Source organism: Gemmatimonadota bacterium, from assembly GCA_016712265.1.
Lineage (GTDB): Bacteria > Gemmatimonadota > Gemmatimonadetes > Gemmatimonadales > Gemmatimonadaceae > RBC101.
This window is the reverse complement of record JADJRJ010000030.1, coordinates 1,211,101-1,268,771: the sequence shown is the minus strand read 5'-3', so window position 1 is coordinate 1,268,771 and position 57,671 is coordinate 1,211,101. Positions and strand designations below refer to the sequence as shown.

Below are 57,671 nucleotides of genomic sequence, written 5' to 3'. Positions count from 1 at the left end.
AGTCCGGCACGATTGGGACCCGCGAGGCGAGCCACGGTGTCGCCGAGCGCATTCACGACGACGACCCGCGGTGCCTGCGGCAGCGGTTGTGCCAGGCGATAGGTGATCGATGCACCAGGTGGGGTCCGGTCGCCGCGCCACATGCGATGCGCCCGTGGCTCGGAGCCCACCGGGAATTCCCCGTACTGCAGGGCGACCGCCGGCTCAAAGAGGAACGCGCCCTTCGCGAGCACCTCGGTGTTCATCTGCTGGAGCGGCGCCACGTCGAGGATCTGGATGGCGCGGCCATGGGTGCCGGCGATCAGTTCGCGATCGCGCGGGTGGACCTGCAGGTCGTAGACCGGCACCGTCGGCAGGTTGGTGTCGAGCGGGAACCACGATTGTCCGGCGTCGAGCGACGCGTAGACGCCAAGCTCTGTCCCGATGTAGAGCAGTCGCGCGTTCACCGGATCCTGCCGGACGACGTAGACCGAGTTGGGACGATCCGTGGGGATCCCGGCGGCAAGGGAGCGGAACGTCTTGCCGAAATCCGTGGAAACGTAGACGTACGGCGTGAAGTCGTTGTCCCGGTGGTTGTCAAAGCTCACAAAGACGGTGGCGCTGTCATGCGGGCTCGGGTCCACCTTGCTGACATGGGTGCCGGCCGGCATCCCAGGAAAGCGCCCCGACAGGTCATCCCACGTCGCTCCGTCGTTCCGGGTGAGCCACACCTTTCCGTCGTTGGTGCCGACGTAGAGCAGGCCGGCGCGGATGGGGCTCTCGCCGATCGTGACGATGGTCGCGTTCTCCTCGGCCCCGGTCGCGTCGCGCGTGATCCCCCCGGTCGCGTCGGCCGCCGGGTTGGCGAGGGAATCAAAGCCGGTGGTGATCCGAATGACGTGTTCGCTGCGGGTGGAGAGGTCGGGAGAGATGGCGACCGGCTCCAGTCCCTTCTTCACGCTCTTGAAGAGTTTCTCGGCGCCACTGTAGAACACGTCCGGGTTGTGGCGTGAGAGGAGGAATGGCGTGTTCCAGTTCCAGCGCGTCGCGACATTGGGGTCGGCGAGCTGGCGGCGCATCTCGGTGCGGATGGAGTCGATCGATTGTTGTTGCGCCGGCGTGAGTGGCCGGGAGCCGTCGCCACGGATGCGGGCGATCGCCTGTCCGAACTGCGTCCGCGAGACGGTACGCGGCTTGATGTTCACCGTTTCGCCAGTGGCAACATTGCGGCGGGCGATGTTCCCACCCTGCGACTCGTAGTAGACAAACTCCGGGTTGATCGGGTCTTGCGCCGTCTGCAATCCATCGGCCGCGAATATGGCGACCCAGTCGGTCATCTGCAGCGGGGCGTTGCTCCGGCGACTCAATCCACAGGACGTCCCGTTGTCCTGCAAGCCGCCACACACGCGGTAGGGAACCTGGTAGTCGTAGGAGATGCCGTAGAACTGGCCCATGGCCATGTTGTTAATCGCGTCGAAACTCCCACCGCGGTCATAGGTCTGGAAGATGCCGGCGTCCCCTCCAACGATGAAATGCGACGGGTCGGCCGGGTCAATCCACATGGCGTGATAGTCTTCGTGAATCCCCATCATCCCCAGGCGCCAGGAACGGCCGCCATCCTCGGAGACGTTGAAGTCGACCGCCATCCGGTAGAGGCGGTTGTGGTTGGAGGGATCGACGCGGATTTGCGAGAAGTAGAACGGACGGTTGTTCGTGGTGTGTTGCCACGTCCAGGTCTTCCCGGCGTCTTCCGAGCGGTAGAGGCCACTCCGCAGCATCTGCGGCTTGGCGCCGCGGACACTGTCCGCCTCCACCATGGCGTACACGACGTCCGGGCGACTCGCGGCGATGGCGAGGGCGATGCGTCCCTTGGTGGTCGCGGGAAAGCCGCCGCCCTTGATCTCGCTCCAGGTCGTGCCGCCGTCGGTCGACTTCCACAGCGCCGAACCGGGTCCACCGGACTTGAGGTAGTGCGCCTTGCGGATCCGTTCCCAGCTCGCGGCATACAGCACGTTGGGATCCCGCGGGTCCATGACGAGGTCCACGAACCCGGCGCGATCGGAGATGAACTTGCTCTGCTTCCAGGTGCGTCCGCCGTCCGTGGTTTTGTAGAGCCCACGCTCGGGGTTGGTGCCCCAGAGGGCGCCGAGTGCCGCCACCCAGACCGTGTTCGGGTCGGTCGGGTGGATGATGATCTTCCCGATGTGCTGGGTCTTCTCGAGCCCGACCGACTGCCAGGTGATCCCCCCGTCGACCGACTTGTAGACGCCCCAGCCGGGCGCCACCGAGTTGCGCGAGTCCTCCTCACCGGTGCCGACCCAGATCACCTTCGGGTCACTCGGCGCAATGGCAATGTCGCCGATGCTGGCGATCGGGCCGCGCTCCCAGAGCGGGAAGAAGGTGTTGCCGGCGTTGACGGTCTTCCACAGGCCACCGGTCGCCCCCGCGACGTAAAAGGTGCGGGAGGAGCCGGGCTCGGCTTCGACGTCGGTGATGCGTCCCGCCATGTTCACCGGTCCGATGGATCGCCAGCGGAGCCCGGCTCGGGTGGCGCTGTCGGGGAGCTGTGCCCCGGCGGCGACAGCGCCGAAGGCGAGGAGGGCAGTGGCCTGGAGGATGGAGCGCATGGGCTTGGCGTGGGGAGTCTGGCGGGGGGCGCTGGACCTGATCTTACGCGCCAACACCCGGGTCCGCTTGCCGGCCCGTTTTCACTCGCCATCACACACGAAAGTCCCTTCCCGCGCCGATGTGATTGCTCCGCGGGCCGGGAGGCCTTGGCGTCTACTCCTGGCGTTGGTCGGGGAGGAGGCCGCGCGGGCCCGGTTCCGTCCGATCGCGGATGACCTCGACCTGATTGGCGATCGCGTCGATCGCCTGCTCAATCCGATCTATACGCCGATGCAATTCTGCCTCTTCACGCTCGCGACGAAGCATGCGTCCGTCGAAGTGCGTGAAGAGGTACAGCACGCCAATAACCAGGATGAAGGAAAAGATCATGGAGAGGTGCTTCGAGCCGTGCTTCGTGGCCCTCGTCGGTTCCGGCGCCTCGGAGTGTTAAACGACCGACTTTGAGCTTCGCCGGGAGGCGACCGTAACGCAACAGCGGTATCGCCCCGATGTGACCAGCCGGTGGAGGGCGGGATCAGGCGTCGCGCGTGAGTCATCGCGCAGCTGTTTCGTCGGCAAGATCGCGAAGGCCGTCGCGCTGCCTCCCGCGCGGTCGTGCTGTGAGGGGCGTAGGCAAGGAGGGTCAACCTTGTGCCGGCCGCGGACTGGAACGAGACGTTACACCAACCTGCTCCCCCGTCTCGCCGCGACTCAGGTCGCCCCCCACATGAGAGCGTGTAAATCCTCACGGTTTTGTGAACGGAATATCTATATCCTCCCAGCGTAGGGCGGCATCAGGCCAACGGTCGGCGGTCCGCGGTGCGGAGTGGCACGGCGCCTGAACTAACGACAGCTGGGTCCGGACCGGACCCATCCCCCAATGGAGAGTGGTCATGAGAGGAGTCATTTCCGTCGTCCTGATGGCCGCGGTATGGACCGCGGCCTGTGGCGAGGCAACAGATCCCGTGGCGGCCGGGCATGAACCGGCCGCTTCTGCCGTGCAAATGCCCGGGGCGTCACTGGTGCCGTCGATGTACGTGGCGGACTTCGTGTCTACGGCGGCCAGTGGCACCGATCTCAACGATGCCGGCGACGTGATTGGTCGCTCGTACACTGATCCCGGCTGCGGCTCGTTCTGCCTGCCTCCGCGCGAGAATGTGGTGTGGAGGGGCGGGACGCGGATCGTTCTTCCCCTGGTTCCAGGGTATGCGAGCAGCAGCCAATACCCGCTCTTCATCAATAATCAGGGGCTGATCGGCGGGGTGGTTGGCCTGATTGGCAGCAGTACCCGCGTGGCCACCTGGACCCCGAATGGGCTGACCTATACAGCGCAAAACCGGGGGACCTTTCCCGGGACGTCGAGCGCGGAGGTCGCGGGTCTGGACGAGCAGGGTCGCATGGTCGGTTGGGCGACCCAGGGGGGGGCAATCCCGTCGTTGACGGTCCCGTTCATGTGGTCGCAGGGCACCGGCATGGTGGACCTCAAGACGTTGGGGTACCCGAACGACAAGCCCGCCGCGATGAGCCCGGGGGGCAAGGTGGTGACGTGGAACTCCTGGTATCAGTTGGGGAATCCGGCGAGTGTCACTCCGCTCCCCGCTCCCCCAGCAGGCTTTTCGGGCGCGGGATCCAACGGGAGCGCGATTAACGACAACGGCGATCAGGCGCATTTCATGATCAGGCCGGTCCAAGGCCTGCGTTACCCCTTCCGCCTGTCAGCCAGCGGTACCTGGCAGCAACTCTCGAGCGTGGGCACCGGGAACCTGTCAAGCTCCGGGATCGGCTGGATCAACGCTGCCCAGGATGTCGGGTTGTCGGTGCAGAGCACCGCGATGATCGCTGCGGGCCCGACAGGTCTGGCGCAACCGTTGGCCCCGCTGCTCTCGCCGGCGTACGGGGGTGCGAGCGTCACCGGTGTGGGTGCAGCCAACAGTTCGGGCCAGATGCTGGCCTCGATCTTTCTCGGGCGCAGCGCGCGATTGATGAAGCTGACCCCGGCCGTGCCATGCGGTGCCAACTGCATCGTCGCCAGTGCGTTGGCCATGACCGGGCAGTTCGTGCAGGATCCGGCGAACCCGGGGAGCTGCTTCCAGGGCGGGAGCATGTACAATCGCACGACGGCGACCGTCACCCTCACGAGCGAGACTGGGGCTCCGCTGGCGAATGCCCAGGTGGTTGGACGGTTCATGGATGACTACTGGACGAACCGGACGATGAACGGGACGACGAACGCGGCGGGCGTCGTGACCTTCACCCACGTCGGGCTGTGCGGTGTTGGCGCGATTGCCTTCCTGGTGGATGGGGCAACCCACGGCTCGCGGACGTTCGATCGGACCCGGGGCAAGGTGACGGACTTCGTGATCCCGAGTGTGGCGCCGCCGACCAACCAACCCCCGGTCGCGCGGATTACCAAGAGCTGCAACAACACCACGCGGGCCTGCACGTTCAGCGGCACGGGATCCACCGACGACGTCGGCGTGGTCTCATACAGCTGGAACTTTGGCGACGGCGGCACCGGCACCGGCGCGACGGTCGCCCATACCTACGCCAGTGGGGGAGCGTACCCGGTGACGCTCACTGTCACGGATGCCGGGGGACTGACGGGCAGCGTCACCAGGACCCTCAACCTCCCCGGCGGGGGAACCAACCAGCCACCGGTTGTCGGCTGGACGGTAAGCTGTCTTCCCGCACCGGCGCACACGTGCACCGTGGATGGCAGTAGCTCCAGCGATCCGGACGGGACGATTGCGGCCTGGAGCTGGACCAACGGGAAGGGCGTGGTCCTGTCCACCGCGCCGACGTTCACGCGGAGCTGGCCCGGCCCGCGTACGCTGACCTGGACGCTCAAGGTCACGGACAACGGGGGCCTCACCAGCCAACTCACCAAGACGTTCAACGTGCCCTGAGCCGCACACGGCATTGCGGCCTCGTTCGCAGGTGCTGACCGCACCCGCAGGCGGGGCCGCGACGCGTATCTTTCCGGCTTGTCCTCGGGCGGAGGTGCCTCGTGCGCAAGCTGTTCGGCCTTTTGTGGGCACTGGGTGGCGCGGTGGCGGGGATTGTCATCGGTGCCATGGTTGCCCTTCTCATTGCGAAGGTCACCAACGCCTCCAATCGCGAGGGCGCGCACGGCTACTTCATGGTCGCGCTCGGCCTGGTGGGTGGACTCATCGGGCTGGTGACGGGTGTCGTGTTGTATGCCCGTTCGGCGCCGGCGGGCCAGGGCGGCAGCTACCTCTCGTCGGGGGCGTTGGGCGTGCTCGGCGCCATTGCGGCCGTCGTGGTGGCGACCTGGGCCTTCATGAACCTGCGCGAAGCCCCTCTGATGTACGGCGGGGCACTCGCCAATCTCGAGCTGGAGCTGCGGGTGAAGACGGCGAGCCTGCCGGCGACGTGGGACGCGAACACCTTCGACATTGAGGTGCAGACGTCGGGCACGCGCCCGGTCGCGACGGTGTTGTGGTCGGCGCGGCGCGTGGAAGGGGCGTACACGATCATTCCGGCAGTGCAGGGACCTGCATATCGCGCAGGAAATCGGTTCATCGTCGTGCGCCTTCGCGACCTGCACGATGAGATGTTCCGTCCACCGATGAAGCGGACCCCGGATCCCAGGGCCGACTGGAGCCCGTGGTATCCGCCCCAGTCCGTGGATCCGCCATATGGCGTGACGCCGCCGGAACCGCCCACGGCGATCCTGGAGCTCCGCTATCGTGTGCGGGCGTACGGGGATAACAGCTAACGTTTCCGTGCGCGCCGGGTTCGGCTCGACCCGTCGCTCCGGGTCCTGCACACCACGAGAAGGAGAAGTTCACGGGTGTCTCCTCGCACTGGGGAATGCCTGCTCCCCAGTCCATTTGGTGCGCGCTGGTACTACCCGCGCCGCAGGGCTTCTGACGGCTGAATCCCGCTCGCCCGCGCCGCCGGCGCCCAGCTCGCCACCAGCCCGATGGCCATCATGACCGCCGCCACGCCGACCAGGGTGATGGGGTCCCACGGCTCGACCTGGAACAGGTATCCGCGGATGACGCCAGCCAGGGCGAGCGCCCCAATGGTCCCAAGCAATAGCCCGAGGGCGACCAGGGTACCTCCCTCGGTCAGCACCATCCTCCGGACACTGGCCGGCGTGGCGCCCAGGCTCATGCGGATGCCGACCTCCGTGATCCGGGTGCTCACGGCAAAGGCGAGGACGGCGGCAATGCCCACGGCGGCCAGGAGCAGCGCCAGGGTGCCAAAGGCGCCCACCAGGGTGGCGTTGAGTCGTCGCGGGCCGACGCTCTCGTCCCGGATCGCGTCGACCGTCATGACGTTTTCGATCGGTTGTTGCGGCGACAGCGATCGGACGATTGCCCGCGCCGCCGTGGCGATCGAAGGCGCCGCCACGTCCGTGCGGAGCACGAGGCCGCCCGTCGGGAAGTCGCCCTGGGCAAACGGCAGGAACACCACAGGGACCGGCGCGGCATCGAGCCCGCCAGGAGGAGCCGCCGCAGCCGCCGCAGGCGCAGGGTACCGGCGCCAAGGGCGGCGCGTACCGTCAGCTCCTGTTCACGGCGCACCGTGCGCATCAAGGTGAGGTTGGCGACATTCGCACACCCGATGACCAGGATGAACACCGCGACCCCGACTAACAGTCCCAGTAGGGTGCTCGCGTCACGTCCCAGCACCTCGCGAAACGGCGTCACAGACACCGCATAGTTGGAGGCCGCATCGTAGACCTCGGGAAAGGTCGCCTGGATGCGCTGGCGAATCGTCGTGACTTCGGCACGCGCCTGCTCCACCGAGGCGCCTGGGGCCAGCCGAGCGATCACCTCCGTCATCCGGTGTGTGCGACCCTGCACCATGAGCGCGCTCACGTGGTGCTCACTGATCGACATGTTCATCAGGGCGTCAATACGCCCCGGAAAGAACGGCGCCGGTTGCAGGACGCCGATGATCTCGACCGACCGGCCCCCGATGCGCATCGTTCGGCCCACTACCGTGCTGTCACCACGAAAGTGCGACGCCCAGTAGCCATGGGTCAGCAGCACCACTGGTGCGGCGCCGGCCCCGTCGTCGCCCGTCGTGAACGGTCGGCCGAGGACGGGACGCAGCCCCATCACACTCAGGTAGTTGCCCGTGACCAGCCCCACATCGAGTTGAAACGCGTCCGCCTCCTCGACCGCGTTGAGCGTCAGCGGCGAATACTCGGCGATTTGCGCCAGCGTGCGAGAGCCGGTGCGCAGGTCCTCGATTTCCGGTACCGAGAAGGCAATGTTGCTTGCGCCAGGTCCAGCTGCGGATTGCCGCAAGTACATCAAACGATCGCCGTCCTGATGGGGGAGCGGACGGAGCACGACGCCACGAAGCACGCTGAAGATCGCGGTGTTCGCTCCGATCCCCAGGGCCAGTGTGAGGATCACGGCGACGCTGAACCCCCGCGCGCGTGTGAGACTTCTCCAGGCGAATGTCAGGTCGAGTGGCATGGGCGTCGATGGGACCAGACACGATACGTCGTCGAATCCCTGACCGCCACGTGCTAGCTACGTGACAACTGTAGTAACGAGGTGCTTCAATCCAGACGGTCAACCGGCGCGCGCTCGCGGGCCAGACGTACACTGGGCCCCGGAAGTGTCCCGGGGCCCAGCGCGCCTCGCATTGAACCGCGGTGACAATCAGCCGCCGCGCAGGTTTGGGTTGTTATCGCGCTCTGCGAGAGGCAGCGGATAACAGGTACCGCTCCCAACCGGCGAAAACCCGGCTTTGAAATAGACCGAACCCGGCACGGGCAGCGCGGTCATGTTGTTCGGATTCCGCCGCATGTCGCCTTGGCGCTTTCCCTCGAGCCAGAAGTCGAGCGATTTCTGCCACATCAGCTCGGTGAGGACGTCACTCGCGCCCGTTCCGCTGGCATAGGCGGGCAGGCCGTTGGCCGTGCGGCGGGCGGTGATCAGCGACAGCTGATCCGCAGTTGACCCGGCCTCGGCAGCGATATACTCCGCCTCCAGTTTGGACGCCACGCGGATGGGCGTGGTGAAGGCAGGGTACTTGTCCTGGATGAAGAACGCGCCTGATGAGGGATCCTGCGGCGTCAGCGCATGTTGCGTCGGCGCCTTGAACTTCACCCGGGGGTCCGTGATCCGGAACGCCGGCGCCACGCTGACGGACCCACGATCCAGGGTGAACTGCCAGAGTCGATTCCCCAGCCGATTGCGGTTCGCCAGGTCGTCGATGTACGCCAGGTTGAACACGAACCCGGCCGGCACGGCGTTCGCGTCCGCGAGCGCCAGCGCCTTGCGTCCGCCCTGCAAGTGCGCGCGCGCTCGTCCGACCAGGGCGGCGTTCGCGAGGGCTCGGGCATCGGCGGACCCGTTGGCATTCCCGATGGTGATGGCCCTCGTGAAGCTGGCCACGGCTGAATCCGTCAGGACCGCCGTGGTGAGTTCCGGTCCGGCATCGACCGTGCCTGAACAGAAGGTCTCGGCCATCAGCACGAACGAGTACCCGCGCCAGAGTGCGGTGCGGACGAAGTTGAGGTTCGTGGTCGGTGTCGGCAGCGCAAGCGACAGCACCAGCTGGGTGGACGCCGCGGCCGTGCTGAGCGTGCCCCAGAGGTCGGTGTTGAGGTTGCCGTTGCTTTGCTGCACGTCGCGCCGCCCGAACTCGTTGCGGGTGGGGAACGTTTCGGCGACCTGTGCTTCTCCGGTAAACCACGACTGGTACATGATCGACCAGCCGAGGGCGGCCGCGAAGTTCTGCTGTGCAGAGTTGGCCAATGTGGTGGCGTCAGCCACCGGATCGACGTTGTCGGCGTCGATCACGTTGGGATTGTCCACGGCCAGGAACTCGGTGCAGGCCATCAGCCCGGCGCATGACGCGCCGAGCAGGGTCCGCTGGAGTGTGGTATATGCAGTCATGGGATCGCTCAGAACGAGAGGTTGAGGCGCAGGATGGCGCGCCGCGGGTTCGGCAGCGTAAAGAAGTCCGTGCGGTTGAAGTCGTTGTTGGCGGCCGAGACGACTTCGGGGTCGAATCCTTCGTAGTCGCTCCAGAGGCCGAGGTTCTGGAACGCGATGCCGACCGAAGCTGCGTTGACCGGTCCCCAGCGGGTGATGACGGAACGGGGCAGGGTGTACGTGGCTGAGACTTCGCGCAGGCGGATGAAATCGCCGGGCTGCAGATAGGCGTCCCGGGTCTCATTGACCGTGGTGGCCTGGCCGTTAAGCTGAACAAAGGCCGCCTGCCCCGCATTGGGGTTGCCATACCGTCGCAGGCGCTCCAGCGCCGAGAGCCGCGTGGGATCGAGGCGATTGTTGCTGCGCACGACTTGCGTCTCGCGGAAGAAGTCCGCGTTGTTGAAGACGGTGAAGTCCTGCTTGGTGTCGACCAGGGCGACCAGCCGCAGGTTGCGGAACAGGGTCACCGTGTTGGTCAGTCCCGCCTCGAGCGTGGGCCACAGGTTACCAACGACCTCGAACGTATCTGCCACCGTCACGACGCCCGTCTGTTCGTTGATCGACTTGATACGCTTGGACACGAAGGCGCCAGGCTGGAACCCGGTCGTGAAGCGGTTCAGGGTATTGAACGGGGCGACCTCTCCGAGCGAGGCAATCCGGCTGTTCAGGGTGTTCATGGCCAGCCGCGATTCCCAGTCGAAGTTCTTCGAGCGGAACAGCGCGGCGTTGACGGAGACCTCCCATCCACTGTTGCGGACTTCCCCGATGTTCACAAACGGATTGGCGAGGAAGCCCTGGGACGGGGGGAGCGGACGCTGCAGGAGGACGTCCCGGCTGCGCTTGTCGAAGAAGCCCACCTCGAGCTGGACGCGGTCACGCAGCATGGTGATGTCGACACCGGCTTCGAACTCGGTGCCCTTTTCCGGGCGCAGCTTCGCGTTGCCGGGGCTGAGCGGGACGGCACCGGGCTCGCTGATGATCGACTGGCCGTTCACGACGGCATTGGGTGCGGCCGTCAACGTCGTGAGGGCGGCGCCCGGGAGGGGCGCGCGTCCCGTGGTGCCGAACGCGGCGCGAAGACGGAACGATCCAAAGGTGGACGCCAGGGGTTCGAACCAGGACTCGTCGCTCACGACCCACGACGCACCGACCTTGGGCAGGAAGATCGGGTCCGTCTCGGTGCCGAACGCCGAGAAGTCATCGTATCTCGCGCCGAGCTGCAGGAAGAGGCGGTCCCGCCAGCCGAGTTGCAGTTGACCCAGGGCGCCCACCTGGCGGGTCTCGTTGAACTGCTGGTTGGAAGTTGTGGTGGACGCAGAGCCGATGACGTTGGAGCTGTTCGTCGTGAATCCCTGTCCCGTGGCGGCCAGGGAGTCGGTCCGCGTCACGATGGCTTGTGCGCCCACCGACAGGTTGACGGCGAGCTTGTCCTCGGAGAGAAAGCGACGATTGATGTCGGCGATGTAGTCCGCGGTAAAGCGTTGCGCGTTGAGGCGGGTCTGCGTGTTGTTGCCCGTGTTGAGCAGGCCGGCGTATTGACCCACCGCATTCCGCGGGAAGTAGCGGGTGGCTTCATCCTGCACGAGGTCAGCGCCCAGGGTCAATCGGTTCTTGAGCCAGGCGGCGGGGAGCCAGGTGCCGCTGGACGTCAGGATGTTGCGTCGCGTCGTGACGTCGTTGTCGATCGCGGAGATCGCCGGCACTTGTCGAGCGAAGCCGAACCAACCATCCTGTCCGGGCTGGCCGTCGTCACGTCGGGTGAGCGGCGAGCCGAGGAGCGCACCACCGAGGTACCCGTAGATGTTGTTGTCGTTGTCCGGGACGATGGAAGTCGACTGCAGCGTCTGGATGCCCGCCTCGATGGTCAGGGCCGGCGTCGGGATGAAGTTGAAGTTGGTGCGGACGCTGTACCGCTTGAACTCATTGTTGGGCAGCACGCCGAGATTGCGATCCGCCCCAACCGACAGGAAGTAGCCATAGTTCTGGCCGCCGCCGCGACCGCTCCAACCGAGCAGGAGGTCCGATCCGGTGCGGAAGGCCTCGCTGCGCATGAGCGGGTTGTCCGAAACGAGGGTGCCCACGGCCTGCCCGCGGCACAGGGGATTGGTGCTGCTCGCGGCGACGAGGGCCGCGGTGCATGCGCCGTAGTTGCTGGGCGGCGTGAAGTTGCGATCGACGTTGCCGTACTCCGACCGCAGCGTCTGCTGGAACGAGTTGGAGCCGACGCGCCCGCGCTTGGTGATGATCTGGATCACGCCCGTGGAGGCGTCTGCGCCAAAGAGCGTGGCCGCGGCCGGACCCTTGACCACCTCAATGGACTCGATGTCATCCGGGTTGAGGTCATTGAGGCGATCGGTGATCTGTCCACCCGTGCCCAGGTTGGACGATGTCTCGACGACGCGCACGCCGTCGATAAAGACGATCGGACGATTCGCGAGCGAGATCGACGCCGGACCACGGACGCGGATCGAGCGCGAGGCGCCGGCCTGCCCGGAGGCCGCGTTCACGGAGACGCCGGCGACGCGTGATTGCAGCAGGTCGTTGACCGTGTTGATTGGTGCGCCGGCCTTGATGTCGGTCGCACTGATGGAGGCGACCACGGCGGACTGCGCCTTGCGTTCCTGGTTGCCCACGGTACCGGTCACCACGACGTCCGACAGGGTGGTGAGGGTGGCCGCAAGAGTGAAATCCTTCGTGACAGATTGTCCGGCCGCGACCTGCAGGGTGTCGGAGGATGCCCGGTACCCGATCCGCATGGCCGAGAGCTGTACGCGCCCGGGACGCAGGTTGAGCAGGCGATACTCCCCACGTTCGTTGGTGATCGTCTCGAGCGTGGTGCCGACGACGACCACGCGTGAGTCGGCGAGCGGTGCGCCGGTGGTGCGGTCGGTGATGCGACCCGCGATGGTACCGCCCGTTTGTGCGGCAGTGGGACTGCTGATGACCAGCGCGAGCGCGAACGCTCGCCAGGACCAGTGGGACAGACGAGGCACATGCATGGGACAGCTCCCGTGTGTGGAGTGCGCGGGACATGGGGGATGCCACGCGGCCGCGGATGGCGGCACTGCAATCACACGTGACCCGGACGGAACACCTAGGCGCGCGGGACGAGCGGACGGGATGGTGACACGAGCAGTGTCGAGGTGCCTGACGAGACGAGGGGGACAAGCCGCAACGGCTCGTCCCCCTCGGTGCCTTCGACCCGTGTCGTTGGCGACTACCGCACCGTCACGCGGATCACGTTCGAGGTATCGATCGCCCCGCGCGCGTCGGTGACCACCATCGCTACGCGGTAGGTGCCGGCGCGCGTGTAGGCACGGGTCGCACTGAGAGTGCCGGGGGCCGTCCAGGTCCCGGTCGTCTTCCCAGTGTTCCATCGCCACACGTACGGCCAGGGCCCGTCGCCCGCATCCGGATCGACCAGCGTCGCCTGGACGCCGAAGGTGCCGCCGACGGGGATGGTGGTGGCCGTGGTTGCCGTGATCGTGACGACGGGCGGCGTGTTCACCGGCGGCGGCGGTGCGGCTTGCTGGTCAATGCGTGCCACCGTTCCCCCACCGGTGACGAACACCCTTCCTTGCTGGCCAAAGGCGAGATCCACGGCATACCCAAACGGGATGAGCAGTGTCCAGTCGGCCGCCCCCGTTGACCCGAGCACCTTTACCACCCCCATCTGCGACATGTTGCTCGCCGCGAGGTACGCGTTGTTCGATGCATCCAACATCAGCATGCCATGGGCGAGGAGGCTGTGCGACGGGCCATCGGCGTCAAGATTCGTCCAAAGCAGGTTGCCGTTGGAGTCAAACTTGGTAAAGGCGGCGCCAAAGCTCCCGGCGGGATAGCCGGCGACCACCGGTGCATGATCGGTCCCGACCTCCACGCGTTGGCCACCGACGGGACTGCCACGCTGCCATAGCTGCACGCCGCTGGGGCCGAACTTGCGGAGGAAGCTTCCGGAGCCAGTCGTGTAGTTCCCGTTGATGAGGTAGGAATTCCCGGCGGCATCACCCGCGATATCGCCCACCGTGAGGCTCTGCACCCCCGCAAGCGTCCACAGCGTATTGCCGTTGCGGTCGACCTTGGTGAAGCCGTTGAGGCTCCCGAAGAGCGCCCGCGCAGCGACGACGAGGTGGCCATCCGCGCCCCACTTGACGTTGTGGGGTGCGCCGATGCCCGCCGGATCGAACCAGGTCCAGTCCGTGGAACCGTTAGGCAGGAACTTGCGGATCGAGGTGCGCGGCCCGGTCGGCGAGATGCCGAGGCCAAAGACATAGGCCGCCCCGCTGGCATCCACGAGCACCTTGCGTGTCGACGACCCATCGAACGGCGCGCCAAACACCTGGCGCCAGAGCAACGCGCCGCTGGGCGAGAACTTCATGAGCACGCTGTTCGCGTTGACCGGGTTGGAGTAACCGGACCGGATCGTGCCACTCACGAAAACGTTGCCACTCGGATCCGTCTCGACCCAGGTCGCGACCTCGTGACGGGTATTGTCCGTGTTGTCATAGCGCACCTCCCACAGGAGGGCGCCGTTCGCGTCACGCTTCGTCAGGTAGATGTCGCCAGCCGGATTGTAGTCCCAGTACGCGGTGTACACGTTGTCGGCCGCATCGTTGGCGACCGCCACGCCGCCGGGCGACTGGTACCACGCCGTGGTCGCTGTCGCGAGCGTGCCGACGTCGGCCAAGGGGGCCTCGGGTGCCATCAGACGGTCCGTTACGACGCGATCGGTGTCGGTACTGCACGCGAACAGCGCGGTGGTGCACACGCTGGCGACAAGGAATGGTCGGTGCTTCATGGGGGCCTCCGTGAGATGAGCCTGGAAGCCGCAATGTGGCCGCGGGAGTCAGTCAGCGCCGTCCGGAAATCGGCGGAAACGCGTCAGTGTTTCGCGAGGTGCGCGAGCCGCAAGTGTAAGGGCCGTAACGTGTTGGATCAGCGGATCACGCCGGGCGTATCGTCTCGTGACACCGCCCGCGATTAGAGCGGGAACCAGTAGCTGAACTTGAGGAGGAAGGTGTTGTCCGTGGGCGCCCGCCACAGCTCCGCAAAGTCGCGGCGGGCGGAAAAATCCCCGCGCACCAGTTCGCTGCGCTGCCGACGTTGCCAGACGAGGAACATCGTCGAACCCGGACGATACTCCCAGCGGAACACGGCGTTCCCGATCAGCGATCGCACATTGAAGTCCTGCTCGGCCACCGTGAAGTCAGTCACCCCGTCGCCGTCGAAGTCGAATAGCCGCTGATCCGCGCCGTCCGCGCAGGTGCGGCCCCCGCGACACGTGGCTCCCCCTGCGACCAGGGGAGGGGCACCTTCGGCGAACGTCTCGAAGTCGAACGACAGGGGCGAGAGCAGCTGCTTGTAGTTGGAGTAGTCTCCCGAGGAGAGGAGGGGCTGTGCGAAGAGCTGAAACGACGCCGTGGGAGAGAAGGCCGCGTTGAGCCGGGTCTGGAAGCTCAGCTCGCGCCGCGCCACTTCACCAAAGAGGTAGCGGCGGTCAAAGGTCGGGGCGAAGGGCAGGGCTGTACTGGTCGCCACATATTGTGCACCGATGGTGGATCGTTGGTACCGGGGTTCAACGTCCAGCTCAATACGCGCGTTCGGTCGCCAGCCGATCCCCAGGCTCACGCTGGCTTCGCTGCCGACGCCCATCGCCCCGGTCTCGAGGTTGATCCCTGGACGGAGGTTGAGCGCCTTGCGACGATCGGTATTCAACGAGAGCCGTCCCTCGATCGAGCGCGGGTTCAGCATCAGTGGCCCGCCACGGGTCCCGCTGCGGTCCACCAGTTCCGGTCGATAGGAGACATTGCTTTCGACGCGCCAGAAGTTGAGGAACTCGACGTTCCCCTGCACGCTCACCGACCCGCCGACGTGGGCCCGTCCCCATGCACCGGGTGAAAAACGCCCGGCCACGGCGTCGTGGCTCCAGTTGTGGAAGGTGCTGACGTTGACGTTGTAGGAGCGGAGCACCCGGTTGGGAACGATCTCGCGATACGAAATTCGCACGCCGCCGTCCAGCACTTCCTGGCGCGTGCTGAAGCCGACATCGTTGATCTCGAATCCGGGCGAGACTTGCGCCGCCCACGCCGAGCCGGTCCAGTGCCGCCCGCGACGCTTGTCGAGCGTCATGCGCCAGTCGAATCCGGACATGCTGGTTGCCGTGGAGTCCACCCCGAGCATCCGCGCGTCCGGCCGCTGGAAGAAGTGGTTGCTGGCGCGCTGGATGCGCAGCAGGGCGACCGAGTCCCCTCGCACATGACTGCCGGAGAAATATCCGAAGAACGCCCACTCGCGGTTCATCCACTGGTGCTCCCAATCGATGCCGCCGTTCACCGCGCTCGTCGGGAGGAATCGAAAGGTGCCATCCTCCGGGAGGTCGCGTCGCAGTGCCGTCCCGATGGCACCGATCGTGGACGCGCCACCATTGAAATCCTGTCGCACCCGGAGCACGCCAAAGCCGGCCCGCGGCTCCACGAGGTAGCTCTGCGTCGGCACGGAGTCGCCGAGGAACGCACGGGCATCGGCATCCTCGGTGATGGCCGCCAGGGCACCGATCGACATCCCGCGTTGGGTGCGCCCGGTCAGCTTGGCTGCGCCGAGAATATTCGTGGCGGACGGTACGTCGGAAAACAGGGTTCCACTCGGCGCACTCCCGCGCGGCGATCGACCAAGTCGGCGCGAATAGTACAGGCGGTTGCGTCCGCCAGAGAGCGTGAAGTCAAAGATCTTGGCGTCCTCGACGAAGAACGGCCGCCGCTCCTCGAAGAATTGCTCGAAGGCGGTGAGGTTGATGATGGCCGGATCCGCCTCGACCTGCCCGAAGTCCGGATTGATGGTCGCATCGAGCGTGAACTGTCCGCCGAGGCCCAATCGCACGTCAAGTCCACCGCGCGACCCGTTATCGCGGCCAGTCTTGAAGGGGTTCCCCGCCTCCGCGGTTCCGCGAAAGACCGAGCCTAACGCGTACGGACGGAGCTCCAGGCGCCGCGCACTGCGTGCCACGACCTGGGTCAGCGTCGCAAACTGGGAGACGATGCCGCGCTGCAACCGCGACACCAGCTGGAAATGCGATTCCTCGTTGGTGCGTACGCGCCGCCGAACGAAGTTCACGCCCCACGCTTGCGGGGTCTCGCTGGCACGAAAGCGCAACTGGGACAGGGGAATGCGCAGTTCCGCCACCCAGCCCAGCGAGTCCACGGTGACGGCGGATCCCCAGACGGCATCCCAGGCACGGTCGCGCTCGTTGTCATCAAAGACGTACTCGTCGCGCTGCACATTCGCCGCACTCACGCGAAAGAGAAAGCCGGTGCGACGATCATTGTTGGAGTCGAAACCAACCTCGAAGTAGTCGGCTTGCGAGTCCTGGTCACGCCGCACGACCTGGCGAGCGATGGTGCCCGGCTCCCGGTCGTACAAACGTGCCGCGACCCAGACGGACGTCTCGTCCAGGAGGACGCGCACCTCGGTGCGCTCACTCGCGGCAACGCCTTCGACTGGTTCCCGGTTGGTGAACGCCGTGGCCATCTCGGCGTTGGCCCAGGCCGCCTCGTCGATACGACCGTCCAGCGTGAGCGCGGCCGCGGTTGAGGCCCGCAAGGACCGGCGGCTCCCCGATGCCGTGGAGTCCTGCGCTGACACGACCGTGGTGAACAGCCCTCCGCACAGTGCGAGGCGGGCGAAGCGGGAGAGGAAGCATGAGGAGGGCACAATTCGGCATTACGCGCAACGCACCTCAAGCGTTCACCCGACGCTGGCCTACCTTCGGCGCTGTCCCTTCATGACCAGCCGCTCCGCCACCCCGGGCCGCGACGCCTCCTCGACGCGCCCCTCCCTGACCGCATGATAGAGGTCGCGATCTCCCAGCTCCGCGATCAGGCGGTCATCGAGATGGCCGTACATCAGGTCAGAGCGCTCGAAACGATAGTAGCGCGCATGCGCCTCGAAGTGGCGATTGGGGATTCCGTACGCCAGGAATGCCGAATACTTGGGACCATCGACCGGGGTCCCGGTATGGAGCACGCGAGGGTCAAAGATGACCGCGTCACCTGCTCCAGCGGGGATCCAGGCCGCTCCCGGAACGTCCGGGACCTTGCCGGTGACCAGGCGCCGCACGTGGCTCCAGATCCCCGCCTTGCGCTCCACCGCCTTGCGCGCCGCGCGTGCCCGTGGATCGCCGGGTCGGTGAGTGCCGGGGACGAGGCCCAGCCGGAAGCCACCTCCAGATGACTGGAGGTACATCCCGACCCGCACGAGTCGATACGGGGCGTCAGACTCATCCCAGTCGGGTCCCACACCCAGCGCTCGGGCGACCGAATCGCGATGCCAGTTGAATGAGGAGAATCCGACGTGCAGGTCGGTGTGCTGGAGGAAGCGGATGTTGGCGCCGAGCAGCCCACGGACCGTGGCGAGCAGGGTTGGGTGAAAGATGAGGGGCCAGAACTCGGCGTGGCGGGACACGCCATCGGGAACGGTCCAACCACGCGCTGCCGGGGGATCGGTGCGACGCCTTCCCGAGCGCGCTTCCAGCAACCGGAGGTAGTGCTCCACCTCGTCGGGGGCGAGCAACCCTCGGACTACGGTGAAGCCGTCACGATCGAACGCGGCGCGGGCCTCGGCCGTGACCGCGGGGGCGCTGTCCGTGAAGGGGGACGCGGGCATCGGGAACCTCCTACGCGGTCGCGGCCAGGTCAGGGGAGACGTCTTCGAGCACGAAAGATCGACGCAGTCGGGCCATCGGGGCACGTTCGCTCTCGTAGACGCGCTTGACGCCATCGCCAAGTGCGGCTTCGACCGAGCGAATGTATTTCACCATGCGATCGAATCCGCCCGGTTCCACCGATGCCGCGTGATCGCTGCCCCACATGGATCGATCCAGCGTGAGGTGGCGTTCGACGACCGAGGCGCCGAGTGCGACGGCGGCGACCGTGGTCGGGATGCCGACCTCGTGTCCCGAGTAGCCAATCGGATCCGGGAAACGGTGCCGCAGGGCAGGAATCATGCGCAAGTTCAACTCATCGAGCGCGCACGGATACGCACTGGTGGCATGCACCAGCACCAGCGGGCGGGGACGCAACAAGGCGACGGCGGCGTCGATCTGTCCCATGGTGGACATGCCTGTTGACACGATCAGTGGTCGACCCGTGGCGCGTAGGCGACGGAGCAGGGGGCCGTCGGTGATGGCGGCGGAGTGCACCTTGTAGGCTGGGGGGTCGAACGCTTCGATGAAGTCCACCGATGGCTCATCCCAACAGGAGGCCAACCACGCGATGCCGCGCTCCCGGCAATACCGGTCGATGGCTTCATAGGCGTCGCGGTCGAACTCGACCTTGTGGCGGTACTCGAGATACGAGATGTAGCCCCACGGCGTTTGGCGCATCTGCCCGGCCTGTTCAGCCGTGACGCAGCGTTCCGGGGTGCGCTTCTGGAACTTGACGGCGTTGCACCCGGCGGCGATGGCGGCATCAATGAGTTGGAACGCCAGGTCGAGCTGTCCATTGTGATTGATGCCGATTTCCGCGATCACAAAGCACGGTTGATCATCGCCGACGAGCTGCGGGCCGATGTGTACGGTGCGAGCAGGAACGGTCCTCATTGACGGGCCTCCAGAAGTGTGTCACAGAGTTCGCGAACGGCGCCGGCGCCGCCCGGGTGCGCGAGGATCCAGTCCGCGTGCGGCAGGACCGCCGGGTGTGCGTCCGCGGGCACCACCGCCAGCCCGGCCATCGCGAGGCACGCGGCGTCGTTGCTGTCGTTGCCGACGAAGAGCACATGGTCCAGGGATACGCCGCGCGCCGTCGCGAGATCCCGCAGCGCAGCGCCCTTGTCGGCCAGTCCCTGCTGGCACGGAATGTCCAACTTGCGACAGCGGGCAGTGACCACGGGGTGCGTCTCGGTGGACAACACGACGACCGGGATGCCTGCCTGTCGCAACATGGCCAGCCCCAGCCCGTCCGCCCGCGAACACCGGACGGTCTCGACGCCATCCGGGCCCACCCACACCGTGTTGTCGGTCATCACGCCATCGAAGTCGAGCACGACCAGCTGAACGTCGACGAGCTGTGCGCGCGGCGGGCGCGGCCGGACGATCACGTCCGCGAGGCGCCTCGCCACCACTTCGGCGTGCGCCCAGTCGTCCGGCGTGTCGATGTCCACGGCAAAACGCCGCTCGACCTCCAACGGGATAATGCAATGCCCGGTCAACGATCCCTGCTCAATGGTGCGACGGCGGATGACGTCGAGGTGCCCGGTCTGCCACCAGGTGGGCGGGAGGGCCTGGCGCGGCATGTTCCACGCCTCGCGCCCTTCGTGTGGCACGAGCGGGACGAGCCGGCCGTCCGCCATGCGCCACATCTTGTATGGGTTCTCCCCCGAGGGGGTCACGACCCGCAAGGAGTCGGCATGTGGGGCGGCGTGCAGCGCCGCAATCGCTTCGTCGATGAGGCCACGAGGGCGCACGGGAGAGGTAGGCCGAACCTGGACGACCAGGTCGGGCTGGTACCCTTCTTCCGAGGCGAGCCAGGCCATGGCGTGATGCACCACGGGAAAGTCCGGGGTGTCGTCCGCGGCGAGCGCCGCGGGCCGGAGGAATGGCGCCTCGGCACCGTGCGCAAGGGCCGTCGCGCGGAGCGCCGGGTCGTCCGTGGAGACCATCACACGATCCACCGCGGACGCGTCCCGTGCCGCAGCGATGCTCCAGGCGAGGAGCGGATGCCCGAGAAAGCTCCGCTCGTTCTTGCGCGGGATCGACTTGGACCCGCCGCGTGCCGGGATGAGGGCGAGCACCCGCGTCACCACGCGGTCCAGCCTCCGTCAATGACCAAGCATGCACCAGTCATGTAGGACGCGCCGGGGGAGAGCAGGAACCGGAGGGCACGGCCGTACTCGTCACGATCCGCCATCCGGCCGAGCGGCGTGCGCCAGGCATAACGGAGGACAAACCCGTCGTCGTGTCCGGCCCAGACGCCACCCGGAGCCAGCGCGTTCACCCGAACGCCGAGTGGGCCGCAATAGGCGGCGAGATATCGCGTCAGGCCAAGGAGCCCCGCCTTCGTGACCGGGTAACTCGGTGGCTTGAACCCGCGCGTCCCCGTGGCGTCTTCGTACAGCCGTTGATCCGGGGCGACGAGTCCATAGGTCGACGCAATGTTGACGATGGTACCGCACTGTTCGATCAGGTGCGGCATCGCAGCCTGGGCCAGGAGGAACGGCGCGGTGAGGTTCACCGCAAGCGCATGCTGCCATGCGTCGAGCGGGAAGTCGGTGAAGCTGTGCGTGTGGGTCGCTGCGCTCTCGGGATCGAACTTCGGGTCGATGGCGGCCGCATTCACCACGGCATCAATCCTCCCGAACTCGTCCCGGGCGGCGGTCACCAGGCGGCGGATCTCCGTGGGGTTCGCGAGGTCGACGGGCACGGCCACCGCGCGCGCACCGGGCGCCGTCGTCGCCACCGTGGTCGCGCGTTCCCCATCCCGATCCGCGACGACCACGTGGGCGCCGGCAGCACTCAACTCGTGCGCCCACGATGACCCCAGCAGTCCGGCTCCGCCGGTGAGGATTACGACGCGGTCGGTGATCTCGAATCCCTGCGTGGAGGCGGCCTCACGCATCGACCACGCGCCCCCACGCGGAGGAGCGCATGGCGGCCACGCAGATCCGCACCGCCGCGAGGCCGTCGTCCATCGTGCACGCCGGCGTCGCCTCTCCGGCGACGCACTCCGCAAAGTGCCGAAGCTCCGCGCGAAACAGGTCATTGCGCTGGAAACCCGGCGCGACGCCGGCTTCCAGGACCTCGCCGTCCGGGCCGGTGCGTCGCGCCACGCCGGTGCGGGCATCCCAAGTGAGCGTGCCGTCAAGGCCAACGATGCGCAGCGTGTGCTCGGCAGGCCGCTGCGCGTAGTCAAGGGTCACGGCGGCGAGCACCCCCGAGGCAAACCGCAGCGTCAGGTGGGCCACATCCTCGACGTCCAGCGTGTACGGCGTGGATTGCGAGACCATCGCGGACACTTCCGTCACCTCGCCCAGCAGCCAGCGGAGGTAGTCGATGGGGTGCGACAGGGTGAGGACCGCGCCGCCGCCAAGGGCCCGGCGCGCGCTGTACCCGGTCAGGTGATCCTCACCGGGATGCCACCCCGGCAGGTACTCGCCCCAGGTGACCTGCGCGTGTACGGGCGTTCCGATCGCCCCCTGCCGGATCCAATCCCGCATGACCTGCAACGACGGGTGGTGACGAAAGTGATAGCCGACCAGCGCGACGACTCCCGCGTGCGCCGCGGCACGGCACGCTGCGACGGCGGCGGCCACATCGTGGGCGAGTGGCTTCTCGACCAGGAGGTGATACCCCGCGGACGCCGCACGCACCGCGACCTCGCTGTGCAACGCCGTGGGGTTGGCGATGATGATCGCATCCGGGGCAAAGACATCGACCGCATCCCAGGTGGTGAGCGACGGCACACCGACGAGGGGACCGGTGGTACCACGGTAGGTGCGAAGGGCGGCCGCCTCGATGCCTAACTCGGCAAGGTTGCGGAGATGCCGCTGGCCAATCGACCCGGCACCCACGACGACAACACGTCGCAGCGTGGCCGGGCGACGCTCGGGGCGCGCGTAGGGAAGGGCGGGGGCAGACACGACCTCGCGAACTTGGGCGACGCACACCGGAATGTGAGGGACGTCATCACCCTGTGACCGAACGTGAACGCGCGGATGCCTTGTCGTGACCGAGCGCAGACGGTCTCGATGCCAGACTATGTCGTTAGGTCGCCAGGGACGAAGCTGGAGTGCCGGCCAGGATGTGGCGACAGACATCGGCGATGCGCGCGGCGGATGTCCCACCGTTTTGCCAGGGCTGCACGCGTCGCAGGCGGTCGAGGTCGAGGTCGGCATGCACCTCCTTTCCGAGCGCGAGCGCCACGAACACGACCGACGAGTAGCGCGTGACCAGCGCGTCACAGTTCGCGATCATGTGGTCCGTGGGACCGTCGGCGAGAATCATGGCGTGGGGGGCCAGGCGTGCGATCTCACGCGTCGCGCGGTCCACGCGTTCGTTGGGGTGCAACTTGAACAAGACCGGTCGGCCTGCCGCAACCTGCAACACGCGGCGGATGTACGCCGGCCGGTCTTCATACTTCAGCGTCTCGCGCAAGCATGAGGTGGCGCCGAGGACGTAGCCGCGGTGCGGAAAGTCGTTCTGACGCAGGGCGTCCGCGTTGTCAAAGTTCGGGATGCCGGTGACCACGAGCCCGTCCGGGCGCACGCCTTTGCGGATGAAGTCGTCGCGGTACCCCTCGGACGCCACACAGAAGGCCCGATAGGCGTGCGAGAACCCGGTCATGGAGGTGTTCGCGAGGTACCGGGGGAGCCGGAGCGCACGCACGAGATGGTAGATCCATCGTTCCGGGTCCATCATCCCTTCCTGAACGACCACGATGGGCGTGTCACGAATGTTGCGCGGGACCACCAGGTCGGACGACGTCACGACGAGGTCGTACCCGCCGCGTCGGCCCGCGTAATCCACATTGAGGCCGTGCGCGGCAAAGTACGCTTCCGACCTGCGCCGGGCCTGCCCGCCGAGCACCGTGAAGTCGAGGATCCCGGCCGCGGCGGCAGCCTGCTCGATCCCGCTGGCATAATGCGCCGTGAACCAGGGATCGCAATCGCCGAAGGCCTTGGCCACCTGGTGCATCTGGGTTGTCTGGTTCATCGAGCCTCCAATGAACAGCACCCGCGGCGCGCGCAGGGAGGTGGGCCGGACCAGGGCAGGGAAACCGGTGGCGAGCGTTGGCATGACAATGGAAGGTGAAGGCAGACGACACAAATAGGACGTTGCGTGGCCGCTTGGCATGGGTGCGACCGCGCCGTGACACAACTGCACCGCATTGGAGTGCGGCTCGTGACGAAGTGGTGCCGGCCGCAGCGGATGCGCGGAGTGGGAGCCTGCGGCCACCCGTCGCCAGCTCGTTGCTGCACCCGCACCGGATCGTGACGGCATCTTTATTGAAGGCGCAGAGCTTGGGACCCGTGCTCGCGCCCCATGCGTCGTGACCCTTCCCCTGTCGGCCGCTGGCCGGGCTACCCCATCCTGGCGGGAGCGCGTGCGGCACCTCGGTCGCGCGATACCAGAGGAACTGAACTTCCTCCTCACGAATCGCGTCCCGCGTCGCCTGATCACCCGCGCTGCGGGGTGGTACGCGGGGATCAGGTCACGCGCGCTCACGCGCGTGTCGGTGTCGGTCTGGCAGCACTTCGGGGGCTCCCTGCACCTCGAGGAGGCCGTGCCCCGCGAGTATCTCACGCTGCGCGACGTGTTTACGCGCCAGCTTAAGCCCGGTGCACGTCCCATCGATGTGGCACCCCAGGTGCGCGTCAGCCCCTGTGACGGCGAGGTGATGGCGTGCGGCCGGATCGACGCAGGTACGCTCGTGCAAGCCAAGGGGCTGCACTACCGATTGGACGAGCTGGTGGGTGACCCGAAGCTCGCGGCGCATCACCACGATGGGACCTTCGTCACGCTCCGGCTCCGCTCGACGTTCTACCACCGATTTCACGCGCCATGCGATGCCACGCTGGAGGTCGTGCGTGTCATTGCCGGCGATACGTGGAACGTCAACCCAATCACGGTACGTCGCCTCGAGAATCTCTACTGTCGCAACGCCCGGGCGATCCTGACCCTCCGTTCCACGCACGCGCCTGACGAACGCCTCACCCTGGTCGCGGTGGCGGCGATCCTGGTCTCGGATGTGCGCCTGACGCATCTCGGTGGCGCGCGACCGAGCGGCGAGCCGTTGCGCCACCCCATCTCAGTACACCGCGGCGACGAACTGGGCTGGTTCGAGAACGGCTCGACCATCGTCGTGCTCGCCAGCCCCGGACTCCTCCCCGCCCCTGCGGTGCGCGAAGGCGCGCTGATCCGGGTCGGGGAGCCGCTGCTCCTGCAAGCCGATACGCCTGCCCCTCACTCCAGCGCCCACGTCCATGACCATGCCTGAAACGCTTTCCGCCACCGGTGCGACGTCGTCCTTCTGGGAGGAACTCCGCGTGCAGCGATGGGACGACCATCGCTACTATCACCAGAGCCGCGTGAATCAGGCCCTGCACCTGCTGAGCGCCTGTTGTTTCCTCGCATCCTACGTGCTGGCGTTCACCGAGCCGGCACTGGCCGCCATGGTGGGGTGGTTACTCGCCATGACCCTCCGTCAGGCCGGTCACTTCTTCTTCGAGCCACGTGGATATGACCATGTCAATCGCGCGACCTTCGAGCACAAGGAGGAGATCAAGGTCGGATACAACCTGCAGCGAAAGGTCATCCTCCTGACGATCTGGGCCGCCATCCCGGTGGTGGTCTGGCTCGACCCATCGGTCATGGGCCTGCTCAGCCCCGCCGATGGCCTGGGGGGGATGGTGCGAACCGTTGGGCTCCTGTGGTTCTGGCTGGGCGTGGCGGGGCTGCTCGCGCGAACACTCTATCTGGTGGCTGCCCGGAGCCCCCGGACCGGTTTCTCCTGGATGACGAAGATCCTGACCGATCCGTTCCACGACATCGGGCTGTACTACAAGGCTCCAGCTGCCCTGCTCAGGGGCGAGTGGATCGACCCGATGGGGCACGTCCAAGAGCCGCGCGGACCAACGCCCGCGTAACGCTGCGGGAAATCCCCTTCGCGGTGACTGCGTCGTCACGCCAGAACCAGCCGTCCTCCTTCATGCGCACCGTCGCCGCCGTGAAGCGCTCGATGATCTCCTCCACGTCGGCGTCGGTGAGGTCGTGAGGGAAGATGAGGCGACCGGTGCCGATCCAGCTCAACGCAAGTCCGGCCCGGCGCAGGTAGTACTGCAACATCCAGTGGTACCGGCCGGGCGCCGTGAAGGTTGTGCTCCACACCGACACCATGGGGACCATGCGCACCGGGACGTCCGCGGCGGTGAGGCGATCGTTAAGGCGTTGCGCGCGCCCGTGCCACGTCGCCTCCAGCGTGTGGTAGTGTGCCCGGACCTCCGCACGATCGATGTGGCGAAGGAACTCATTCATCGTCGCCATCACATACGGGTGCGCATTGAAGGTGCCGCGCGCCAGGCACACGTCGGCGGGGCGGTCCTCGCGGTAGCGTCGCATCAACCCGCGGCGCCCACACAGCACGCCCACCGGGAGCCCCCCGCCCAGGCTCTTGCCATAGGTCACCAGGTCCGCCGCCACGCCGAAGTATTCCTGGACGCCGCCGCGTGCCAGGCGGAATCCCAGCATGACTTCATCCAGAATCAGTACGATGCCGCGCGCGGTGCAGACGTCGCGTAGTTGGCGCAGCCAGGTGGCGTACCCCTCGCGATCAAGGCCACCCGTCCGTACGCCGGTCAACAGGGCGGCGTCGGTAGGAGGTGCGGCGTTCGGGTGCATCGCCTGGATGGGATTCACCAGCACGCACGCCACGTCATCGGCGGCGCGAAGAAAACGCAGCGTAGCCTCCGACTGTTCGGCCAGGGTGTAGACCTCATGCGGGGGGCGCGGGTTGCCCACGCCGGCCTGTACTCCATCCCACCAGCCATGGTACGCCCCGGAGAAGCGCACGATGTGAGATCGCCGGGTGTGGTAGCGCGCGAGCCGTACGGCCTGCATCACGGCCTCTGTGCCCGACATGTGGAAGGACACTTCATCCAGGCCAGAGACAGCCTGCAGTCTCCGCACGTTGTCCTCAACTATTGGATGCAAGGGGCCGAGGACCAGTCCGAGGCCCTCGGCGCGTTCCACCCCCCGGCGTATCGCCTGGCGGTAGAAGTCAACGCCGAAGAGGCTCACGCCGTAGGACCCGCCGAGGTCCCAGGTCAGGTTGCCGTCGAGGTCGCGCAGTTTGCCGCCTTCCGTCGCGACCGCCATGGTGCCGACGGGGAGCGCCGTGCGCACGAGGTCGCGGAAGGGGAAGGGCACGCGATATCGGTCGACGAAGTCGGCGTCGGAGAGGCCGCGTTGCACGCGCGCACTCGCCGCGAGGGTGCGAGGGGCGCGCTCACGTGCGGTGCCTCCCAACTCGGCCAAGGCAGCCTTCCGCCGTTCCATAATGCCGGATGGAGCGCCATCGAGACCGAGGATCTCCCCGGCGCCGTATTGAAAGCCTGGAGCGAGCTTCGCCAATCGCTGCGCCCAGCGCGGGTGTCCGGCGAGCCCCGCGTGCTTCGCACGGCTGAGGAGTCCGCGCAGCCACAGGCGACGCGCGAAGTTCCAGCGTCTCCACGCCGAGGGCGGCGATCTCCCCTGCCACTCCTCCACCGGGTCATCCTGAAAATCGGCGGGTTGGGCGAGCTCGATGTCGGGCAGCTGCGCGAAAAGAATCATGACCGCACCGGGAGACGGGCGCGGTCATGGTAATGCCCTGCAGGGGGGTGTCGCGCAGCTGTCTTCGAGTCTAGACCGAATCGAGACGATCCGGGGCTGTCTGGGAGCGGACGCGAATACGCGGCCGCTCCCGCACAGGACTCACTTCTTTTCGGGGAGCTTGAGCGCCATCAAGGACGTGTTGGCCCCCGCGCCCATGGCGAAGACGATGTACTGCTTGCCGTTGTGCATGAACGTCATCGGCACGGCCGTGGTCTTCTCGGGGAGCTTCACGGCGCCGACTTCCTTGCCGGTCGCCTTGTCCACGGCGTAGAGCGACGGCGTCTCGTCGGGCGCTCCCCCACTGCGTCCCTGGCCATAGATCAACAGCGACTTGGTGGTGATGATCTGCGCCTGCCCACGCGAGTTGCCCGGCGGGAGCGTGACACCGGCAAAGAGCGGCGAGTTGCTGGTGACCTTTGGCGCACGGCCGTTCGGGATCCACCAGGCCTTGTCGCCCGTGTTCATGTTGTACGCGGTGATCCCGCCCATCTGCTTCGACTTGAGGATCGATACGCCGCCGATCTGGTTGGGGATGCCGCCGCGTCCCTCGAAGCCGCCGCCACGATTGGTGGGCGGCGTGTACCCCGGGGGCGGCGGAAGGGCGCCCGGCAATCCGCAGTTGTCCCGGGGCGAGCTGTACCGGAACTCGGAGCAGGGGTCCTTCTGCAGCGCGATGGTGCTCAGGCCGATCAGCGAGGCCACGTAGATGTGCCCGGTCTCCGGGTCGACCGCCGCACCGCCGTCGATGTTCACGCCACCGCTTGCCCCTGGTGCGTACCACGCGCACTTGTATTGGGGCGAGTCCACCGAACCGCCCGGGATGTAGTACGGGCCCATGCGGCAGCGCTTGGCGATCTTGAGGGCGGAGTCCTTGATGGCCGGCGTGAAGTCGATGACGTCGCTTTCGAGCAACCCCTGCTGCGCGTACGGGGCCGGCTTCGAGGGGATCGGCTGCGTCGCGGCCGTCTGCTCGCCCGGGACGTCGCTCTGGAGCACCGGCGTCTCTGGCATCGGCCAGATCGGCTCGCCCGTCGCGCGATCAAAGGTGTACAGCCACCCCTGCTTGGTGCTCTGCGTGATGATCTTTCGCGGACGACCGTCCACGGTCACGTCCATGAGGTTCGGGGCCATCGGCGTGTCGTAGTCCCAGATGTCGTGGTGCACCATCTGGAAGTGCCACTTCCGCTTGCCGGTCTTGACGTCGAGCGCGATCAGCGAGTTTCCATACAGGTTGTCGCCGGGGCGGTGTCCGCCGTATTCGTCCATCAACGGCATGCCCACCGGGATGTAAGCCAGGCCGAGTTCCGGATCCGCGGAGTAGGTCGCCCACGCATCATTCTTCCCGACCCCTTCGGTGCCGATCTTCGAGCCATTCTTCCACGTCTCCGCGCCAAACTCTCCCGGCTGCGGCACGAGGTTGAAGCGCCACATCTGTCGACCGGTGCGGATATCGAAGCCGCGGATGTACCCGGGGATGTTGCGCACCTTGATGGGGTAGTAGCCATGGATCGACGAGTTGCCGACCACGATGACGTCGTTCACGATGATGGCCGGCGACGACGCGGCGATCTGGCCGAGCTTCGGATCGATCCCGACGGTGCCATCCGCGCCGGTCTTCGTCACCGGGTTCCACGTTTCGCCGGGCTTCGCCTGCCGATAGGGGGCGGCGTCCGAGATGATAAACGAGCCGGAGTCGTCCACCGCCAGCGGGACGAGGGGAAGGCCGAGGCCGTCCATGAGGTCCACCACGCCATTCTTGCCGAACTTCGGGTCCGGGATGCCGGTCTTGGCGTCGAGGGAGACCATGTGGTAGCCCGGCGTCACGACGATGATGCGCTCGTTAGGCCCGTCCGTCCAGTAGGAGGGACCACGTCCGGCGAACTGGCGTGGCGCCTTTTGCCAGCGGATCCCTTCGTTGAGCCGGTGCATCCATAACGTCTCACCCGTGGCCGGATCGATGGCCGCCGTGATGCGGCGCGTGGTGGCGACGGTGAACAGCCGTCCGTTGGCGTACAACGGGGTCGTGCGATAGTACTCGTCGCTGCCGAACGCCCCGGCGTTCCACTGCCAGGCCTTGGTCAGGCTGCCAAAGTTGCTCGCGTTGATCTGGTCGAGCGGCGAGTATCGCGTGCTCCAGGCATCCGCGCCCCAGAAGCGCCACTCGCCGGGGACATTGCCCCGCACCGTGGCCTTGCCTTGAACGGCGTCGAGTGGAGAGAAGCGGCCGAGGACGGCGGCAGTGGCCGCGAGGGCGACGGTGCCAGCCGTGAAGGCTGCACGTCGGAGCGAAAAGACCGGAGGCGCCATGAGGAATCCTTCGACTCGTGGGTGTACAAACCCCCGGCCGGCGGTGCTGGGCGGGGGACAGGGAGCTTAGGCGACTAATGTAGCTCCGGCGCCGGACGCGGTAAGGGCGCCGGGGTGTCGTGCCTAGCGTCGAGGGTCGCGGGCGGAGGCGGTCCGGGGTGGCGCATGGAAGCGCTCGCGGGCCGCGCGCGCGTGCGGACGGAGGGCCGTGAGCCCCGCGGCCGGAACCTCGAACTTGATCGTGGCGAGTGAGTCGGCCGTGGTCGCGAGGGGGACGGCGCCGGCCGGCAGGCCGTTCAACTGCAGCACGTAGGCGGTCACCGCGGCGTACTGCTCGTTGCTCAGCGCCCCGGGTTCGCTCTCCGGCATCGTCTCCTTCAGGAAGGTGAAGAAATCCGAGAGCATCTTCCCGACCCAGTCGGCCTTGAAATCCGCGCTGGTGAGGTCCGCGTTGGTGTGGCAGCTCTGGCACTGACCAAGGAAGACATCCTTCCCCTTGGCCGCCTGCTCCTCGGTGAAGACGCCGGTCAGCGTCGACCGCAGCGAGTCCTGGGCAGGAGGGGTGAGCGAATCCGGCGGGGTCTGTGCTCCAAGCTGCGGAGCGCGGCTGACCAGCGTGAGGACGAACAGGAACGATGCGACGCGCATGAGGGAGGCGTGACGAGGACGGCACAATCTAGCGGGCGGGACACAGGTACCCCAGCGGGGGGCAAAGGTGGCCCCTGTGGCGGGCGTCTTCTATATATACGCGCCCCGTACGCTTCCCTCCGCAGCTCCCCCCCCATGTCGTCGTCGCGGTCCGCACCGCCCCCCATCCGCGTCGCCATTGTTGGTGGCGGCTGCGCGTCGTTGACGGCCGCGTGGGAACTGACTCGGCCGGAGCAGCAGGGACGCTACGCCGTCACGGTCTTCCAGCAAGGCTGGCGCCTGGGCGGCAAGGGGGCATCGGGACGCGGGCCATCAGACCGTATCGAGGAGCACGGACTGCACCTCTGGATGGGCTTCTACGAAAACGCGTTCGGGATGATGCGCGCCTGTTACCGGGAGCGCGCGGCGGATCCGGCCACGACGCGCCTCGCGACGTTCGAGGAGGCCTTCGCGCCGGCGCCCCTCGTCGGCGTGGCCGATCGCACGCCTAACGATTCCGCGGGGTGGGAAAGCTGGCTCGCCGCCTTCCCCGCAGGCCGTGGGCTCCCCGGCGACCCGTTGGAGCAGGGGACGCCATTCTCGGTGATTGCCTACCTGCGCCAGTCGGTGATGCTGGTCCGCGCACTGCTGCGGGCGGCGCACGCCGCTGAGGAGCGCGAAGCGATGAGCGCGGGCGGCATCGCCGACCTGGTCGCGCGGGCGGTGCGGTATGGCGAGCTCGCCGCAGTGACCGCACTGTTCGAGGCCGCCGACGCGTTGCGCCATGCGATGGACGCCTGGGTGCCAGGTCCAGCCAAGCAGGGTGCAACCGTCTTGCTGCAATTGCTGGACGTGCTCGCCATGGCGGCGCGTGGCCACCTCCAGCGGCTCGCGGAGGCGGACACGGAGATGCGTCGCGTGTGGCAGGTGATTGACCTGATCCTGGCCGCCGTGCGCGGCTCGGTCATGCACGGGCTCGCGGCGGATCCGCGCGGCTTTGACGCGATCAACGACTGGGACTGGCGCGAGTGGTTGCGGTTGCATGGCGCGTCCGATGCGTCACTCGACTCGGGCTTCATGCGTGGGATCTATGATCTCGCGTTCGCGTACGAAGACGGCGATGTCACGCGCCCGCGGCTCGCCGCCGGCGTCGCGCTCCGTGGGGCGATGCGCATGTTCTTCACCTATCGGGGCTCGCTGTTCTGGCGGATGAATGCGGGGATGGGGGACGTGGTGTTCGCCCCGCTGTACCAGGTGCTCAAGGCCCGCGGGGTGCGCTTCGAGTTCTTCCATCGGCTCACGAACGTTGGACTAGCCGAGGACGGGGCCTCCGTGGAAACCCTGGCGTTTGACGTGCAGGCACGCGTGCGGGGCACGGGCCGGCCGGAGTATGCGCCACTCGTCCAGGTCCGGCAGGTGCCGTGTTGGCCGAGTGAGCCCAACTATACGCAGCTGGTGGACGGCGATCGGTTGCGACGTGAAGGGCGCCGGTTTGAGTCGCACTGGGACCGGCGCGGCGAGGGCACGCGCAGCCTGCGCGTGGGAGACGACTTCGATTTTGTGGTGCTCGGGGTCAGTGTGTCGGCCCTGCCGCAGGTCGCGCCGGCGTTGATCGCGGCGTCCACGCGGTGGCGTGACATGATCCAGCACGTGAAGACCGTTCCGACCCAGGCGTTGCAGCTGTGGATGTCCACCCACGTGAAGGGGCTGGGGTGGCCGCATCCCGGTGAGGTCAATCTCTCCGGGTTCGTCGAGCCGTTCGACACCTGGGCCGACATGACGCACTTGATCCCGGAAGAGGGCTTTTCCGCGCGTGTGAAGTCGGTGGCGTACTTCTGCAGCGTCCTGCCGGATCGGCCGGACGCGGAGCAGGGTGATGAGGACTTTCCCATGAAGCGACGCGCGTTCGTCCGTGACAACGCGGTGACGTTCATCGAGCGTGACTTGCCCATCCTGTGGCCACGGTTGCGCGATGCCAAGGGGCGAGTGCGCTGGGAATGGTTGGTGCCAGGCGACGGGGCTCCGCGACGCACCTCCGATGCGATTGACGGCCAGTACTGGACGGCGAACGTGAACCCGACCGATCGGTATGTCCTATCGCTGCCGGGCTCGCCGCGCTATCGTCTCTCTCCGTTGGACGCCACGTTCGATAACCTGACGATCGCCGGCGACTGGACGGCGACCGGTCTCGACTCCGGGTGCATTGAGTCGGCGGTCATCTCCGGACGGCTCGCCTCGCACGCCCTCTCGCAGTTCCCTCCGCTCGCCGACATTGTCGGCTACGACCATCCCTGACGCATGGCCTCCAAGGCAAAGCCTAAAGATAGAGTGAAGCGCGAGACCCTGGAACGCGACCGGCCGTTGCGGCAGGGTGCCGCCGCGGCCGCGATGTTCGGTGACCAGGTGACCCGTCGCGTGGAGCAGCTGCTTGACGGCGGGCTGAAGACGGCGCGCCTGGTGGTGGAAGCCGCGGCCGAGCCCGTGCTCGGTGCCGCGGAACGCGGCGTGCACACCGCGTACACTGTGCTGGATGAATACCTCGCCCGCGGCAAGGAGGCCGCGAAGCGATACCAAGTGCCTTCACCGGGGACACCGGACATGAACGACAATCGGCAGGGGAATGGTGCGTGGGGCGCGTTCGGACCAATGGGCCCGATGATGGCGCAGGCCGCGGGCCCGTGGATGCAGGTCGCCCGGATGTGGACGGACAGCATGGCGCAGTTTGTCCCCGGCGGCCAGCAAGCGGTCAACCAGTGGATGGCCATGTGGCCCGGCATGACGGGGCCCACCGGTGCCGCCGCCGGGGCCCGTGCCGCAGTGCGCGTCGCCTCGACGCGCCCAACCACCGTCCAGGTGTCCCTCGCACCGGACGCGGAATACATGACCCTGTCGACCGCCCTCGCGTCGGCCGCGGGGGAAGCGCTTGGTGGCGTCACGATCTCCGCGACGGACGGTCGCGTCCTGGTGTCGGTGACGGTGGCCGACACGCAGGCCGTCGGGACGTATCGCGGGGCCATCGTTGATGGTGGTGGCAACCCGCGCGGAGAACTGACGGTCGACATCGCCGCCGCCTGACGCATGATCGCCACCGCGCGCGCCACGGACAGCGCCTTGGTGCCGTCGGTCCTGCGCGAATACGGCGAGTCCACGCGGCGGCTGCTCTTTCAGTACCTGCCGACGGCGGAGCCTCGCCGCTACCTCTACGACCTGCTCGCCGACTATCCGCGGCGTGGAGGGCGTGCGTTCCGGCCGAGCCTCTGCATCGCCACCGCGCGGGCATTCGGTGGGTCGCCGGACATGGCGTTGCGCACCGCGGTCTCCATCGAGCTCGTCCACAACGCCATGCTCATCCACGATGACATCGAGGATGAAAGCGACGAGCGCCGCGGGCGTCCGACGATGCACAAGGAGCACGGCGTTCCGATCTCGATCAACGTCGGCGACATGCTCTCCATGCTCGCCATGCGCCCCCTCCTCGACAACCAGCACCTCCTCGGCGGTGACCTCGCGTTGCGGATTGTCGAGGAGACGGAGCGGATGGGGCGCGAATCCGCCGAGGGACAGGCGATGGAGTTGGGGTGGCGCCGGGACAACCCGGTCGATGTCACCGAGCAGGACTACCTGGAGATGGTCCTCAAGAAGACCTGCTGGCTGGCCACGATCCACCCCAGCCGCGTGGGAGCACTGATCGGCACGCGTGGGGCGATCGATGCTGAGCCGTTCATTCGCTTCGGTTTCCTCGTGGGGGCGGCGTTCCAGATCCAGGATGACCTGCTCAACCTGGTTGGGGATCCGACGTCCTACGGCAAGGAACTCGGCGGCGACATCCGCGAGGGCAAGCGGACGTTGATGTTGATCCAGTTGTTCGCGCGCGCGACGGCGGACGAACGCGCGCGACTCCATGCCTTCCTCGGCCAGCCCCGGGCAGACCGAACGGACCCGGATGTGGCGTGGGTCAGGGAGCGGATGGACGCGTACGGGTGCATCGACGACGCCCGGGAGGTGGCCCATGGGTTGGCTGGTGCTGCGACCCACGAATTCACGCGCATCTACGGTGCGCTTCCGGACTCACGCGACAAGGCGTTCATCGAAGCCTTGCCGCGCTGGGTCCTGTCCCGTTCCTGACGGAGCGAAGGAGCCTCATGACGATGTCCCTCTCGCCGTTCGCCGAGCTTCCCGGGGCGTCTCTCCCGATCCGGCCACCCTTCCCGTTCGAGTCGGTCTCCACGCGCTTGTTCCCGCTCCGCGCCAGCCTGGACACGCTGCAGCGATTCGTGGATGGGTACCTGAACATCATCCCACCGGAGCTGGGGCGTTTCCGTGTCCCCATGCCGTATGTCCAATTGATGATCCTGGACTACGGCAAGATGGCCATCGAGGTGGGGAACTATGGATGGCTCGCGCAGCGCGAGATCCTGTTCAACATCCCCCTCGAGTGGTACGTGGTGAAGGACGGGAAGTGGGTGTTCAAGGATTGGGCGTCATTCTCGCCGTTCATCTATGTGGACGACGACATGTCCATGACGGTAGGGCGGATGGTGTACGGATGGCCCAAGACCACCGCACAGATCGTCCCGGCGGCCAGCGACTGGGTGCGGAACCCGGGCGCCCCGGTGAAGGAAGCCATCGTACAGACGTCTGTGTTCTCCTCGTTGTACTCGGACCAGCGCCTGGAAATGCAGCCCTTGATCGAGGTTGAACGGGATGCCGTGCCCGGGATGCTGCAACTGCCGTTTGATCCGCGGGCCTCGTGGACGCCGTGGGGCGCATGGTCCACCATGATGCAGACCGTGGCGGGACTCGGTCGCGATACGGTGGGGTGGATGGCCGGGGCTGGCGTCCTGCCGATGTCGCCGGCCACCTCGGCGGACAACTACCTCGCCATGGCGCGCAAGATGGCGACGATGGGGTTCCCCTTCCGACCGCACCTGGCCTCAAATACCCTGTGCCTCAAGCAGTTCCGCAGCTCCGAGAACCCAAATGAGTACTGCTACCAGGCGGTCACCAACGGGGTGATGCGCTTCACGCGCCTGAACAGTGCCGGTGTCCTCGGCGAGGCCCGCATGATGGCTGGCGATGCCACCGGAGGGTACCGCATCCACCTGCATCAATGGCCGTCACTGCCGATCGTGGAGACGCTCGGGCTCGAGGTGGAGCGTCAATGGCGTGGCTCGGCCTGCGACATCGCCACGCTCCGCCCGGTGTTCCCGCTCTGGTACAATGTCAACATGGTGTACGAACCCGGGACCAACGTGGCCTGGCGCACGCGTGATGCCCGCTGGCACGACAGCGACGGGCGGCCGTATCCCGACGCGGCGAGGGAAGGGGAGCGGACCGCCCGGTTGTTCAATACCTCGCTTGGGGCCTCCAACCGAACGATTGCCGGCGCCTTCAAGTTCGAGGAGACCACGGTGCGCGTCCTGCCGTTGCTGGCGCACCGCGAGAAGCTCGTCGCGTTCCTTGATGCCACGTTCAATGCCGCACTGGCCAACGGCAACGCCGGTGACGGTGAGCGATTCACGCTCTGGGGAGGTTTTGGTAGCAGCTTGGCACACGTGTACCTCACGGTGAGCAGCATCGGGCGGGTCTCGTCGAAGAGCGACAATATTGGTGACTGGGCGGGATTCGAGCTGTCATTCCTGGTCCCGGTGCGCCGCGAGCGTCGCGTGGGCGATGCCTGGGAGCTGGTCGGCGTCGGCGTCGTGCCGGCCTTCACTTTTGTCGACAACCCGACAGCGGCGGCCGCCAATGCCGAGGTGCTGGGTATTCCGACCAGTAACGCGGTGTTCATCGTGCCAGACACCAACTGGATGTCGTCGGACGGGCCGGCCCGCGAAGCGGTGCAGCCGCTGCTCGGGCTCGAGGCCGAGGTGTTGCCGGTGGTTGGCCGTGGCGAGCGGTCGGAGCGCCGAGCGATCCTGTCGATCGAGGCGGGCCGGGTGGCGGAAATGACGGATGTCCTCGAGTGGCGGGTGATCGCCGACGAATGGGCGCAGGTCCTGACCAGTGAATTGGCGCGCAAGAAGGCGCTCAAGGCCATGCCCGAACTGGACGTGGCCCGCTCGCTCGCGCTGGAGGTGCTCGGCAACAAGGTGCCGCTGTCGCTGTATACCCTGAAGCAGTTCCGCGACGTGGCCGATCCGACCAAGGCATGCTATCAATCGTTGGTGCGCGTGCGGCGGACGATGTCGGAGATCCACGACGTGCGCGAGATCGAGCGGCCGTTGACGGTGCGCATCACGGACTATCCCACGCTGCCGATCGTGGAGATGCTGGGGCTGGTCTCCCACCAGGTCGAGGGGGCGGGCGGACTGACCTATGCCCTGCAGCCGCAGCGCCCGTTCTGGGTGACCGGGACGGTGGATGAGGCGCTGGGTGACCGCGTGCGGTATTGCGCCGGAACCGGAGGCTGGGACGTCGACCCTGCGCTCCCGACGTACCTGTCTGAGCGAGCCCGTGACACCGGTGTCGCGCTGGCGGCCATGGATCGACTGGATGGGGGCGACGCGCGCCGTATGGCGAAGGCTGGCGCGGAATGGCCGGTCGATGCCGATGCCCCTGCGGCGCGGCGCCAGGCGATTACCAGGGCAGAGGCCGTGCATGTGCTGTCGATCGTTGACCCCCAGCCTGTCATCGAGTCGTTGCTGTCTCGTGAGTGGGGCAATTGGAACGAGGACGCCCGTTGGGTGAGTGCGCGCCGGGCCTTGCTCACCGCACTCCGCGCGCGGCTGGCCGGTGTCTCCCCGCAGTTTGTCGCGGAGGAACAGGATCGCTTCTTCAGCGAGCGGATCCACCAGGCCGGGCGTCGACCTGGCGAAGCACCGATCAAGGACGCGCACGACATGCGGATGCGGTTGCTGGAGTTCGCCGGGCACAAGTACGTGATGGAGCAGGCGTGGCAGACGCTGGCCGACCGGGCGCGCACCGAAGCCGCGAAGGCCGGGGGGACCACCGGCACGGCGACCGGGCTCCTGGAGGCGCGCCGTGCCTTCGTCCGCGCGGTGGAGGTCATCGAGGAGACGGACGTCCTCGGCCGCCCGGAGGCACCGGACCTCGAGGCGGGCGCGTCGACGGTCGACAACCATGAACGCTTGCACGAGCTGGTCGACCAGGAGCTGAAGGCGCTCGCGCGCGCCATGGCCCTGGGGGCATCGTTAGGTGGAACCCCACCATCCGTTGAGGCCATTACCGGTCCCACGGAGGAGTCGCCCGCCGTTTCCCGCGACGCGCTCAAGCAGTTGTTGGCCGTGGAGGAGGTCACGTTTGCCAACAGTATTGGCACGTTGGATGCGGCTGCACGGCGCCGTCTGGCGTCAAACTTCATCGCCGACGCGTCGGCGCACCATGAACCACTCCGTGAGATGGTGCGCCTCGCGCGTGAGCGCGGGGAGTTGCAGCGCTCCGCGCTGATCAACCGACTGGCGCGTACCGCACAGAAGCCGGACTACGTGGTGCCGCGGGTGTCGGTCGGCACCGAGGCCGACCGCCTCTTCCCGATGGCCCAAAGCTGGGACGAGTGGTGGTATGCCGGGGCGAACCCCGATGTATCGTCGCGAGACGGTGGCAGCGACTCCGGGCCACAGCAGTCGATGGTGGAGAGTTCGGTCGACGCCACCCCAAACGCGTGATGCGAGCGGGCGCGAACGGTGAGCGCCCTGGAGTATCTGGCGGTGGACCGTGCGGCTCCACCGTCCGGTCGAGTGGGGGCCGTATCGTATCCCCCGGAACCTCGGCGGCTAAAGCTTCGTAGCCAGGACCCGTGTCGGCGCTGGCGGGCATTCCGTGCGGGTGGAGTGCCGGAGCAGGGGAGTCGTGCGGGTGCTTCCCGACGCGGTCGCGGGCGCAAGAACGCCACGCGGGCCCATTCCCCCGCGGCTCACCTCGCGCTTCTTGGCGAGGCCGCCGGGAGTTACTCGAGCTCGGCGAGCAAGGTGCGTGCGCGGGTCAGCTCCGCCGCCTCGGTCCCCTCGGTAAAGGCATCGTACAGGGGACGGAGCATGGACGCGCCTTCACGGCCACGCCCCTGCTCGCGCATGAGCTCCGCGAGAGGGAGGGCCGCACGCAGTTCCAGCAGCCGCGCATGCTGCGCGTGCGCAACGGCCATGGCGCGGCGCAAGCTGGACTCTGCGTCGGCCAGGGAACCGAGTTCGCGCTGGATCTCGCCACGCTCGCGTAATACCTCGGGCTCGTAGTAGGTCTCGCGCCACTGCGTAATTTGCGCGAGGGCATGCTGCAGCTCGGCGAGCGCGGCCAGGGGTTGGCCGTCACGTCGAAGCCCCTGAGCGAGCATGAGCCGCCACTGCGGGACGAAGATCCCTGCGTCAGTACCGAGGAAGTCGGCCAGTCCCAGCCGCATCTCCTGCACACCGGCCTGCGGCTCTCCGCGCAGTGCTTGTGCCCACCCCCGATAGATCCGCATTGATGCGGCCCAGAAGGCATAGCCGAGGTCGACGGACACCTGATACCCGCGCTCTGCGTTCCTGGCGACGGTCTCCACGTCGCCTTCATCGACGAGGTGATACATGGCCACCCCAAGTCCGACCGCCGTGGACCCCGGGATGTTGAGGTCATCGATGAGCGTGACCAACTCCTGCTGCCGTTTGGCCCCCTGCTCAACGAACCCCGAGAGGCGCAGTGACATCGCGAGGTACGAGAGGATCACCGCGGTCGACGACATCTGGAACAACCCAACCAGGGTGCGCTCCTGCTCCAGGTCGAACAGCGCAATAGCCTCTTCCCCCTGCTGGCGCGCGAGGGCGTATTCGCCGAGGTAGTAGTACGAGAAACCCGTCGCATGCCGCGCGGCCACGTTGAGGATGGGCACCTCGCTGGCTTGGGCCATCTCGAGCACGCGCTTCGCCACCTCGAGTGCCTTCTCGTGCTCCCCGCGCACCAGCCGGACTGTCCACAACCCCCACAGCGCGTTGAAAAGCCCTTCGTAGTTCCTTGTCTGCTCACACAGTTCGCGGGCGCGGACACATGCGCGCTCCACCTCGCGCGAAGCCCATCCCCGGAGGGCCATCAGGGGCGGTGCGATCGCCAGCTGACAGGCCATCTCGTCGCGGATCCGATCGGGAGAGTCTGACGGGAGCGACTCCAGGAGGGAGAGGGCACGACGGTAGTAGCCCACGCACTCCTGCAGTGCCCAGCGGGCGCCAGCCGGGGCGGCGGCCCGCATCCAACCGGTAATGGCCTCCTCGGTCCTTCCGGCGCCCTCCAGGTGCCGCGCCAACAGCTCCGGATGGTCTCGCACGAGGTCCTCGAACTGCGTTGGCAGGGTGTCAGCGATTCGCCCGTGGTACTCCTGCCGCGTCTTCTTGAGCAGGGATTCGTAAGCCGCGTCCTGGATCAGCGCATGCTTGAAGACATAATTCCACCGCGGGGCGACGCCATTCCGGGAAATGAGGTCGAGCTCCATCATGCGCTTGAGGGCGATGTCCAGCGCGGTGGCGGTTGTCTTGGAGACCGCCAGGAGAAGATCCGCACGAAACTCTCGCCCTATCGTCGCCGCGATCTGCGCGATGACCTTGTCCTGGCCGAGCCGATCAATGCGAGCCATGAGGGAGTCGTGCACCGTACTGGGTATCAGCCCCGGAGGGAGTGGACTCACGAGTTCATAGCGGTCCTCCATCTCGCGCAGGTGCCCCGATTCCAGGACGGTCCGGGTCACGGCTTCGACAAAAAGCGGGATCCCGCCCGTGCGCTCAATGATCTGGTTCAACACGACGTCCGGCAGCGACTTGGAACCGACCACCCCGGCGACCAGCGAGCGGACATCGGTCTGGGGCAGCGCCAGGACCCGGATCTCGTGCCGGTTCGGAGCGGGGGACCACAGTTCCGGGAGTTCTGGACGCGTAGAGCCGATCACGAGCAGTGGCGCGTCGCCCTGCTGGGATACGAGCGTCGCCACCAGTTCGAGTGTCGTTGGATCCGCCCAGTGCAGGTCCTCAATGACGAGCAACGTTGGGGTGCCACCGGGAGCGCGCAGTTGCAGTTGGGCGAGGACGGTCAGCAAGCGCTGGCGTTGCCTCGCCGGGGTCAGGTCACTGGCCGGATATCGGTCACCGGCGTCGACCCCAAGTAACGAGGCGAGCAGTGGCACCGCCTCGTCGAGTCGTCCTCCACGCGCCAGGACAAACTGCTCAATGCGGTCGAGTTTCTCGGCGGGCTCAAGGTGATCGCTGAAGTCCAGGCGCCGTTCGATCATCCGGACCACGGGATGGAGTGGGCTGTTCAGTGCATACGGCGAGCATTCGGCCTCGAAGCGCTCATGGGGCGACTCCTGTGCGAAGCTTCGCGCCGCTCCAAGGAGGCGCGACTTGCCGATCCCGGCTTCCCCGCGCAGCAGGATCGCTTGTCCGGCACCACCCATCGCGTTGACCCAGGCCGTGCGAATCTCTGACACCTCGTGCTCGCGTCCGACAAACGGCGCCAGCCCCTCGGACGTCAACGCGTCAAAGCGCGACGCGGCGTCGCTGAGCCCAAGCACGCGCCAGAGTTGCATCGGCCGCGACAGCCCCTTGAGCGCGCGCGCGCCGAGGTCCTCAAGGCGGAAGTGCCCCGACACCAGCCGACGCGTCGCCTCGCTAATCAACATCGTGTCCGGCTCCGCCTCACCCTGCACCCGGGCCGCCACGTTAGGCGCCTCGCCCAGCGCCAGTTGCTCGGCCCGCTGCCCCGTCCCTACGTCCCCGATCACCACCAGCCCCGTGTGCACCCCGATGCGCACCGTCGGGCGCTGGGCGCCCATGGGCGCTGCCTCCAGCTTGGTGAGGATCTCCAGCCCGGACCGAACCGCGCGCAAGGCGTCGTCCTCGTGGGCGATAGGGTACCCGAAGTACGCGAGGATTCCGTCACCCAGGTACTGGGCGATGTGGCCGTCGTACCCGCGAATTACCTCCGCGCACACGGCCTGGTACTTCGCGTACAGATCGCGCAGCTCCTCCGGGTCCAACGTCTCCGACAGTGCGGTCGACCCGACCAGGTCGACGAAAAACACGGTCAGCTGCCGGCGTTCAGCCTGGCTGCGCTCCGTTGCGGCGAAGCGCTTGCCGCAGCCGCTGCAGTTCTTGGCGTCGGGTCGATTGAGGAACGAACAGTCAGGGCACGGAACGCCAAGGGCCGTTCCGCATTCGGAGCAAAAGCGGGCGGCCGCTGCATTGGCCGTCCCACAGGAGGGGCAGAGCATGGGGGGATGCTGCGGGGAGGCGGAATAGTGCGCACTCGGTGGGATCGACGCTAGGTTTGTGGCACCCCTACAGCGCCCGCCGGCGAACCCCAAGTCTTGCCGGCGATTCTCCCCGGACGCGTGACCGACCTTTCCATTCCCGACCTGAACCTGGCTCTCGCAGGGCGCTACCTCGTTGAGCGCGAGATCGCCGTGGGCGGTATGGCGACGGTGTACCTCGTCGTTGACCCCAAGCACCAACGTCGGGTCGCACTCAAGGTCATGAAGTCGTCGGTCGCGGAGGGAGGGGGAACGTCGCGTTTCCTGCGCGAGATTGGGGTGACCGCGAGGTTGGCGCATCCTCATATTTTGCCGCTCCTCGATTCCGGGGACCTGCTGGGGCTTCCGTACTACGCGATGCCGTTCGTGGACGGGGAAACGCTCCGCGAGCGCATCGCCCGCGAGGGCAGGCTCCCAGTGGCCGAAGCGGTCCACCTGGCCGCGGAGGTCGCGGACGCGCTAGCATACGCCCACGCGCAGGGGATCATCCATCGCGACATCAAGCCGGCGAACATCCTGCTCGCCGGGCGGCACGCGATCGTGGCGGACTTCGGGGTCGCCAAGGCGCTGACGCCAACACCAATCGCGGTCGACGTTGACGACATCACGCAGGAAGGGAATGCGGTCGGCACGATCGCCTACATGAGTCCGGAGCAGGCCGTCGGGGAGCCCCATCTCGACGGGCGCTCCGACCTGTTCAGTCTCGGGATCGTGTTGTTCGAGATGCTTGTGGGCGAGAAGGCCTTTGGTGGCACCACGGTGCAGGAGCAGATGGCGCGGCGGTTCACCGGCGTGGTACCGTCAGCGAGGGCGCGACGCGTGGAGGTACCGCCCGACCTGGATGTCGTCCTGCGCAAGGTGTTGGCGAGCGATCCCGCGGAGCGGTTCGCCACAGCCGGCGAGTTCGAGGCCGCCCTGCTGGCGGCGCTTCGCGGAGCGACGGCGCCGTTCGCGACCGGCGCAATTCATGTGGCCCGCTCTCCGGAAGATGTGCCAAGCATCGCCGTCCTCCCGTTCCGCAACCTGGGGGGCGACGCGGACAGCGACTACCTCTCCGATGGCATCACCGAGGAGATCCTCACACAGCTCTCCCTGCGGCGGACCATGCGGGTGTGTGCGCGCCACTCGTCGTTCGCCCTTCGCGATACCGCCGACGACATACAAACTATCGGGAACCGGCTTGGGGTGCGCCACCTCCTGACCGGGAGTGTGCGGCGCGCCGGGGACCGCCTGCGCGTGACTGCGCAGCTGGTGGATGCCGCCTCCGGCTTCCAGGGCTGGTCCGGTCGGTACGACCGGGCCCTGGCCGATGTCTTTGCCATCCAGGACGAGATCGGCGCGGCCATTGCCCACGCACTGAACGTCACCCTGCTCGGCGACCTGTCGGCCCCGAGCCAGTCCGTGGTGCCGCGCCTGGAGGTGTACGACGCCGTCCTCAAGGCGCGGCACGCCTGGAACCAGCGCACGGACGTTGCGATGCAACACGCGATGGACGCCTACCGCGACGCGCTCCGGCTGGATCCGGAGTATGCGCCGGCGTGGGCCGGGCTCGCCCAGGTCTACGTGACCCGGGGGGTGTATGGACATGTTTCCCCCAACGAAGTACTGCCGCTGGCGCGCCAGGCCGCCGGCGAGGCCCTGCGGCGTGATCCGTCCCTCGCGGAGGCGCGCGTGGCGCTGGCCCAGGTCGAGGCGGTGGAGGCGTGGCAGTGGGAGCTGGCCGAGGCGACGTTCCGGCAGGCGGTGGCCCTGAATCCGCTCTTGCCTGCGGCGCACCAGGGGCTCGCGATCATGAGCCTGACGCCACGCGGGCGACACGCCGAGGCACGCGAGTCGATCGAGCGGGCGCTGGCGATCGATCCGCTGTCGCCAGTCCTGCGCGTGACCTTCGCCTCCCAGCTCCTGTATGCACGCCAGTTCGGCGAGGCGCAGCGCGTGGCCCGACAAGTCGTCGAGTTCGACCCCGGCTTTGGTCCCGGTCACTTCTTTCTCGCACAGGTCCTGACGGCAACGGGTGACCACGCGGCGGCGGTGACGCACGCCGAACGCGCTGTGCAGGCGTCCCGTCGCAGTGGGGAGGCGTTGGCGGTCCTCGCATGCGCGCAGGCCGCCGCAGGTGCGACCGACGCCGCCGAACGGCTCCATCGCGAGCTGGAAGAGCGCTCGACGGAGCGGTACACCTCACCCGCACATCGCGCCGTGGTGGCCGCCGCGCTCGGTCGCGTCGATACCGCCCTGGACCTGCTCGACGCCGCGGTCGAGGAACACGCGCCGGACCTGCTCTGGCTCGGCGTGCGCCCGGCGTGGGACGCCCTACGGCTGCATCCCCGCTTTGGGGCGTTGATCCGCCGCTTGCACCTCGAGCCCGGCTGACGCCGCGACGGGTCAGCTGTGGGCGGGGCGCGGCCGAGGAAGAGGGCCGGGCCCCGCCGACCTAACGGTGCCCATCGGCGAATCGAGACGGGCGCGCGCGCCAAGATGCAGGGTGGCGCCGTCTGGCGGGCGGGCGGGGACCGGGATAGCGTACCCGCGCGAAGTGGCGGTGGTTGGGTGGCGCACCGGGGCGGTGCTGACGGGGGCCCTGCAAGGCAAGGGTCGCCGCCGCGTCACCAGCCCCACTCATTACCCTTCGATCCGAACGCGTGTCTCCACTGCTCCTCGCCATCCTGGGGTACCTCGTGCTGCAATTCGGCATCGGGGTCTGGGCCTCGAAGCGGGTTCGCAGCGAGTCCGACTACCTGCTGGCCGGGCGCTCGTTAGGCTATCCCCTCGCGACCTTCTCGTTTTTTGCCACCTGGTTCGGGGCCGAGACCGTGATGGGGTCGGCGGGGACCGCGTACAGCCAGGGGGCGTCGCTCGCCAACGCCGAACCGTTCGGCTACGGGCTCTGCCTGGTGGGGATGGGCTTCATCTTCGCGCGTCCCCTGTGGCGACGACAGCTCACGACACTCGCCGACCTGTTCCGGACACGGTACGCCGTGTCGGTGGAACGGGTCGCCGCCGTGATCCTCATCCCCAGCTCGATCCTGTGGGCCGCCGCACAGGTCCGCGCCTTTGGGCAGGTCCTGTCACTCGCGGGCGCATTTGAGCTGGAAGCGGCGATCGCCCTGGCCACGGGGTTCACCATCATGTACACGGTGTTTGGCGGCCTGTTGGCTGACGCCGTCACGGACCTGGTCCAGGGGGCCATCGTGATCCTTGGGCTGGTGGTGGTCGCGGTCGCCGTTGTCCTCGCGCTACCGGAAGGCACGTCCGTGGCGGGCGTGCTGACGGCGCCAGGGGCCATCACCATTCGTCCGCCTGCTGATGTCAGCTGGCTGGCCCTGATTGAGGAGTGGAGCATCCCGGTCTGCGGCTCCCTCATCGCCACGGAGTTGGTCGGGCGGGTGGTGGCGACCCGGAGCGAGCATGTCGCGTCACGCGCCGCCTTGTTGGCCGGCGGCATGTACATCGTGGTGGGCCTGATCCCGCTGTTGATTGGGCTCGTGGGGCGCCAGGTGGTCGCGCCGCTGGCCGATGCGGAACAGGTGGTGCCCGCGGTCGCGCAACAGCTCCTGCCGCCCGTGTTGTTTGTGGTCTTCGTCGGTGGCCTCCTGTCGGCGATCCTGTCGACGGTGGACAGCACGCTGCTGGTGGCATCAGGGTTGTTGTCTCACAACCTGGTCGTGCCGGTGTTTCGCATCAGCGACGAGCGGCAGAAGGTTCGCGTCGCGCGGCTCGCCGTCGCGTCGTTTGGCCTCCTCGCGTTTGTCCTCGCAGTGCGTGCGGAAGGAGTGTTCGCGCTGGTGGAGCAGGCCTCGGCGTTTGGCAGTTCCGGTGCCCTCGTGGTCGTCGTGTTTGGCCTGTTCACCCCGTGGGGAGGTGCGCGCACGGCCATGGTCACCCTGCTGGTCGGGCTCGGCAGCTACCTGGCGGGCGCCTTTGGCGGGTTCGAGGCGCCATTCGTCACCTCGCTGCTCTTGTCCCTGCTGATCTATGTGGCGGGGAGCGCGGTGGAGGGGCGCCGAGCGCGGGTGCCGGTCACGGAGCGTTGACAGGGGCCGGGCGGCGTGCGAGCATAGCGGTCCAACCCTCCGGTCCGGTGGTCATGCGAAGGTTCCTTGTCGTGGCGGTGCTGGCCCTCATGGCCGCGACCTCGGTCGAGGCGCAGAAGCGCGGCGATCGCAACACCATCACGCGCGTTGATATCGACGAGGCGGGCAACGCGGTCACCAATGCGGATGATGCGGTGCGGCGGTTGCGGCCGCAGTGGTTGCGTGGCCCCATGGGGCGCATGTCGTCGTCTGGGGGCGACGGCCGAATGGGCGAGGTGGCTACGGAGGCCATCCTGTATATCGACGAGAAGCGACAGCCCAACCTCGAGCAGCTGCGCACGGTGCCGGCCCCCTTGATCGAGGAACTCAAGTTCATGGACCAGAATCGGGCGATCCAGATGCTCGGTCCCGGTCACGAGGCCGGGGCGATCATGGTCAAGACGCGCAAACCGCAGTAGTCAGGGAACGAGCCCGGTCGGGCGAAGCACCAGCTGCTCGATGAAGAACTCCATCATCCGGTCGGTGCGCAGGGCGGTGTGCCCGGCGTCCGGCCCCACCTGCACCTCAAAGCTCTTCCCGGCCCGTTGTAGGGCCTGGATGAGCTGCATCGTGTTGTTGGGGTGCACGTTGTTGTCGGCGGTGCCATAGTACAGCATGAGGCGACCGGTCAGCTTGTCGACCTGGGTCATGGCCGAGCCGGCGTCGTATCCGGCCGCGTTCTCCTGCGGGATCCACATGTAGCGCTCGGTGTAGATCGTGTCGTAGTGCCTCCAGTCTGTCACGCTGGACGACGCGGACGCGGCGGCAAAGACGTCCGGATGTCGCAGCAACGCCAGCGCTGACGCGTATCCCCCGTACGACGACCCGAAGATCCCTGCGCGCCCGCGCTCGACGTACGGCCGGGACCACAAGGCCCGCACCCCGGCGGCCTGATCATCGATCTCCACCGTGCCGAGCTTGAGGTAGATCGCGTCGAGGAATCGCTTGCCGCGACCACCCGCACTGCGTGAGTCCAGACTCAGGACCAGGAAGCCAAGCTCGGTCAACGGGTGCGGAGTGGTGAACGTCTCCCGGGCACCATTGGTCGCCGGGCCGGCGTAGACGGTCACGAGGACCGGATACCGGCGGGTGGAATCGAAGTCGCTCGGCCGGTGCAACAACCCGTGCAGGTCGGTGACGCCATCTGCCGCCTTGTAGGTGAACAGCTCCACCCGGCGCAGCCCCACCGAGTCGAAGGTCGCGAGGTTGCTTTCCATCACTGTCGTCAGGACGTCGCCCCGGGCATCGAGCAGGCGGGTGACCGGTGCGCGATTGTGGGTTTGGGCGACGTCCACGATGTGCCGGCCGTCGGGCGCCAGCGCGATCGCGTGGTTCCATGCCGGGTCCGTGAGGCGTTGGTCACCCGACCCATCCAGGCGGACCCGGTGGAGCTGCATCTTCATGTGGTTGTCGCCGGTCCGCGCCAGATACCATACCAACCCCGCCGCTTCATCCACGCGGACGATCTGCGACACCTCGGCGTCGTGACGCGTGACGGCTGCCAACTGGCGTCCCGTGGTGAAGTCATACAGGTAGATGTTCGCGAAGCCGGTGCGTTCCGAGACCCACAGGAACCGCCGGCCATCCGCGAGGAACCTGATCTCAGGGTGGTTTTCCACCCAACTCGACGGCCATTCCTCCCGCACGACCACGCGACAGGCGCCCGTGGACGGCTCACAGGCGGTGAACTCCATCACGTTCTGCCGACGGTTGGTGCGATTGAAGGTGATTTCGCGTCCGTCGGGCGACCATCCCACCGCGTAGACATAGTGCCCCACCACATCGTTGGTGAACGGCTGGCCATGGCGCACGTCGATGCGTTGCGTGCGGCGGCTCGCGACGTCGTAGACGAAGAGCTCGACGACCGGGTTGGGGCTCCCGGCCTTGGGGTAAGCCTCGACGTCGAGTGCGCTCTGGACCTTGGTCTGGTCCATCTGGAGGTAGAAGTCCTTGACCGGACTCTCGTCGAAGCGGTAGTACGCGAGTTGCTTGCCGTCGGGAGACCACCACATCGCGGTGACCTGGCCGAGTTCCTCGCCGTAGACCCAGGACGCGGAGCCGTTCTTCGTGCGCGCCTCGGCGTTGCCGTCGGTGGTCACGGCGAATGCATTGGCCCCGCTGGTATCCGCGATCCAGAGGTTCCGGTCCTTGTAGAAAGCCTTTCGGGTACTGTCCGGGGACACGGCCACATCGTACTGGCGACCGCGTTCGGGCCCCCCGCGTCGGCCCGCGTTAGGCGCGGCGCTTGTACCCGACTCGGTCGCGCGCCGGGTGGCGAGGTCGTATCGCCAACCCTTTCCGCCGTGCTGATACCGGAAGCCCCGGGAGTCCGCGTCCCAGGTCGCGGTGATCGCGCCCGACCGTACCGAGCCCGGAATGACGCGGCTGAGTTGCTGATACCGTTCAAACCGTGGCATCGTGCGCAGGCGGTCCTGCGCCGGGAGCAGCACGGGGACAAGGGACAGGAACAGCCAGGGCGAGGTGCGCATCCGTCGGCAGGGAAGCAGAGCGGGGCAAGTTAGCGCGCCGCGTCGGCGCGCGTTACAATCGGTGTCTCCCTTCACCCTGGCGCCCGACTTCCATGCGGCCTTTCCTCACCTGTGCAACCGGCGGCTTGATCGCCGTCCTGCTTCTTCCCGCCGTGACGACTGCCCAGGCGGCGGCCACGGTGTACCGCCCGGGACAGCTCAATGCGGACCAACAGGTTGCGCACGCGATCTACAAGGAACTCGTCGAGATCAACACGTCGGTGACCACGGGCAACATCACGACCGCGGCCGTGGCCATGGCGCAACGACTGCGCGCCGCCGGGATTCCGGAAGCGGACATCTTTGTGGGCGGGCCGAGGCCCGAAAAGCACAATCTGGTCGCGCGCCTCCGTGGGTCGCGCGGCGCGGCGGCCGGGAAGCCGCTCCTGCTCCTCGCGCATATCGACGTGGTCGAGGCGCTCCCCGAGGATTGGTCCCCGGAGTTTCCACCGTTCAAGTTCACGGAGAAGGACGGCTACTACTACGGGCGGGGTACGGCGGACGACAAGGCCATGGCAGCGATCTTCATCGCCAACGTCTTCCGGATGAAGCGCGAGGGATGGGTACCGGAGCGCGATATCATCCTGGCCCTGACGGCCGACGAGGAGAGCGGGGCGTTCAACGGCGTCGACTGGTTGTTGAAGAACCACCGGGACAAGATGGAGGCCGAGTGGGTGATCAATGAGGGCGGCGGCGGGACGCACCGGAACGGGACGCCGCTCTCCAACACCGTTCAGGCGTCGGAGAAGGTCACAACCAACTTCACGTTGCAGGTCACGAACCGGGGCGGCCACTCTTCGGTGCCCCGGGACGACAACGCCATCACGCAGTTGGCCGATGCGCTGGCCAAGGTTGGGCGCTACCGCTTTCCGGTGCACCTGAGTGACGTCACCCGGGCGTTCTTCACCGGGACAGCTGGTGTCGAGGAGCCGGTGATTGCTCGTGCGATGCGCGCCATGGTGGCCAACCCGCGTGACGGGAGTGCCCTGCGCGTGCTGTCCGCGGATCCCCGCTACAACTCCATGCTCAGGACCAGCTGTGTCGCCACGGAACTCAAGGGCGGGCATGCCACCAACGCCTTGCCGCAGCTTGCTGAAGCGAACGTCAACTGCCGCATCTACCCGACCGAGACGGCCGAGCAGGTCCGCGATTCACTGCGACGGGTGATCGGCGATACCGGGGTGAAGGTCCTGATCCGGTCTCAGCGCCCGCCATCGCCAGCAACCAAGCTCCTCGAGGAGGTGATGGACCCTATTCGCCGTATCACGAGGGAGATGTGGGGCAATATCCCCGTCATCCCGACCATGTCCACCGGCGCCACGGACATGCGCTTCTTCCGTGCGTTAGGCGTGCCCGCCTACGGAGTCTCCGGGTTGTTCAGTGACCCTGCGGTTGATGCTCGCGCCCATGGACGGGACGAGCGGATGCGCGTTCAATCGTTCTTCGAGGGCCAGGAGTTCTTGTACCGGCTGACCCAGGCGCTGGCGGGGCCGAAGCGGCCCGTCTCGGATTAGGGCCACCCCGCCGTACGAGCCGAACGGGACGCCGGCTGCCACGCGGCGCGTGGATAAGGTCACCCGGACGAACGCTCGCTGCGACGGCTGCGTATTTCAGGAGCAGGCTTCTTTCACCGATGGAACCCATGTCCCCTTCCCGGCACCTCCTCTCCCTGGTCCTCGGCGCGGCGGCGGCGCTCCCCGCCCAGGAGCGGATTGACGAAGAGTACACCCGCAAGATCAAGGAGAACCTCCGCGATCCGCGCATCACCACCGAGCTCGTCGATCACCTGCCCTATTCGGCGACGGTGCCCACGCCCCTCAAGTTCCACGGGCGCATCATCGGGCAGCCCGGTGAGTTGACCTACGCCAAGGACATCCAGCGTTATTTCGAGGCGCTGGACAAGGCCAGCGACCGGGTCAGGACCTGGACCATCGGCAAGTCCGAGGAGGGGCGCGACATGATCGTGCTCGTCGTCGCCGATGAGGCCACAATCCGCAACCTGGACAAGTACAAGGCGGACATGGCCGCCCTCGCCGACCCGCGGAAAACGACCGACACGCAGGCGCGCAGCATCATCAGCAATGGCAAGATGATGTACTGGATCACGTCGGGGATGCACTCGCCGGAGACCGGTGGCCCGGAGGCGCTGCAGGAACTCGCCTACCGACTCGCCGTGGGGGAAAGCGAGTACATCCGCACGATCCGCAATAACGTGATCACCATGATCACGCCGGTGATCGAAGTGGACGGACGCGAGAAGCAGGTGGACACGTATTACTTCAACAAGAAGTTGCCGGCGGGCGCCACGCGCTTGCCGCTGATGTACTGGGGCAAGTACGTCGCCCACGACAACAACCGCGACAATATCGGCCAACTGCTGAACCTCTCGCGGCAAGTGAACACGTTCTTTTTGGAGTGGCACCCGCCGATCATGCACGACCTGCACGAGGCGTCGAACTACCTCTACGCCTCGACCGGCACCGGCCCCTACAATGAGGCCATCGACGCCATCACGGTGGATGAGTGGTGGATCCTGGCCAAGAACGAGGTCATGGAGATGACCAAGCGTGGCGTGCCGGGCGTCTGGACCTATGGGTTCTACGACGGCTGGGTGCCCAACTACATGTTCTTCGCGGCGCACGCGCACAACGCGACGGGCCGCTTCTATGAAGTCCAGTCGTATGGCCCGGATACCGGCACGGTGCGCCTCGGGGCCACGCAGACCTCGCGGGAGTGGTTCCGCCCGAACCCGCCGCTGCCGTCCATCAGCTGGGGGCCGCGCAACAACACCAACATCCAGCAGTCCGCCTTGCTGATCACGCTCAACCACGTGGCGAAGAACAAGGCGACGTACCTCGAGAACTTCTGGCTCAAGGGCAAGCGACAGGTCGACAAGGCAAAGACCGGACCGACCTATGCGTGGGTCCTGCCGGCCAACCAGCGCCGCAAGGCGGAAGTGGCCAGTGTCGTGAACGACCTGCGCTTCCAGGGACTCGAATTCCACACGGCGAATGCCGCCGGGACCTTCGGAAACGTGAGCGTCGCCGCGGGTGACTACATCATTCGTGGGGACCAGCCGTATCGCAGTATCCCCGAGATGTATTTCTCGCTCCAGAATTACTCCCCGGCCAATCCGCGGCCGTACGACGACACGGGCTGGACCTACCAGCTCATGCGCAACGTGACGGTCCTGCCCGTCGCCGAGAAAGCGATCCTCGCGGCGGCGATGTCGCCGGTGGCGGCCGACGTGAAGGCGAAGGGCGGGATTGAGGGGAACGGCCCGGTGATCGTGGTCGAGCACACGACCGACAACAACCTCATCACCTTCCGCTTCAAGCACGCCAACGTGGCGATGCAGGCCGCCGAGGAGGACTTCGAGCTCAACGGCAAGCGGTTCCGCGCCGGGGCGATCATCATCCCGGGCGGCGACCGCGCTGTCCTCGGGGCCAGTCTGGCCGACCTGGGATTGTCGGCGTGGGCCACGGCCACGGCGCCCACGGTCAAGACCCACGACCTCGACGTGCCGCGCATCGGGTACGTGCATAGCTGGCAGCGCACGCAGGATGAGGGGTGGGTGCGGGCGGCCCTGGAGCGGTTCGGCGTGCCATTCACCTACTTCGCCGACATCAAACTGCGGGACGGCAATCTGCGCGCGAAATACGACGTCATCATCTTTCCGCACGTCGGGGGCAGCGCGATCGCGCAGGTGAACGGGATCCCGAAGACAGGTCCCCTGGCGCTCCCCTACAAGAAGAGTGATGCCACGCCCAACCTGGGGGCGCTGGACCAGGCCGACGACATTCGCGGCGGCATGGGGATCGAGGGGCTCACCGAACTCGCAAAGTTCGTGCAGGCCGGTGGAACCCTCCTCGTCGAGGGCTCCACGGCCACGATCTTCCCCGAGTATGGGCTGACGAGCGGGATCACCGTTGAAGAGCCCACCGGGCTCTTCGTTCGCGGCTCCGTCATGCGTGGGATCGTGTCGGACCGCCGGAGCCCGATCATGTACGGCCATGATGGGGCGCAACTGCCCGTGTACTTCAACACGGCACCCGTCTTGAGTGCTGGCGGTGGCGGGGGAGGCTTCGGCGGGTTTGGTGGTGCCGGTGGAGCCCCCGTGGGACAGAACATCACCCCAATGGCGACGCGGCTCCGCCTCTCGCCGTGGGACAGTACGACAGCAGGGACGGGACAGGGGCAGGGTGGCGCGGCGGCTGGCGGCCCGGGCGGCTTCGGAGGAGCCGCTGGCGGCGAGCGTCCGCGTGTGATCATGTCGTTCCCGCAGAACCCCAACGACATGTTGCTGTCCGGCACCCTGGCCGGCGGTCAGGCCCTCGCCGGTCGCGCCCAGGTCATTGATGCGCCGATGGGGCAGGGCCATGTGGTGATGTTCGGGATCCGTCCGTTCTGGCGATGGCAGACCCACGGGACCTACTTCATGGGGTTCAACACGATCCTCAACTGGAATGACCTCGGTGCCGGTCGCGAGCCGGTGCCCGGGCGGCCAGCCAGTCAGTAGTCGCCCGGGGCGGGGCGGGGGCAGGAGTCGCGTCGAAACTCCACGCGGCTCCTGCCCCTTGTCCATGGTGCCCCCGCGACCTCAGCTCGCCTTCACGTAGGCGCAGCCTGCTTCCTGGGCACGCACCGCAGCGAACACACCTGAAGGCTGCAAGATCACGCCGGGGAGCATCGCGGCGAGCGAGCGCTTGCGCGCTTCAGCGTCGCTCACCTTGTCCGCGCTGGCGACGACGTCCACGACGTCCTGCAACGCGAGGTTGCACGCGAGGGTGATTACGCCGCGCGCGATCTGTTTCGGGAGCGCACCGTTGTTGAACGGGGCAGGGATGCCGTCCTTTTCGTCCAACAGCGCCGGGTTCTGCTCAATGGCCGCGCCCGTCAGCGGGTGGGTGACGCCGAACTTCTTGCCCAACGCGTATTTCTTGATGAAAGCGTGTTGAAGCGTCAGGACGATGGCGTTGTGCCGCAGGATGAGCACCGGGGAGAGGTCGGCCGCGCCAACCTTCAGGACGTCCATGTACTGGCCGAACCAGGCATTCGCGCGCCACACACCGTAGCCGCTTTCCGGCTCTGTGCAGTCGAAGCAGGCCTTGTGCTTGCCCTTGATCCGCGTGGCCCACGTGGTGTCCCACGGACCGGCCTGCACCGGGAAGAGGTCTGCAGGGATGGTGTGTCGGAGCCCGGCAACGCCCACGGAGCCGAGGGCGAGATGCTGCACGAAGTCACGTCGTGATGGGGACATGGTGGCGGGCAAGGTTCGGGAATGGAGCTAGGCAAGGGATAGCAATGTTCAGTCAACGGCCCGCGTGAGCAAACACCAACACCGCGAGGTACGCTCCGAAGGCAGCGACCGGCTGTCGGGCACACCCTCTTGCGCGTTCCCTGCCGCGATCGAAGTTGTTCAGCTCCGCAGGCCACCTTCGAGGGGTACCCATGCGCCACAGCCTTCTCTTGCTCGCCGTTTGGTCGATCGGGGCGACCGAACTCCCGGCCCAACTCTCGGCCGGCTGGCCGACCGGTCGCGCCAAGCTCCGCTTTGAGGTTGAAGTACCAGCGTCGACCCGGAGTGAGGCGACCACCGGGAGGGTCTTCATCATCCTATCGCGCAACAGCCAGGCAGAGCCGCGGCTGCAGATCAGTCGCGTCGGCACACCGATGTTCGGCCGCGACATCGAGCGGCTCCCCGTCGGCGGTGTGGCCGTGGTCGACGGCAGTGACCTCGGGCATCCGGTCTGGGACATGGCGGACATTCCTCCGGGCGACTACTGGGTGCAGGCCATGGTGAGCGTCTACTCGGAGTTTCGTCGAGCGGACGGCAAGGTGCTCTGGATGCACGACGACCAGTGGGAAGGCCAGCAGTGGAATCGTTCACCAGGCAACCTCTTCTCGACCCCTCGGCAGGTCCGGGTCGACCCGCTCACCAGGGGGACGATCCGTTTGGTCGCCGACCAGAAGGTTCCGGCGATCGAGATGCCGGCGAATACCTCGTGGGTAGAGCGCTTTCGCCTGCAGTCGCCCATGCTTTCTAAGTTCTGGGGCCGCCCGATCTACCTCGGTGCCACCGTGTTGCTTCCGCGGGACTACAAGACGTCCACGATCTCCTACCCTGTGTTGTACGAGCAGGGGCATTTCTCGACCGGGGCGCCGCTACGGTTCGAGGAGGGTGGCGACCTCCACCGCGAGTGGGCCAAGGACAACTTCCCGCGGATGATCGTCGTGACGTTCCAGCATCCCACGCCGTACTTCGACGACTCGTACGCCGTGAACTCGGTGAACAACGGCCCCTACGGGGACGCGATCATGCAGGAGCTCATCCCGGAGATCGAGAAACGCTACCGGATCATCAAGGAGCCATGGGCGCGCTGGCTGCACGGCGGGTCAACTGGGGGGTGGGAAGCGCTCGCGCTCCAGATCTTCCACCCGGACTTCTTTGGTGGCGCCTGGGCCTACTGCCCCGACCCGGTCACCTTCTCCGATGTTGAAGGGATCAACATCTACAAGGACGACAACGCGTACTACAAGCAGGTCACCGAATGGCATCGGACGCCGACGATCAACTCCCGCGAGGTGAACGGCGAGGTGCGGCAGACCTCGCAGCAACGAAACTGGATGGAGCTCGTGAACGGCACGAAGGGACGCTCCGGCCATCAGCTCGATATCTGGTCGGCGACCTACGGACCCCTCGGCGACGACGGCTACTTCAAGCCGGTGTTCGACAAGAAGACAGGGAAGGTGGATCGGACCGTCGCCGAGTACTGGCGCGAGAACTACGACCTGCTGCACATCATGCGGAAGAACTGGGCGACGCTGGGCCCCAAGCTGGTCAACAAGCTCTACATCTACATGGGGGATGCGGACACCTACTTCCTCGATCGCGCCACGCGGGAACTGGACGCCTGGATGAAGACGACCACCAACCCGCACTACGACGGGTTCTTCATGTACGGCGACCAGAAGCCCCATTGCTGGAGCGGCCCGGTGTCCCAGGCCGAGCGCCTCAAGGAGATGGCGCAGCACGGGCTGCGGTTCATGCCTGCCGGGACGACCACGCCGTGGTGGAAGTACTGATCCCTCGCACGCGCATGCACGGCGACTCCCACGTCTCCGACAGCTGTATCGCTGCTTCCGTCCCGTGTGTGTGGATGCGGCGCGGGACGCATGGCACTATCGTTTGACCTCTCCCCCTTCACTCACTCCCATGAAACGACGTTGGTCGATCCTGTTGGCAATTCTGGGGCTCGCGAGCAGCACTGCGATGGCCCAGGGACGCCAGGTCACCGGCAAGGTGACCGAAGAAGGCTCCGGCGCGCCCATTCCATCGGCGCAGATCCAGGTTCGCGGCAGCACCACGGGTGGTCTCACGCGCGAGGACGGCACGTTCGCCGTTCGGGTGCCAGCCGGCGAAGTCGTTCTCGTTGTTCGTCGGTTGGGGTATCCCCCGGTCGAGGCCCGCGTTGCGGCCGACCAGTCAGACATTGCGATCGTGATGCGAAAGGACGCGCTCAAGCTCGACCAGGTGGTCATCACGGGGCAGGCGACCGGCATCTCGCGGCGCAACCTTCCCAACTCCATCGCGAGCGTCAGCGCCGAGCAGGTGGCCAAGGTGTCGGCCTCCGCCGTGGACCAGGCACTCCAGGGGAAGATTGCCGGCGCGAATATCTCAACGAGCACCGGCGCTCCGGGCGGTGGCAACCGGGTGCGGATCCGCGGTATCTCGTCCATCCTCGGCAGTGCGCAGCCGTTGTATGTGGTGGACGGGGTGATCACCTCGGATGTGTCGATCGGTAACGGCACCAATCGCGTCACGCGCGCGGCGGGCGCCGCGATTTCGGCCGTCACGCAGGAGGCGCCCGTGAACCGGATCGCCGACCTCAATCCCAACGACATCGAGAGCCTGGAAGTGCTCAAGGGGTCGGCCGCAGCGGCGATCTACGGCTCCAAGGCGTCGGGCGGTGTCATCATCATCACGACCAAGCGCGGTCAGGCCGGGCGCCCGCAGTTTAACTTGCGTACGGGCGGCGGCACGGCGGAGTTGGCCTATCGGAACGGCCAGCGCAAGTTCCTGAGCGCGGCGGATGCGGCGCGCATCAACCCGGTGCTCGGGCCCCTCTGGACGCCGGACGTGAATCTTGACTACGAGGATCTCACCTACGGCAACACGCCCTTCAACAAGGAGGGGACGCTTTCGGTGAGCGGCGGGTCGGCCGATACGCGGTATTTCGTGTCCGGGACCGGCCGTTACGAAGGGGGCATCGTCAAGAACACTTTTGCCTCCAAGTTCGGGCTGCGCGTGAACCTCGACCAGCGCCTCTCGGACAAGATGGAGCTGCAGGTGGGGACAGAGGTGCTGCGCACGCTGAGTGACCGCGGCCTGTTCGGGAATGACAACGCCGGCAACTCGATCGCCTACACGTTGACGAAGATCCCGAGTTTTCTTGACCTCCGGCAGCGTCCGGATGGCACTTGGCCGCGAAACCCGTTCTACAACTCGAACCCGTTGCACACCATCGACCTCATCAAGAACGAGGAAGGGGTCTGGCGCAACATCACGACCGCGCGGCTCACCTGGGACCTGTGGGCCAACAACAAGCAGTCGATCCGTTTCGTCGGGTACGGCGGCGCCGACGTTCTCCAGCAGCATAACGAGGTCTATTCACCGCCCGAGCTGCAGTATGAGCCGCTGGATGGGCTGCCGGGCACGGCCACCGTGGGTGATGGCAACAACACGCAAGGCAACCTGAACCTGAACGTCGTGCACGAGTGGCGCCCGTTTTCGCGCTGGACGGCGACGAGCCAGGTCGGCACGCAGTGGGAGAAGCGCAAGTTTGGCGTCAGCCGCGGAGCCGCCCTGGGGCTGCTTGGGGGGCTTGAGGTGGTGACGGCCGGTACCCAGCGCGAGGTCGACGAGGCCCGGCAGCTGACCGAGGACTTCGGTGTCTTTGGGCAGACCGAGTGGCTGTACAACGATCGCCTGCTGCTTACCGTCGGCGCGCGCGCCGACCGCAGCTCCAACAACGGCGATCCGGGCAAGTTCTTCCTCTTCCCCAAGGCATCGGCGTCGTACCGTTTGCCTGCCCTGATGCCAGGCAAGATCGATGAACTGAAGTTCCGGGCGGCGTACGGCGAAACCGGCAACCAGCCGCTGTATGGCCAGAAGTTCACGGGACTGGACCTCTCGAACATCTCCGGTTCCGGGGCATTCCGGATCGGTACCACCCTGGCGTCGCCGGACCTGCGTCCGGAGCGGCAGCGGGAAGTCGAGGTCGGTATCGATGCCGCCTTGTTCAACAACCGCGGGACGCTGGATTTCACCGTCTTCCAGCGGAACATCTCGGACCTCCTGATCACGCGCACGCTGCCCCCGACCTCTGGCTACTCCTCGGAGATCTCGAACGGCGCGGAGATGAAGGTGTGGGGCGCAGAGGCCACGGCGTCCCTCTTCCCGATCCAGAACCAGACCTTTTCGTGGAACACGCGCCTCAACTTCGGGATGAACCGCAGCGAGATCACCAACCTGCCGGTGCCGGCCTTCCTGTTGGGCACCTTCCAGGTGGGCGCCGTGAAGGTCGAGGAGGGGAAGTCGGCCACGCAGCTGTTCGGCAACGACACCTTGCCGCAGCCGGGTCGCGTCCTGGCTCCGAACGGCGTCCTGATGGGCGACGGCAACCCGGACTGGACCGCAGGCCTCTCCAATGAACTCCGCTTCAAGCGCTTCTCGGCCTTCGCGCTGCTGGATCGCCAGCAGGGCGGGATGCTCGCCAACGGGACCTGGCGTCACTACGACCTCGGGCAGAACTCGCGCGACTACGACGCGCCCGGGCCGAACGGGGTGAAGCTTGGCGAGTGGCGCCGGACGACGTACCTGTCCGTGACGCGCATCTTCTACCAGGAGGCGACTTACACGAAGCTGCGCGAAGTGACGCTGGGCTACGACCTGCCGAACAGCTTCACGCAGGGATTGTGGAGCCGCGTGTCCAACGCGCGGTTGCAGGCCAGTGGACGCAACCTGTATTGGTG

General features: G+C 66.9%; 35 protein-coding genes (2 of these 35 only partly in view). 15 read left to right on the top strand and 20 right to left on the bottom strand.

From position 1 onward, the window contains the following. On the bottom strand, window positions 1–2,606 hold the 5' portion of the coding sequence (locus IPK85_20950; protein MBK8249835.1) for a hypothetical protein. The gene continues 397 nt to the left of window position 1, outside the view; only the first 2,606 of its 3,003 coding nucleotides appear in the window; its start codon is at window positions 2,604–2,606; its stop codon lies beyond the left edge, outside the window. Window positions 2,607–2,760: 154 nt separating this feature from the next. Beyond that, a complete protein-coding gene (locus tag IPK85_20945) occupies window positions 2,761–2,976 on the bottom strand; it encodes a hypothetical protein (GenBank protein MBK8249834.1) in 216 nt (71 codons plus the stop codon). A gap of 503 nt (window positions 2,977–3,479) precedes the next feature. Here IPK85_20945 and IPK85_20940 point away from each other — a divergent pair. Together IPK85_20940 and IPK85_20935 are read left to right on the top strand one after the other, a co-directional pair. Next, window positions 3,480–5,492, top strand: coding sequence for a PKD domain-containing protein (locus tag IPK85_20940; protein ID MBK8249833.1), 2,013 nt, complete (start codon window positions 3,480–3,482; stop codon window positions 5,490–5,492). A gap of 101 nt (window positions 5,493–5,593) precedes the next feature. Next, window positions 5,594–6,325: a hypothetical protein gene (locus tag IPK85_20935; GenBank protein MBK8249832.1), complete on the top strand. Its 732-nt coding sequence runs from the start codon at window positions 5,594–5,596 to the stop codon at window positions 6,323–6,325. A gap of 131 nt (window positions 6,326–6,456) precedes the next feature. Here IPK85_20935 and IPK85_20930 read toward each other — a convergent pair whose 3' ends face one another. From IPK85_20930 to IPK85_20875, 12 genes are all read right to left on the bottom strand, one after another. Then, window positions 6,457–6,888: an FtsX-like permease family protein gene (locus IPK85_20930; GenBank protein MBK8249831.1), complete on the bottom strand. Its 432-nt coding sequence runs from the start codon at window positions 6,886–6,888 to the stop codon at window positions 6,457–6,459. Next, window positions 6,885–8,045, bottom strand: a complete 1,161-nt coding sequence (locus tag IPK85_20925) for an ABC transporter permease (protein MBK8249830.1) — start codon at window positions 8,043–8,045, stop codon at window positions 6,885–6,887. The genes IPK85_20930 and IPK85_20925 overlap by 4 nt, the downstream gene beginning before the upstream one ends. A 189-nt stretch (window positions 8,046–8,234) precedes the next feature. After that, complete coding sequence (locus tag IPK85_20920; protein MBK8249829.1) at window positions 8,235–9,476, bottom strand: hypothetical protein; 1,242 nt, start codon at window positions 9,474–9,476, stop codon at window positions 8,235–8,237. A gap of 8 nt (window positions 9,477–9,484) precedes the next feature. Next, entirely contained in the window at window positions 9,485–12,514 is a 3,030-nt protein-coding gene (locus IPK85_20915) for a SusC/RagA family TonB-linked outer membrane protein (protein ID MBK8249828.1), read from the bottom strand. 218 nt (window positions 12,515–12,732) lie between these two features. After that, window positions 12,733–14,313 (bottom strand): hypothetical protein, encoded by a 1,581-nt coding sequence (locus tag IPK85_20910; GenBank protein ID MBK8249827.1) that lies wholly within the window; start codon window positions 14,311–14,313, stop codon window positions 12,733–12,735. A 182-nt stretch (window positions 14,314–14,495) separates the two neighbouring features. Then, window positions 14,496–17,222: a carbohydrate binding family 9 domain-containing protein gene (locus IPK85_20905; protein ID MBK8249826.1), complete on the bottom strand. Its 2,727-nt coding sequence runs from the start codon at window positions 17,220–17,222 to the stop codon at window positions 14,496–14,498. Between the two features lie 48 nt (window positions 17,223–17,270). Continuing rightward, window positions 17,271–18,173, bottom strand: a complete 903-nt coding sequence (locus IPK85_20900) for a phytanoyl-CoA dioxygenase family protein (GenBank protein ID MBK8249825.1) — start codon at window positions 18,171–18,173, stop codon at window positions 17,271–17,273. Window positions 18,174–18,183: 10 nt separating this feature from the next. Beyond that, window positions 18,184–19,107 (bottom strand): N-acetylneuraminate synthase family protein, encoded by a 924-nt coding sequence (locus IPK85_20895; GenBank protein ID MBK8249824.1) that lies wholly within the window; start codon window positions 19,105–19,107, stop codon window positions 18,184–18,186. Continuing rightward, window positions 19,104–20,306, bottom strand: a complete 1,203-nt coding sequence (locus IPK85_20890) for an acylneuraminate cytidylyltransferase (GenBank protein ID MBK8249823.1) — start codon at window positions 20,304–20,306, stop codon at window positions 19,104–19,106. Before IPK85_20890 ends, IPK85_20895 begins: the two co-directional genes overlap by 4 nt. Next, on the bottom strand, window positions 20,303–21,121 hold the full coding sequence (locus IPK85_20885) for an SDR family oxidoreductase (GenBank protein ID MBK8249822.1): 819 nt from the start codon (window positions 21,119–21,121) through the stop codon (window positions 20,303–20,305). Before IPK85_20885 ends, IPK85_20890 begins: the two co-directional genes overlap by 4 nt. Next, the gene (locus tag IPK85_20880) at window positions 21,114–22,142 is read right to left on the bottom strand and encodes a Gfo/Idh/MocA family oxidoreductase (GenBank protein ID MBK8249821.1); all 1,029 of its coding nucleotides are present in this window, start codon (window positions 22,140–22,142) and stop codon (window positions 21,114–21,116) included. The genes IPK85_20885 and IPK85_20880 overlap by 8 nt, the downstream gene beginning before the upstream one ends. Window positions 22,143–22,266: 124 nt before the next feature. Then, window positions 22,267–23,298 (bottom strand): hypothetical protein, encoded by a 1,032-nt coding sequence (locus tag IPK85_20875; GenBank protein ID MBK8249820.1) that lies wholly within the window; start codon window positions 23,296–23,298, stop codon window positions 22,267–22,269. Window positions 23,299–23,605: 307 nt separating this feature from the next. On the opposite strand from IPK85_20875, the gene psd reads away from it, so the two are divergent. Continuing rightward, window positions 23,606–24,499: a phosphatidylserine decarboxylase gene (psd, locus tag IPK85_20870; GenBank protein ID MBK8249819.1), complete on the top strand. Its 894-nt coding sequence runs from the start codon at window positions 23,606–23,608 to the stop codon at window positions 24,497–24,499. Continuing rightward, on the top strand, window positions 24,492–25,148 hold the full coding sequence (locus tag IPK85_20865; GenBank protein MBK8249818.1) for a hypothetical protein: 657 nt from the start codon (window positions 24,492–24,494) through the stop codon (window positions 25,146–25,148). Before psd ends, IPK85_20865 begins: the two co-directional genes overlap by 8 nt. Here IPK85_20865 and IPK85_20860 read toward each other — a convergent pair. The 3 genes from IPK85_20860 to IPK85_20850 form a co-directional block, all read right to left on the bottom strand. Continuing rightward, window positions 25,084–26,832, bottom strand: a complete 1,749-nt coding sequence (locus IPK85_20860) for an aminotransferase class III-fold pyridoxal phosphate-dependent enzyme (GenBank protein ID MBK8249817.1) — start codon at window positions 26,830–26,832, stop codon at window positions 25,084–25,086. The genes IPK85_20865 and IPK85_20860 overlap by 65 nt on opposite strands. A gap of 141 nt (window positions 26,833–26,973) precedes the next feature. Next, window positions 26,974–29,181, bottom strand: a complete 2,208-nt coding sequence (locus tag IPK85_20855) for a PQQ-binding-like beta-propeller repeat protein (GenBank protein MBK8249816.1) — start codon at window positions 29,179–29,181, stop codon at window positions 26,974–26,976. Window positions 29,182–29,304: 123 nt separating this feature from the next. Further along, a complete protein-coding gene (locus tag IPK85_20850) occupies window positions 29,305–29,829 on the bottom strand; it encodes a c-type cytochrome (GenBank protein MBK8249815.1) in 525 nt (174 codons plus the stop codon). Between the two features lie 135 nt (window positions 29,830–29,964). Here IPK85_20850 and IPK85_20845 point away from each other — a divergent pair, with 135 nt between their 5' ends. The 4 genes from IPK85_20845 to IPK85_20830 are packed head-to-tail and all read left to right on the top strand — an operon-like array spanning window position 29,965 to window position 37,436. Further along, window positions 29,965–32,103 carry an NAD(P)-binding protein gene (locus IPK85_20845; protein ID MBK8249814.1) on the top strand — a complete coding sequence of 713 codons (2,139 nt, stop codon included), beginning with the start codon at window positions 29,965–29,967 and terminating at the stop codon, window positions 32,101–32,103. Window positions 32,104–32,106: 3 nt separating this feature from the next. Further along, window positions 32,107–32,883: a hypothetical protein gene (locus IPK85_20840; GenBank protein ID MBK8249813.1), complete on the top strand. Its 777-nt coding sequence runs from the start codon at window positions 32,107–32,109 to the stop codon at window positions 32,881–32,883. Window positions 32,884–32,886: 3 nt separating this feature from the next. Next, window positions 32,887–33,933 carry a polyprenyl synthetase family protein gene (locus IPK85_20835; protein MBK8249812.1) on the top strand — a complete coding sequence of 349 codons (1,047 nt, stop codon included), beginning with the start codon at window positions 32,887–32,889 and terminating at the stop codon, window positions 33,931–33,933. Window positions 33,934–33,950: 17 nt separating this feature from the next. Beyond that, window positions 33,951–37,436, top strand: coding sequence for a hypothetical protein (locus tag IPK85_20830; protein MBK8249811.1), 3,486 nt, complete (start codon window positions 33,951–33,953; stop codon window positions 37,434–37,436). 281 nt (window positions 37,437–37,717) lie between these two features. Here IPK85_20830 and IPK85_20825 read toward each other — a convergent pair whose 3' ends face one another. Continuing rightward, a complete protein-coding gene (locus tag IPK85_20825) occupies window positions 37,718–40,996 on the bottom strand; it encodes an AAA family ATPase (protein MBK8249810.1) in 3,279 nt (1,092 codons plus the stop codon). 120 nt (window positions 40,997–41,116) lie between these two features. On the opposite strand from IPK85_20825, the gene IPK85_20820 reads away from it, so the two are divergent. The 3 genes from IPK85_20820 (at window position 41,117) to IPK85_20810 (ending at window position 45,527) form a co-directional block, all read left to right on the top strand. Beyond that, the gene (locus IPK85_20820; protein ID MBK8249809.1) at window positions 41,117–43,408 is read left to right on the top strand and encodes a protein kinase; all 2,292 of its coding nucleotides are present in this window, start codon (window positions 41,117–41,119) and stop codon (window positions 43,406–43,408) included. Window positions 43,409–43,677: 269 nt separating this feature from the next. Continuing rightward, complete coding sequence (locus IPK85_20815; protein MBK8249808.1) at window positions 43,678–45,069, top strand: sodium:solute symporter family protein; 1,392 nt, start codon at window positions 43,678–43,680, stop codon at window positions 45,067–45,069. Between the two features lie 53 nt (window positions 45,070–45,122). Next, window positions 45,123–45,527, top strand: coding sequence for a hypothetical protein (locus IPK85_20810; GenBank protein ID MBK8249807.1), 405 nt, complete (start codon window positions 45,123–45,125; stop codon window positions 45,525–45,527). Here IPK85_20810 and IPK85_20805 read toward each other — a convergent pair whose 3' ends face one another. Next, entirely contained in the window at window positions 45,528–47,597 is a 2,070-nt protein-coding gene (locus IPK85_20805; protein MBK8249806.1) for a DPP IV N-terminal domain-containing protein, read from the bottom strand. Between the two features lie 92 nt (window positions 47,598–47,689). Here IPK85_20805 and IPK85_20800 point away from each other — a divergent pair, with 92 nt between their 5' ends. Then, on the top strand, window positions 47,690–49,150 hold the full coding sequence (locus tag IPK85_20800) for a M20/M25/M40 family metallo-hydrolase (GenBank protein ID MBK8249805.1): 1,461 nt from the start codon (window positions 47,690–47,692) through the stop codon (window positions 49,148–49,150). 119 nt (window positions 49,151–49,269) lie between these two features. Further along, window positions 49,270–52,155, top strand: a complete 2,886-nt coding sequence (locus tag IPK85_20795; protein ID MBK8249804.1) for a hypothetical protein — start codon at window positions 49,270–49,272, stop codon at window positions 52,153–52,155. 81 nt (window positions 52,156–52,236) lie between these two features. Here the strand turns inward: IPK85_20795 and IPK85_20790 are convergent, their stop codons facing one another. Continuing rightward, the gene (locus tag IPK85_20790) at window positions 52,237–52,896 is read right to left on the bottom strand and encodes a hypothetical protein (GenBank protein MBK8249803.1); all 660 of its coding nucleotides are present in this window, start codon (window positions 52,894–52,896) and stop codon (window positions 52,237–52,239) included. A 191-nt stretch (window positions 52,897–53,087) separates the two neighbouring features. On the opposite strand from IPK85_20790, the gene IPK85_20785 reads away from it, so the two are divergent. Both IPK85_20785 and IPK85_20780 read left to right on the top strand, forming a co-directional pair. After that, complete coding sequence (locus IPK85_20785; protein MBK8249802.1) at window positions 53,088–54,722, top strand: hypothetical protein; 1,635 nt, start codon at window positions 53,088–53,090, stop codon at window positions 54,720–54,722. A gap of 130 nt (window positions 54,723–54,852) precedes the next feature. Then, on the top strand, window positions 54,853–57,671 hold the 5' portion of the coding sequence (locus IPK85_20780; protein ID MBK8249801.1) for a SusC/RagA family TonB-linked outer membrane protein. Its footprint extends 139 nt past the window's final position; only the first 2,819 of its 2,958 coding nucleotides appear in the window; the start codon lies at window positions 54,853–54,855; the stop codon falls past the right edge of the window.

Bases quoted from the DNA above. Each gene is read 5' to 3' on its own strand.
- IPK85_20810 (MBK8249807.1), top strand. From the start codon at position 45,123: ATGCGAAGGTTCCTTGTCGTGGCGGTGCTGGCCCTCATGGCCGCGACC.
- IPK85_20930 (MBK8249831.1), bottom strand. From the start codon at position 6,888: ATGACGGTCGACGCGATCCGGGACGAGAGCGTCGGCCCGCGACGACTC.
- IPK85_20920 (MBK8249829.1), bottom strand. From the start codon at position 9,476: ATGACTGCATATACCACACTCCAGCGGACCCTGCTCGGCGCGTCATGC.
- IPK85_20805 (MBK8249806.1), bottom strand. From the start codon at position 47,597: ATGCGCACCTCGCCCTGGCTGTTCCTGTCCCTTGTCCCCGTGCTGCTC.
- IPK85_20845 (MBK8249814.1), top strand. From the start codon at position 29,965: ATGTCGTCGTCGCGGTCCGCACCGCCCCCCATCCGCGTCGCCATTGTT.
- IPK85_20915 (MBK8249828.1), bottom strand. From the start codon at position 12,514: ATGCATGTGCCTCGTCTGTCCCACTGGTCCTGGCGAGCGTTCGCGCTC.
- IPK85_20865 (MBK8249818.1), top strand. From the start codon at position 24,492: ATGCCTGAAACGCTTTCCGCCACCGGTGCGACGTCGTCCTTCTGGGAG.
- IPK85_20885 (MBK8249822.1), bottom strand. From the start codon at position 21,121: ATGCGTGAGGCCGCCTCCACGCAGGGATTCGAGATCACCGACCGCGTC.
- IPK85_20860 (MBK8249817.1), bottom strand. From the start codon at position 26,832: ATGATTCTTTTCGCGCAGCTGCCCGACATCGAGCTCGCCCAACCCGCC.
- IPK85_20850 (MBK8249815.1), bottom strand. From the start codon at position 29,829: ATGCGCGTCGCATCGTTCCTGTTCGTCCTCACGCTGGTCAGCCGCGCT.
- IPK85_20785 (MBK8249802.1), top strand. From the start codon at position 53,088: ATGCGCCACAGCCTTCTCTTGCTCGCCGTTTGGTCGATCGGGGCGACC.
- IPK85_20835 (MBK8249812.1), top strand. From the start codon at position 32,887: ATGATCGCCACCGCGCGCGCCACGGACAGCGCCTTGGTGCCGTCGGTC.
- IPK85_20825 (MBK8249810.1), bottom strand. From the start codon at position 40,996: ATGCTCTGCCCCTCCTGTGGGACGGCCAATGCAGCGGCCGCCCGCTTT.
- IPK85_20840 (MBK8249813.1), top strand. From the start codon at position 32,107: ATGGCCTCCAAGGCAAAGCCTAAAGATAGAGTGAAGCGCGAGACCCTG.
- IPK85_20925 (MBK8249830.1), bottom strand. From the start codon at position 8,045: ATGCCACTCGACCTGACATTCGCCTGGAGAAGTCTCACACGCGCGCGG.
- IPK85_20910 (MBK8249827.1), bottom strand. From the start codon at position 14,313: ATGAAGCACCGACCATTCCTTGTCGCCAGCGTGTGCACCACCGCGCTG.
- IPK85_20830 (MBK8249811.1), top strand. From the start codon at position 33,951: ATGACGATGTCCCTCTCGCCGTTCGCCGAGCTTCCCGGGGCGTCTCTC.
- IPK85_20875 (MBK8249820.1), bottom strand. From the start codon at position 23,298: ATGCCAACGCTCGCCACCGGTTTCCCTGCCCTGGTCCGGCCCACCTCC.
- IPK85_20895 (MBK8249824.1), bottom strand. From the start codon at position 19,107: ATGAGGACCGTTCCTGCTCGCACCGTACACATCGGCCCGCAGCTCGTC.
- IPK85_20945 (MBK8249834.1), bottom strand. From the start codon at position 2,976: ATGATCTTTTCCTTCATCCTGGTTATTGGCGTGCTGTACCTCTTCACG.
- IPK85_20790 (MBK8249803.1), bottom strand. From the start codon at position 52,896: ATGTCCCCATCACGACGTGACTTCGTGCAGCATCTCGCCCTCGGCTCC.
- IPK85_20800 (MBK8249805.1), top strand. From the start codon at position 47,690: ATGCGGCCTTTCCTCACCTGTGCAACCGGCGGCTTGATCGCCGTCCTG.
- IPK85_20900 (MBK8249825.1), bottom strand. From the start codon at position 18,173: ATGCCCGCGTCCCCCTTCACGGACAGCGCCCCCGCGGTCACGGCCGAG.
- IPK85_20855 (MBK8249816.1), bottom strand. From the start codon at position 29,181: ATGGCGCCTCCGGTCTTTTCGCTCCGACGTGCAGCCTTCACGGCTGGC.
- IPK85_20940 (MBK8249833.1), top strand. From the start codon at position 3,480: ATGAGAGGAGTCATTTCCGTCGTCCTGATGGCCGCGGTATGGACCGCG.
- IPK85_20795 (MBK8249804.1), top strand. From the start codon at position 49,270: ATGGAACCCATGTCCCCTTCCCGGCACCTCCTCTCCCTGGTCCTCGGC.